Consider the following 41,034-nt stretch of genomic DNA (forward strand, 5'->3'; position numbering starts at 1 on the left):
TTGAAAGTTTCTCAGAAATACTTGACATTTTAAAATCACCCAACAATCGAAAAGCAATGGTTTATTGACCTTTACTGCATATATAAACCTCTTTATTTGAGTCATAAGTCATGTTTTCCTTTCTTTTAATTTTATCTTCAAGTTCAAATTTTCATCATAATTTTTTTCTTAACTAAAAAAGCTATAAAAATCACACAAACTTTTATAGCTTCCAAAATTACTCTATATTATCTTCTATTATCCTATTATAAAAATAAACATATATTTTAATAATTTATTTAGGTTGTGATACGATTTAGAACACTATCACCACTCTTAAAGCTAGCTGTATCAAGAGTTACAAAGAAAATCTACGTTACTTGTTGTACACTTCACCCTTCATTATCCTAAACCTTCCTCAAGATATCTAATGTATGTGCGCTTGCTCCTAATAGTTCTGGCCTTTCACAGGTAGAAAGATGATAATCAAGAAAAATCTTAAATGTACCTTCATCCATAGCATTTAAAATAGGTCGCATATAATTAGCTGGTCCATCTGCTGCGATTAATTTTATTCTTTGAAGTTTTACTTCCTCATCTAACTTATTAATATCTTCAAGCCTTACATAATCATATAAATCTTTTGGCTCCGATATAACATGAAAATCATCATTGAGTTTACCATTATCAATGGATTCACGAATATTATTTTCCTTAAATCCATATGTTAATACACTATATTCATTCATACAATATGCTACTAAAATAACGCCACTCACTTTGGTTACTCTTTTTGCCTCTTGCAAAGCTTTCACCTTATCCTCAAATTTGTATAAATGATACATTGGTCCAAATAAAAGCGTCATGTCAAAAGTATTTTCTGAAAATCTTGATAAATCTAATGCTGTTCCTTGTTTTGCCTTTACTGTGCTTCCCTTTGACTTTAAAACACCTAGATTGTGCTTCACAAGTTCAATTGCAGTAACATCATATCCTTCATTTGCTAGTTGTACAGAGTATCTTCCTGTACCTGCACCAACATCTAAGATTTTTGCATTACGATTGTTACCTAGATATTCATGAATATACTTCATGGAAGTTATGTATTCAACTTGCCCATGTCTTCTTGTTAATCGTTTGTCTTCACAAAACTTATTGTAGTATTTCTCCAATTCTATTGTCATATATTTATTTCCCTCATCTATAATTATATTTAAAAATGTTACTTACTTCTTGTTTAGCTTAATATATTCAACTCTATTCTTCATTTACTTCTAACAAATATTATACTACATTGCAGATAAAATGTAAGTTTTGTTTATAATTATGTGTTAATATGAATAGTATATTTAAACAAACTTCAGACTCTATTTCTTTCATGTAACTAAAAAAAATCAAAAGGAGGATTTAGTTTTGCAGGATAAAATACTTATAGTAGATGATGAGGAGAACATATTAAACGTATTAGCTTATGCATTGAAACGAGAGGGGTATTTAATAGATACTGCTTGCAATGGTGAAGAGGCGTTAAATAAAGTTACTACTTTTGATCCAAACATATTAATTTTAGATTTAATGCTGCCTAAAATCAATGGCTATGATGTGTGCAGAAAATTATACGAAAAAAACATTGGTATTATTATGCTTACAGCTAAAACCGATTTTGTGGATAAGCTTCTAGGGTTAGAACTAGGTGCAGATGATTATCTAACAAAACCTTTCGACATACGTGAAGTCATAGCTAGGGTTAAATCTCTTTCAAGAAGATTAAATAAAAACTCAAGTCAAAAAGAGAACTCCATTAATGTTAAAAATTTTACAATGAATCCAAATGAAAGAACTGTTATTATAGATAACTCACCTCTTGAATTAACTTCTATGGAATTTGATTTGCTTTACCTACTTCTTTCAAATCCCAATAAGGTGTATTCCAGAGATCAACTTTTGGATTTAGTATGGAAAACTGAATATTTTGGAGGTACAAGAACTGTAGACACTCACATACAGAGAATAAGAAAAAAATTAGGTGTCCCTTATCAAAATTTAATACAAACAGTTCACGGTACAGGGTATAGAGGAGTGAACAAACTTAATGAAAATAGGGATTAAATTTAAGCTTGTCTCATTCATTACCATACTTTTATTGTTTATTATAACTCTTTCAAGTTTTCTAGTATTAAATGGCATAAAAATCTATCAAAATAAAGAGTCAGAAAATATTTTATTAAACCAAAAAGACATGTTCGAACAATATTTAGATGAAAATTTTAGTGAAGCTACTAGTAATAAAAATAATGACAAGCTTGAATTAGTAAGAGCAACTCTCTTCAATAAACCTTGGCTCAGAACCATCCCTGCCAGTATATATAATGCAAAGGGAGACCTTCTTTCTGGTTTTAATTCAGAGAATAAATTAAATGAAAATAGTGAAAAAAGTATTATGCTTAAATATGCTATGGAAGGTAAAATTTCATATAGACAGGATAGCAATGTAATGTATTTTTATTCCCCTATTAAATATAAAAATATTACGGTGGCAATTCTAGAACTTCAGTATTCTACCAAGGAAAACAACGATTTTTACAACAATATTAAGTTAATGTTCTTTGGTACCGGTTTGCTTTCTTTAATTGTTGGAATAACGTTAGGCTTCTTTTATTTATCTAATTTCAGTAAGGATATATATACTATTAAAAATTCAGTTGAAAATATTCAAGCTGGAAATTTCAATAATATAGCTGAGATTAACAGAGAAGATGAGTTAGGAGAATTGAGCAAAGACCTGATACATATGAGCAGTACCATCGAAAAGAACATTAAAGAATTAGAGGTTGAAAAAGACACTTTAAGTAAGGCAGTAAACAAACTAAAAAAAATGGACAAAGAGCAGAAAGAGTTCATAGGTAATGTAACCCATGAATTCAAAACACCAATAACTTCAATAAAGGCTTATTCAGATGTAATGGGTATGTATAGCGATGATTTATCTTTAATTAAAGATGGTACTGAAAGTATATCAAAGGAATGTGACCGTCTCACAAACATGGTGGATAAAATTTTAGAATTATCATATCTAGAAAAATACGATTTTGAAATTGAGAAAAAAGAAATAAATTTAAAAGACCTAGTAGAACAAATTTGTTTTAGAATGTCTGGTAAAATAAAGAAAAACAAATTATCTTTAGATTACAAAGTTGATGACATAAGTATTATAGCAGATCCAGATAACCTTAGACATATAATTATAAATTTAATAGACAACGCTATAAAATATAATGAACCTGACGGAAGCATAAGTGTCTTCTGCAAAAAGAATAAAGATATGCTTCAAATAAATGTAACAGATACAGGCATAGGAATGTCAGAAGAACATTTAGATAAAATATTTGAGCCCTTCTATAGAGTAGAAACGCATAGAAGCCGTAAAACGGGTGGAAATGGTTTAGGTTTAGCATTAGTTAAAAATCTGGTTGAAAAACAAAAAGGCACTATACTTGTGAGTTCAACTTTAAACAAAGGCACAAGCTTTTCTATTAGCTTGCCATTATAAATTAATTTTAAATGTGTAAAAAAATAAGTTTACAAAATTGTGACATATAATTATAATTTTGTGACAATAATTTGCTATTCTTAAATAGTTATCTAGAGACGTAGCTGACGTTATCTCCCAAATTGAAGAACATGAGAGTGTTACGGATGGTAGTTCTCAGATAAAAAGGAGGTAGGAAATTGAAAACAAAGAAAACAATTGCACTTCTTATATTAGCTGGTGTTGTAGTATCATCTAGCGCTATGGTCATTAAAAATACTAACATATTGAACATTATTGAATCTACTAGAACTGAAACTAGCATCAAACTTGAAAATTACAAATCACCAAAAAATGTGAACACATCAGCTTATCAAGTAGATAAATATAATAATACAAATATTGCTGGATTAATTAGTGATAATGAGGCATTAACTTTAACTACTAAAAATGTACCTGAAAAAACTGTTATTCCTACTAATGAAAACTATTATTGCAGTATTTATAACTTAAATGATAAGAGTAAAAAGGACTTTAAAGATGTAAATATAGCAAATTTTTATGGTCTTTCTCCTGATAAAAAATATGTTCTTTATATGGAGCCAGTCTATGTTTCAAAAGATACTCCTGAAGAAGCAAAAAAAGCAGAGCAAAGGGGCAGTTTATATCATGGTTTAAAGGTTCTTGATTTATCTACCGGAAAAGTTAGCACTTTAATTCCTGACCACTCTAATGGTGAATTTAAATGGATAAGCAATGATAAAATTTGGGCCAGCTTTTTTACTGGTTGGCAGATAATTGGCTTAGATGGAAAGATATATGCATCAGGTGATTATCCTGTAACTGGAAATGATGGTGCCTTTACAGTAGGTTCTGATATAAAAGACTTAGGTGATACTGTTGAAGGAAAAATATACTATAGCATAAGCAAAACTAATCCTTTGACTCTTAGTTTACAGTCTATGGACATCAAAACTAAAGAAACCACAGATTTATTTAGTACTAAAAATTCATTGAATGCATCAAAACAAGGTAATACAATTGTAATGAATAACTCAGCCGATCATGGTGAAACATCTCCTGGAATATATAATAGAACTTATAGCGAAATTATATTAGACTCAACCGGAAAACTAATAAGAAGTATTGCTCTTCCTAACTATGACCAATACAATTTTATACTGTCACCAGATGGAAGTATGGCTGCCTATGTAGAATCTGATAATGTTAAACCTAACAGTGTTGATTCCACTGCTAAAGCAGCTACTAATACAGATATTAATAATACTCCTTGTACCCTTAAAATTTTTGATATAAAAACTGGCTCTTCAAAGGAAATAATAAAATGCCCATATATTTCTAATGTAATATGGAATACTACGGGTGATTCTTTATCCTTTACTTCTGGAAGGGCTTATATCTCAGAAAAATTAACGGATGCTGAAGGCATGAGAAAATTTTCTATTACTCCAAATGAAAATATAAATTCCTATGTTGTTACCTTTGACAAATAGATAAGAATCTGTCGCATTCGCAATTATTTAGTGCGACAGACTCAAGTTGATTTTAAATTATATTCGCAAACAAATCCTTATATTTATCTTCTATTTTCATTTATATTATTAGCTTCAAAATTATTCTAAACACATGCGTTTTTGTTTTTTCCTTGAATTACGTTTAATTCATTCATCTTTTTTATTTCAACATATATAAAAATTAAAGATATCATTGCAGTAAAAAAATCAGATAATGGAACAGATACAAAAACACCTGTCACTTTAAGAAATATTGGGATAATTAACATTAATGGTATTAGAAACAAAAATGGTTTCATTATTGATAAAAATAATGCAGGCTTAGGCTTGCCAATGTACTGAAAAAAACTTGCGGCAATTACTTGAACACCTACTAAAGGACTCATAAATATCATTATTCTTAAAATAGGAACCGTCAATGCTATTAATTCATTATTAGATGTAAAAGCACCAACTATTTTATTTGTAAAACTAATAATTATAACTAAAAATACCAATGAAATTACCACTGATGTTAAAATTCCAAGCTTTAGGCTTTGTTTTACTCTATTGAATTTTTTAGCACCATAATTAAATCCTATAATAGGCTGAAGAGCCTGTCTAATTCCATACATAGGAATGCTAATAAACCCGAATACACGATTATATATACCAATTGCAGAAATATATAAATCAGATCCTCCATAAATTTTTAATGAATTATTTAATACTATAGCTAAAATTCCATAAGCCAGTTGTGTCATAAATGTGGATATCCCTAAGGAAATCGCTTCCTTTAATAACTTTATATCGATTGTTAAATTTTTAACTTTTACCCCTAAAGTTTTACTATTAAAACATACGTATACCAATAAAACTATGAAACATATTATTTGTGAAATGTCTGTAGCAATGGCAGCCCCTTTTATACCATATTTGAGTCTTGTAACCAATATGTAATCTAACGGAATATTAATTACAGGTCCTATTATCATGCTTATCATAGCAATATTAGCATGTCCTTCTGATTGTAGGATGCTATTGGCAACAATACTAAAAACGAAAAAAGCACTACAATATAAGGTAATTCTAAAGAATGTTACAGCATAGGGTAGTATATTTTCTAAAGAACCAAAAATGTACAACATAGGTGTAATGAAAGTCAGTCCTATAACCATAATTAAAATTCCTAATAGAACAGAGGATGTTAATGCAGTACCCACAGCCTTTTCTGCTCTTAGTTTATTTCCAGCTCCAATGCTTCTGGAAATTATAGAAGCAATTCCAACCCCAATCATTTGAGAAAGAGCTAGTATTATTTGTTGAATAGGAAACACTATAGTTAAAGCTGCAATTCCTAAACTACCATTAGCCTGATTACCTATAAAAATTGCATCAATAAGATTATATAATACATTAGCTAAAAATACACTTACGGCAGGAAGAGAAAACTTAAAGAGTAATTTTTTCATGTTGCCTTCCAAAATAAAATTTTCAAGTTCAGTCATATTATTACCTCCAAAAAAATTATATTGACTTATATATTTATCGCTTATTCCATAAATTAATAAGCCCTCTAATAGCATTTAGGATCAGTGAAATTATTACTAAAACACATACAATATTGGTATTATTACCTTTCCATAAAATAATGCTTGCAATCACCAATAAAATGATTGATGTTATTAACATAATTTTTGTTTTCATACCTGCCTCACCTCATTGAACCACAAAATATATTATATCACTAAACTTTCCAGTAGTTCCTCACATTCCTTGATATTTATTATTTTTGGTACAGGATAACCTGGATTTCCTTCTTTAGTTGCCCTTTGTGAAATTAAATGTATATCCTCTTTCTTTAATTCTTTTATACCTAATGGAATATTCATATTTGCATTCATATCTTTTATCTTTGTTATCACCTTCATTGCTAAATCTTTTTTTGTTTCATTTGCTTTTCCTAAATTTAAATAAATAGCAATTTCCGATAACTTTGCATAAGCTGACTCTCCGTAATACTCTAGCACCTTTGGAAGTATTATTGCATTAGCGAGTCCATGTGCAACTCCATATAAACCGCCAATACTATGAGCTATTGCATGTACATAACCAACATAAGCTCTAGTAAAAGCTTCTCCTGCATAATTTGATGCTACAAGCATTGCATTACGTCCATCAAGATTAGTTCCATCTTTATATACATTTTCTAAATTTTCTATAATTAATTTTATTGCTTTTAATGCCTTATCATCTGTATAACTTGTTCCATTTTTTCCTATATAAGCTTCAATGGCATGAGTTAATGCATCCATTCCAGTTGAAGCAGTGAGATGGCTTGGCACTCCTACAGTTAATTCTGGATCCAATATTGCAAAATCTGGTACAAGTTTAAAGTCTGCTATAGCATATTTTTCATGAGTATTAGCATCTGTCACTACAGCAGCAACAGTAACTTCTGATCCACTTCCAGCTGTAGTAGGCACTGCAAAAAGTGGCGCTATAGGCTTCCTAACCTTTAACAGTCCTCTTAAATCTTTAACCTGTAAATTACTATTGGCAGCCCTTGCTGCTACAACCTTTCCACAATCAATTGGCGAACCTCCACCAATTACAGCAATTGCCTTACAACCACTATCTTTATAAACTTTAAGACAATCCTCAATATTTTCTATAGTTGGATTAGGTTTTACATTGTCATAAAGCTCATAACCTATATTGTTTTCCTTTAGTTTTTCCAAAAAAGTTTCTAATAATCCTGATTTCATTATGGTTTTGCTAACTATAATTAAGGCTTTATCAATATGCTGTTCTTTCATTATGTCTGATAATTTATTTACACTACCTGCACCATATATTACCTTAGGTGTTTTAAACTTTACATGTTTAGTTCCTACTCTAACTATAGCCTGCACCGTTCTATAATATACTTTTTTTAATGTCCAAATCATGCTTTCACCTCCATATTACTTATTTTTCTCACAATTTTTAAATACCTTGTCAACATCCTCAACTCTATCTTTATCAATAAAGTTGCCCTTAGCCATATCCCTCATTATTTCAATTACTTTATTGTGCTCTAATGGTTCTCTGTATGGTCTTTTTTCTGTAAGTCCTTGATAAATATCTATGCATCCCATTAATCTTGAATTAAAATCAAGCTCGTCCGCTTTTTTACCATATGGATATCCGTTTCCATTTAGTTTTTCATGATGATTAGCTGCCCACTCAGTTATTTCCTCAAATCCATCAATTTTTGATAAAGCTGCTCTTGTATAATAAGTATGAGTTTTTATAATATCAAATTCTTCGTCAGTAAGTTTACCCGGTTTATCTAAAATTGTATTTGGAATAGCAAGTTTTCCAATGTCGTGTAGATTAGCTGCAATTACCAGTTTTGTTTTTTCTTCATAAGCATATCTATAATAATTTGCCATAACTTCAGCCTTTTCAGCAATTCCACTTGAATGTCTCATAGTAAATTTTGATTTTACGTCTATTATTTTTGAAAATACACCAGTAATTGATCTTACTTCCTCAAGACCTAAATCAAATGTGAATTTAGGAATTTTTTCATCTAACACAGAACCTATAAAATCTTCTCCAAGATCCAATTTAAAACCTGTATTCTCAATTAATTCCAAAAATATCTTACATATTTGTGGATTAAAAAGTTTACCGCTTTGTTCCTCAACAAACTTTTTTATTTTTACTTTATTTTCTCCCCACATTTGATCAATTAAAAATTGATTTTCCATATAATCTGAAAAACATATTATTTGTGATATTAGTGGTATCTCTTCCCCTTTTAATTTGAAGAAACCACTACCATCATATTTTTCATGGTGATACCTAATTATATTCTTTCGTGTTTTTAAAAATGGATAGTTTGTTATGTTATTTTCTCCTGTTATACAATGCTCCATCTTATGTTCTTCAGTATTTATATTGTCATTTAATATATCATTATAAGCTTCACTTATCCCATTATCATGTAAAATAGCAAGCGATACAATATCATATAAATCCTCATTATCATAATTTAATTCCATGGCTATTCTTAATGACATATATGCAACTCTTTTTCCGTGATTTGTCCTTCGTCCAGCTATATCCATTTCTACAAAATCAAGTGTTGAGGAAACAGCTAGCAAAAATTGATTTAATCTAAATTTCATTGTGAACTCCTCTCTTTATCGTCAGTAAAATTTATATAAATTATTTTATATTTATATCATATAACATCTACCTAAAACATTGCAAAACATTTAAACATATTTTTCTATTTTTCTAAAATTGTTGTCAAATATTTTTTCTTTACATTTTATATCCATATAAATATTAGATGAATGATTTGATTGAATATATATAGAATCCATAGAAACATTGTTTGCTCCAGTTATATCACTAGTATAATCATTACCTATCATAAGGCTATCCTCTACATTTATATTTTCTTCTTTTATTAGATGATAAAAAAATTTTTCATCTGGCTTACATATACATATATCTGCTGAGAAGTACATTCCATCAAAATACTTATAAATATCAACATATTTCAATTCTGGAATAGAAAACTCTCTCTGACCGTTTGAAAGAAGAAAAATTTTTTTATCTTTGCTCTTAATTAAATCAAGCACCTCCAAAACACCATCATAGATTCCAATATAATTTGTAGATAAAATCCTAAAAATTTTTACCGTTTGATTAACAAGTTCTTCGCTAGGACTTACTCCTTTATTTAAATATATTTTTCTAAAAACTTCCTTAATTTTAGTGTCCGGATAGTTAGTGCTTTTATTAGCCATTAAATTAGCCTTAACAATAAAACCGTAATTGTTTTTCAATTCACATTTATCATATCTAGCTCCATTATAAGAATAAAATTTAGAAAGCTTTTCCCAAAGTTCTTCTTTTTCTTCATCAGTTCTAAGATCAATTAACGTTCCGTATAAATCAAAAATATAATTTTTATACATAACTCTCCTTTACGCATATACATAAAATAAAGACCGATAAATTTATTATCAGCCTTTATTTTATGTGTATATTAATTTTTTTTATTTTTAACTCTATTTGGTTTTGCTTTTGGTTTTGGTTTAAAAGAGTCATTTTTAGAACTTGAACTTTTTATATTTTTTTTGTTTTTATCCCCAACCCAAAAATCAAGTGTTGTTAATATAACTAATATTACTATACCAGTCCCTATATAATACTGCCAGCTTTGTTCACTGTATCTACTTGAAAAATATCCACTAAGTACAACAAGTATAACTGATATTACTGTTGCTATTATTTTTACCGTAAGATTTGGTTTAAATTTACTAAAAACAAATTTTTTTAATAGGTTGTAAATTACTATAGCAATAAAAGCAAATACCAGAACCTTTAATATTAAAACTGCCGTTAATCCCATTTTCATCCCTCCAAGAAAATTATACTACATTTTTTCTACTACGCCTACTCCAAGTAAATTCAATCCATTTTTTATTACTTCTGTTGTTGCCTCTGTAAGTCTAAGTCTAGAATTTTTAACTAAAATGTCTTCCTCTGTACTTATCTTATTAAGATTATAGAATTTATTGAAAGCTTTTGCTATTTCAATAACATATCTAGTTAAAATTGAAGGTTCTAACTTATCTATAGCATTAAAGATTGCTCCCTGAAAGCCAGCAAGAAGTTTTATTAGTTCAAACTCCTCAGTTGTATTTAATTTTGAGTAATCTATTTCACCTTCTGCATTTCCAAGCTTTCTTAATATGCTTTTTCCTCTAGCATAAGTATATTGAACATATGGACCTGTTTCTCCATCAAAGCTAAGCATTTCTTTCCAATCAAATACTATATCCTTTTCTCTGCTATTTTTAAGGAAAGTAAATACTACTGAACCTACTCCAACTTTTTCAGAAACTTCTTCTTTATTTTCAAGCTCTGGATTTTTTTCATTTATTATTTCTAGTGTTTTATCTACTGCCTCTTTTAACAAATCTTCAAGGAATATAACTTCCCCTTTTCTAGTTGAAAATTTCCTATCCGAAAATCTAACCATTCCAAAACTAACATGATTACAGTCTTTTGACCACTCATGGTTCATAAGTTCTAAAGTTTTAAATAACTGTCTAAAGTGAAGTTTTTGATCACTTCCTACTACATAAATACTTTTATAAAAATCATAAGTTTTCTTTCTGTATTCTGCAGCTGCAAGGTCCCTCGTAGCATATATTGTAGCTCCGTCAGATTTTTTTATAATGCATGGAGGCATATTGTATTCTTCAAGCATTACTACCTTTGCTCCATTACTATCTACAAGTAATCCTTTTTTATCTATTTCTTCAACTACTTCATCCATTTTATCGTTGTAAAAACTTTCTCCAGCATAAGAATCAAATTTTACATTTAATAATTTATATACATTTTCAAATTCTTTTAGACTAAGTTCTCTAAATGTTTTCCAAAGTTCAACTTCTTCTTTTTCTCCATCTTCTAGCTTTTTAAAATACATTCTTCCCTCATCTTCTAGTGATGGATCTTTATCTGCTTCATCATGGAATTTTACATATATTCTTAAAAGTTCTTTTATCGGTTCTTTTTCTAAAGCATCCTTATCACACCATCTTTTATAAGCGGAAATAAGTTTACCAAATTGTGTACCCCAATCTCCAAGATGATTTATTCCTATGCAATTGTAACCTTCAAAACTAAGGATTTTGTAAAGTGAATTTCCTATAGCTGTACTAAAAAGATGCCCAACATGAAAAGGTTTTGCTATATTTGGTGAAGAAAAATCAATAGTTATATTTTTACCTTCTCCAACCTTTGATGAACCATACTCATCTTTTTCATCAAATATTTTTTCTAAAGTGTTTTTACTAAATACGGCTTTATCCACATAAAAATTTAAATATGGTCCCAAATTTTCTACTCTCTCAAATCCATTTTTGTTTATATTTGCTGCAATTTCTTCTGCAATCTTATTTGGTGCCTTTCTTAATTCTTTAGCCAATGAAAAACATGGAAAAGCGTAATCTCCCATTTCTGGTTTCGGTGGTATTTCAATAAGTTTCTCTATTTTATCCACATCTACATCTATGTTTTCTCCTATTACTTTAGCAATCTCTTTTTTATAATCCATAAATCTACCTCCTGTAAAATATATTATTTTGCACAAAAAAACCGTCCCTGCAAAAATTGCAGAGACGGATAACTCCGCGGTACCACTCTGATTGACTAAAAAGTCCACTTAACACTTTAACGCAGTGTACGGCTTTCATTAGACCTTTGTCCTCTGAAGCTTCTCCAAGGCTCTCTTCACATGTGTAAATCATAAAATATGCCACTTTCTTAACATATTTTCAATACAAACTGCTGAACTCGCACCAAATTTCAGCTCGCTTTATAGTTTAATATTGGCTACTTTCCTCTTCACTAAATCTATATCATAGATTAAATTATATTATTGAACATATATTAATGTCAACAATATTTTAAAATAAGCTTATTAATAAGATGTTATAGGTGTGAATTTTTGTTCTTTCTCATGTTTTTTAGCCTTTTTAACTTGCTTTATTGCCTTCTTTGCAAAATATTCTTGGCTGTTAAGCTTCTCATCATTTTCTTTACATATAGCTCTTACGTATGTACCATCTGATTTTAAAGTTCTTGCCTTAACATTATCTGAAAGACAAACATCTAAATAATGCTTTATTTTATTTCTATTTTGTTCTTCCTCTATAGGAAACATTATTTCAACTCTTCTATCAAGGTTTCTATTCATCCAATCTGCACTGGATAGATATATTGCTTCCTCTCCATCATTATAAAAATAAAATACTCTACTATGCTCTAAGAATCTTCCAACTATACTTGTTACTGTAATATTTTCACTAACAGACGTCACTCCTGGCCTTAAACAGCATATTCCTCTTACAATACATTGTATCTTAACTCCAGCTTTGGATGCTTTGTATAATGCCTCTATGATTTCCTTATCTACAAGAGAATTTATTTTTACTATTATATGGCCCTTTTTACCCTTGGTTGCATTTGTTTCTTCTCTTTTTATTAGTGATATGAATTTTTTTCTAAGTCCAGTTGGTGCAATATAAAGTTTGTTCATTTCATCTATAGTAGAGTATCCTGAAAGCATATTAAATAACGCCGAAGCATCCTCTCCTATATATGGATTTGCTGTAAAAAGTCCCATATCTGTATAGAAATTAGCTGTAACATCATTATAGTTACCTGTGCCCATATGCACATATCTCTTTATTCCATCATATTCATTTCTAACAATAAGAAGTATTTTCCCATGTGTTTTAAGACCCAGTAAACCATAAATAACATGACAGCCTGCTTTTTCTAGTCGTTTTGCCCATATAATGTTGTTTTCCTCGTCAAATCTAGCTTTTAGCTCAACAAGAACAGTTACCTGCTTACCATTTTCAGCTGCTTCCATCAAAGCCTTTACTATAGGTGAATTTCCGCTTACCCTGTAAAGCGTTTGTTTGATTGCTAAAACTTTCGGATCTCTTGCAGCAATTTTTACTAAATCAACAACACAGCTAAAACTTTGATATGGATGATGAACTAATATATCTTGTTTTGCTATTGCTGAAAAAACATTTGGTGCTGATATAAATTCTGGTATAGGCACAGGATTATAGTTTGGATATTTTAAACTTTCTATGTGTATTAAAGAATTAAGCTTTGATAGAAAAGTTATATCAATTGGTCCTTTTATACTATAGAATTCTCCAAGAGAAGTTTCTAATTCTTCCTTAAGTATACCAATTAATGCATTATCCATATCATATTCTATTTCTATTCTAATGGCTTCTCCCCATTTTCTATTTTTAACAGATTGTTCTATTGCTTCAAGTAAATCCTCTGCTCCTTCTTCATCTATACTAAGATCTGCATTTCTAGTAATTCTATAACAAGCCATGTTTTTTATATTGTGTCCTCTAAATACATCGCTAATATTCATTTTTATTATATCTTCAAGCAAAATATATGCTTTTTCATCACCTTTATCCATAGGTAATTCAATTAATCTATCAAGAACAGATGGAACTTGAACTGTGGCAAAAATTGCCTCTTCATCTTCCATTCCATCAATGAACAGTGCTATGTTAAGACTCTTATTCATTATAAGCGGGAAGGGTCTACTGCTATCAACAACCATTGGAGTTAAAACAGGGTATACATTTTTATGAAAGTAGGTACGAACAAATTCTACCTGGTTTTCATTTAAATTTTTAGGTTTTAAAATAAATATATTTACGTTTTTAAGCTGTGAATTTAGCTCCATATACACACTGTATTGCTTTTGAACCATTTGGTGAACTCTTATGGTTATCCTCTTTACCTGTTCACTAGCACTTAAACCCGCAAAATCCACTTTTTCAAAATTTGCCTGTACTTGTTCTATTAAGGAAGCAACTCTAACCATAAAAAATTCATCTAAATTTGAACTTACAATAGATAAAAAATTAAGTCTTTCAAGTAGCGGATTAGTTATATCTGATGCCTCTTCCAATACACGTTCATTAAATTCAAGCCAGCTAAGTTCTCTATTAATAAAATTATCATATTTGTTCTCCATTGTGCACCACCTATTCTTAAATGTTATCTTTTTATTTTAATAACCGGTTTTATCCCCATAACTTCTTCAAAAAATTCCGACTTATTTTCAAACTCCCAAATTTCCAAAGTCATATCCATATATGCATCTACTAAAAAATAAACTTTTTTTTCGTCCATATGTATTTCTATATGGTTAAATTTATTTTTTGTAGATATGTTTAAAACCTCTGCTAATTTTAAAATGGCAGCTAGTTTAGAAACCACAAGCTTATCTGAATAACTTAATTTATTATAAGCATCATGAGCTGCTGTAGGAATCTCTTCATCATGATATCTTACAATGTTTGCAACTATATTGGACTCTTTATCTGAAAGTCCTAATATTTCTTCATTGTGGATTAAATTATAACAAAAATATCCATGTTCATTTATATTTACAAACTTTCCTATATCATGAAGAATGGAAGCTATTTCTAGTAGTATTCTTTCTTTGTTTGATAATCTATGCACCTTTTTAGTATTATCAAATATATTTAATGCTAATCTTTTTACTGCTTCTGCATGGGTTTTATCTATTCTATACTTTTCTCCCATATGCCAAACTGTACTAATGATATCATTATCAAATATCTTCTTCCTGTTTGGATTAAGTTTACTGCTAAGCATGTCTATTAGCATTCCATGTCTCAATGAAACATGCGGCACATATATCCCTTCTGCCATTGTCATATTTAAAAATCTTTCTATAATTATAGAAGATGGAAGCATAAGTTTTGCTTCATTAACTTGTATATCATATTCTTCACATGTTTTTTCTATATTCATGCTTTTTACCTTGCTATAAAAATCATAAAGTGACTCCTTGTTAACAAAGGCAGCAGAACTAGGATATAATTTCAGCAAAAATTTAAGTCCGCCACCAAGGCCTATAAAGTTTTTTATCTTATAACTCTCTAGATAGTTTCTAATTGTATATATTTTACTTTCAACAAACTCAGTCATAACATCTGAAAAATTCAACGTTGAATTCTCCAAAGAACCTAATATTTCTCTAAGCCTTAGAGAACCAATTTTAATGTATTCAGTAAATTTAAGACTTCCCTCGCTATAAACAGACACCTCAACTCCACCGGATCCTATGTTTACAATCATAGCACCTTCCATATAAATTTTTTCTGAGTCTAAAAGTCTATCTCTAAGTGCCTTAAATACTAGAAATCTTTCCTGAGCCGTATTTATAACTTCTATTTGGATTCCTGTTCTAACCCTTATTTGTTCCAATACATATTCTCTGTTTTCTGCTTCTCTAATTCCACTAGTTGAAATGGCCCAATAAGATCTTACATTATAATCTTTCATAAGCCTCACAAACCCGTTTAAAATATTACAAGCTTCATATATTGCTTCGGGACCTATTCTTCTCTTTGAAAAAGTATCTCTTCCAACAGCAGTATTTTTTTGTAACTCATCCAATACTTTTATATTTCCATCACTATTTATTTCAGCTATTATCATTCTGAAAAAATTAGCTCCTAAATCTAGTGCAGCTACTGTCTCTCTTTTAATATTATCCATTTAAGTCTCCCCATTCGCTTGTATATTTTCCCTTCTTATGACAGTATATTACTTTAATTTTATTCTACCATTTTTTTTCTTAAAGTTTAATATTAAAATATGTATTGAATATAATTATTTTATGAAATAAGATATATTATAACAAAGAAATGTTAAATCCTCTTTAAGATGCCTTAATTAAGGCACAAATAAATTTCTAGTTATAGGAGTGACACTATGGGAAATAAGATTGGTATAATTGACATAGGTTCAAATTCAGTACGACTTTTACTTGCAGAAATTGGTGAAAAAAAGTCCATTAGAATAATAAATGAATTAAAAGAGTATGTAAGACTTGGTGATGGACTTGATAAGGATAATATTTTAAGTGAAGAAAAAATAGATTTAGCAATAAAAACTTTATCCACATATAAAAATATATGCGATTCCTTTAAAGTATCAGAAATAATAGTTGTTGCAACTGAAGCTGTTAGAAGAGCTACAAACAGGACTGAATTTTTAATAAGAGCTAAGGCAATAGGCCTTGATATCCGTGTTTTAACTGGCACTCAAGAAGCTTATTATGACTACTTTAGTACAATTAACAGCATAAATGTAACTAACGCTATCCTTATGGACATTGGTGGTGCAAGCACAGAAATAATACTTGTTAAAAACAGAAAACTAATAAAAAGTATAAGTTTTCCTTTTGGTGCCATTACACTAACTGAGCACTTTCAAATCAATGATGTTTTAGATGAGGAAAAAGAAAACAGTATAATAAACTATTTAAAAGAAAAACTAAATACTCTAGACTGGCTAAAGCAAGCAACTGGTTTCCCTCTTATCGGTATAGGTGGCAGCATTAGAACTGTTGGCAAAATTCAAAAAAAAGCTGTAAATTATCCATTAAATCTAATTCATAATTATGAATTAAAATACACAGATGTATTGGGTATATATGAAAGTGTAAAAACCAAAAATAACGCTCAGCGTAAAAAAATCAAAGGTTTATCTGGAGACAGAGCTGATATTTTCGTTGGTGCCGCAGCCCTAGTTAAAACTTTGATGGAATTATGTTCCATAAAGACTTTAAAAATTAGTAGAAATGGTATCAGGGAAGGTTTGTTATATAGTCACATTTGTGAAAATGACACACCTATAGACAATATATTATCATTTTCCATTGATAATATATTATTTAATCACAATATGGATAGTGTACATTCAAAACATATTTACAATCTATTTAAATCTCTTTCCATAGAACTTAAAGATTTAATTGATAATGATGAAGACCTTGATAATATAATAAAGACAGCTGCAATGCTTCATGATATTGGATCAAACATAACTTATTATTTTCATCATAAGCATTCTTTATATATGATACTTAATTCTCAAATTTACGGACTTAGCCATAGAGAATTAGTTATGAGTGCTTGCATAGCAGCAAACCATCGTGATGATAACCTTCCAATAGACTATCAAGAATATAGGGCTATCCTAAGTAAAGAAGATTTAATATTAATAAGGAAACTTGGTATATTATTAAAACTTTCAGAAAGCCTTGATAAAAGCATGACCTGTCAGGTTAAGGACTTAACCTGTGCTATACATAAAGACAGTGTAATAATAAAAACAATTTCAACCACCACTGCCTTTATAGAGATTAGGGAAGCTTTAAATTGCTCAGATACATTTAAAGACATATTTAATAAAAAACTATATGTAGTATAATTATCTAGTATCCTACTAAAACAAATTAAAAGGAGATTTTAAAATGGCAAATTCTTATTCATTTGATATAGTATCAACTGTAGATATGCAAGAGGTTGACAATGCTATAAATCAAGCTAAAAAGGAAATTTCTCAAAGATACGACTTTAAAGGAAGTAAAATAGAAATTCAATTAATAAATGATGAAATAAAATTAACCGCTGATGATAACTTTAAATTAACTGCAGTTATAGAAGTTCTTAAAGGTAAATTTGTAAAGAGAGGTGTATCCCCTAAATCACTAGACTTCGGAAAAGTTGAAGAAGCTTCTTTAGGTTCTGCAAGGCAAACTGCGAAAATAGTAAAAGGAATTTCTAAGGAAAAGGCTAAACTTATAAACACAGATATTAAAGATAGCAAAATAAAAGTTCAAACTCAAATAATGGATGATGTGCTAAGAGTTACTGGTAAAGATAAAGACTATCTCCAACAAGTTATAGCCCTTGTTAAAGGAAAAGACTACGGCTTAGATTTACAATTTACTAATTACAGATAGAAATTTTTCTTCTCAATGATAAAGAGATTGTGAAGTGAGCATACTTTGTAAATCACCTAGACCTTCATAAATCTCTTTTCTAGAGAATTTTTCTTTAAGAAGTTCCTCATCACTTTTTAAAAGCAGTTCATTATAAAATTTTTTCCCAATATTCGCAATGTCCTCACATGGATTTTTTTCCATTTCCTCAAACAATATATTTTCTGCCTTGTTATATTGTCCTTCAAGTGTAAGTCGTTTTAATAATATTGGTAATATATCTTTTTCATTCATTGCTTCTATATCTATATTCTTAAACTCTTCTTGCTCTTTGTTCATAACAACTTTTGCAAAAATTTTAACTGCAGATTCTATTAACCTTAATATATAATCTTTATTCACAATTGACCCCCTAATTTATATATAAATATTTCTTAATTGTTCATTCATAATATGTCTACATCATAGCTTGGTTAAATTTAACTTAGTTTATATTTTACTACAAACTTAAATTCTATCCAACTATTATTCTCACACTACATATATTGTATTTATTATTACTTATAGTAAATTTTCTTACTTTGTAGTATAATTTTAATAAACTCAAGTAAAAAGATTATTTGAGAGTTTATATTTTAAAAACTAGCGGAGGAAAAAATGGACACTTATTTTTTAATTATTAGCGGCATACTCAAAATAACCATGCTGGATATTGTTTTGAGTGGCGATAACATAGGTATAATCGCTTTAGCTACGAAGGATTTACAGCCCAAACTTGCTAAAAAAGCATCATTTATTGGTGTTATTGTAGCTATAACTCTTAGGATAATATTTACATGTTTAGTTACATATATTTTAATGATTCAATGGTTACCAATTAAATTAGTTGGTGGAACAATACTAGTAATCATAACCTGGAATTTAATTAAACCTACTGGTGATGAAAAAAAACTTTCAACTAAAAGTTCATCAACTAAATTAAGTCGTGCTATTTACAGTATTGTCCTCGCAGACCTTACTATGAGTTTAGATAATGTACTTGCTATTGCTGGAAGTGCTCATGGTAACTTATCACTAATAGTTTTTGGTCTTTTATTAAACATACCAATTATATTTTGGGGTAGCCTGTATGTGGCTAAGATAATGAGGAGATTTCCTTTCATCGTTTATGTTGGAGCAGCAGTTCTTGCTCATACGGCTTTTGATATGATGTTACATGATAAATTATTGATTAATGTTCTGCCAACTTATATCGGAGAATATCTCCCATATATTGCTGCTATATTAACATTAATATACGGTGTTTATATGTTACTAATCAATAATAAGAATACAAAAGAATCTATGTCTAAATAGTGTGAAATTGCGAAGCAAAGATGAGGGGTTTTCGCCTTTACTTCGCAATTTCTTTATATCACGTAAAAATATTATTACTTGTAAGATTACAGTTCATTCATTAATTTCTGCTATAATCTTCTTAACAACTTCAAATAAATCTTTTCCATTTACATCAGCTTCACCACTAAATTTGCCTATTTTTGCAGTTTTACATCCTGCTCTCTTTCCAGCTTCTATATCAGTATCTCTATCGCCAATCATAAAACTATTTTTAATATCTATATCATATTTTTTACAAAGTTCTAAAATCATGTTTGGTTTTGGTTTTCTGCAGCCGGTATCCTTATGATAATCAGGACAAAATTTAATTTCTCTTATGGTACAATATTGTTTTAAGATTTCAATCATTTTATTGTGTATTTCATTTAACTGCTCCACTGTTATAAATCCAAGTTCAATTCCACCTTGATTTGTAACTACAAACAGTTCAAATCCAGCTTGTTCAGCATTCCTTAAAGCTTCCTTTACACCGCTATATAATTGAAAATCTTCAGGATTATTTATAGGTTTTAAGTTTTTGTTTATAACTCCGTCTCTATCTAAAAAAAGTGCTTTTTTCACCTTATCTCCCCTCCATTTTAGGCATATTGAAGAAAATATTTCTAATTATAAACCAAAAACTGCACCATACGGTACAGTTTTATCCCAGTTTGAAACTAGGAATCTACAAAAATATAAGAGATTGGTATGAACAGTTATATTTTAACCTTAGTATAATTTTTTTATTCACCTTTATACATTCAAATCCCTTTTATTATAAAATAAATAAGTTGATAATAAAAGTCCTATAATAATTATAATGGATAATAATAAATATCCAGCACTAAATCCACTTCCGTACATAAGTTCACTAGAATCAAAATATTTAAAGGGCGTCAAGAATTTTAGAACTTCAAGTTTACTATTCATATCAATAAATACTGATATTAAATAGGTGATTACAAGAATAAGTGTGGAAAATGTAGTTGCAACTTTTGGATTTTTACTAATAGCTGCTATTACTGTACCTATAGATAAAAACAATAACTGAAAAATAAACATACCAGCCATAAGCATTATAATATAATGGTTCATAGGCTCACCTTTATTATTGAATTTATATACTACACACATGGAACTTATTAATGTTACTAAATTAAAAATCACTATGTTTAAAAATGTAGCTGATAGCTTAGCTGTAACAATTTTATTTCTTGAAATAGGCTTTGCTAACAAAAATTCTGCTGTTTTATCTCTCTCTTCCTTTGAAATAATATTAGCACCTACCATAGCAGCATGTATTCCTGCCATTAAAAGTATATATACAAGAAGCATTCCATAATAACCACTTATTTTTGATAAATCAAAAGAACCCATTCCAAGTAGTGCACTAAGGGACTTAGGCATTTGTTTCATAAGTTCATTAATAGATTGACCTGAGGACGAATAAGTTTTATATTTACCCATACCACTAATAACTAAGAGAATTATAGCAATGCACCAAATTATAAGTGACTTTCTATGTGCTTTCATTTCTCTAATAAACAGATTCATAATAATTCAGCTCCCTTCTTAAGCTATACTGCATGGATATCTTTTTTAGAGTAAATAATATAACTCATTGATATGGCAAACACAATAAATATTAATTCTATTAAAATGAACTTACCCTCATAGTTAGAATTTTTAATTATATATGTGGCATCATAATATTTAAAGGGTGTGATATATCTAGTTGCTTTGTCCCCTATAATAGAACTAAACATAGCAATAAAAAAGAATCCAAAAACAGTACTTATAGAAATAGGCAAAACTGATTTAATCCTTGGGATAATTACAGATATACTAACACCTAAACTCATAAACATGAGTTGTACAAATAACAAAGTTAATGAAAGCAATAAAAATATATTATATTGGAATGGCTTATTAGTAACAATTTCTGCAATAACACTAGAACATACTATATAAACTATGTTTGTAATTAATAACGAAACTGTACATGCTAAAATTTTTGATGTTATAATTTTCTGTCTTTTAACTGGTTTTGTTAAAAGGAAATCAGCTGTTTTCTCTCGAACTTCCTTTGATATAATTGAAGTACCTAAATTCATAGCTTGAATAGCACCACATAAAACCACATACAAAAGAACAAAAGAAGAATAATAAGTCAAAAGTGAAGTTACACTGTCTATTGAAATACCCAATGCTTTTTTTAATGCTGGTGGATACACATCAAGCAGTTTTTTAAAGTTTTCAGCATCCTTAGCTATACTTGGAAACATAGATAACATAAGTAATGCTACTAAAACTAAGGAAATCGACCATATAATAGTGGATTTTCTATAGGCTTTTAGTTCATGTAAAAACATATTCATGTGTTTATTCCTCCTTTTGATAATAGTGCATAAATATCTCTTCAAGATCTGGTTCCTCTATTAATATATTAGATATATCTATATCTGAAAGTTTTTTAATGATTGTATTAATATCTCCTCTAAATAAGAAACTTATATTGTTACCTTCTGCCTTAAAATTGCTAACTCCTTGAACGTCGAAATAATCCTTATTAATTTGATTTTCAACTTCAAATTGAAACCTCTTATGATTGTTTTCCTTTAGAGTGCTTATCTTTTCTAGTTTTATGAGTTTTCCTTCTTTTATTATTGCAACTCTATTGCACATTTTCTGAACTTCACTTAAAATATGTGAGGAAAATAATATTGTGGTTCCTTTTTTATTCTCTTCCTTTAATAGTTCAAAAAACTTTTGTTGCATTAATGGATCAAGTCCACTGGTAGGTTCATCAAGAATTATAAGTTTTGGTTCATGTAGTAGCCCTTGAACAATCCCAACTTTCTTTTTATTACCAAAGGATAAGTCATCTATTTTTTTATTTAAATCAAGATTCATGATTTCTGCTAATTCATATATTCTTTTTTTACAATCCTTTTTATAAAAACTAGCTGAATATTTTAAAAGATCAATTACTTTCATGTTATCATAATAAAAAACTTCTGAAGGCAAATATCCTATTTCCTTTTTTATCTCCTCAGAATCTTTAACACTATCTTTTCCAAAAATAGTTACACTTCCACTAGTTGGGTAAATCAGTGATAACATAGTTCTTATTGTAGTAGACTTTCCAGCTCCATTAGGACCAATAAATCCAAAAATTTCTCCTTCCTCAACGCTAAAGCTGATATCCTTTATTCCCCTAGACTTTCCATAAGTTTTAGTAAGATTTTTAAGCTCTATAATATTCATTGCAATCCCTCCTTATTTAGCCAATACCGTTTTTAATTAAAGAAATCATATCTTTTATTAATGGTTCGTATTCATCAAAAGATGTTTCGTAAACTTCCTTTCCCTTTTTATTTGCCATAAGTAACATGTTCTCTTTAAACTTTGATATTATTGCTGTGACATACATTAATATTAAATCAGTGCTTATCTCAGTGTTAATAAGCCCTTTTTCTTTATTCATATCTATGGTTTTAGCTATGTCTTCAAACATTTTTTTTGAGTCATTATACATAATTTCAATAACTTTTTCTCTCATAACGTTATTCGTATCCATAACCGCTGTTTGTAGCAATACATATACCTCTCGCTCATCAATTAAAAAAGACCAGGTATTTTTAAATGATAAATATATATAATCAAAAATACTCATCTTATAACAATCTTTAGTTACCTTGTCTACATATTTTAGAGCTATTTCATATGCTTTTTCTATACAGTAAAGATATATGTCTCCTTTATTACTAAAATACTGATACATACTACCCTTAGAAACGCCTGCATTTTTAGCAATGGACCCTACATTTCCTTTTTCATAACCTTTTTTAGAAAATTCTTTTATAGCAGCTTCTATTATTTTATTTCTTTTTTCTTGTTCCAAGTTTAATAATGTATCTTTTGGCATTTTTACCTCCTTTTTTCATTATGACTTTTAGGTCATATGACTATATAGTCATAAACTACTCCTATTTTTTGCATTTGTCAATATTTACATTGCTTTACATCTAATTTCAAAAAAATATGTGGTACAATAACTCGTATTGACCACATTGCTGAATTAACCCACCTGTTTCTATTGAAATTTATTAGGTATTTTAGATTTTCCATCCTGCTTAACTTTCTCTAAATAATCTTTTTCATTCACTATATTTTCTTCAAAATTTTCTACAGCGTGTTTCGTGAAGTTACCTAAACCCTTAATATTATCAAATTTTTGTTCACTATCTTTTTTCTTCATTACAAAATCCTCCTTATTAAATTTTCATATTTAAGCATCTGAATACAATAAAACGTCAACGATATCTAATGGTAGTATTTCAAATTAAATGATATTTTATAACTTGACTATATATATATAACACATGTATTATATATATAGACCAGTCATTATATTATATATTGAGAAGGGATATAAATTTTATGAAAAATAAAACTGATTCAAAAGAAAAAATACTTGCAGTAGCCGCATCGCTTTTTCAAATTAAAGGATATAATGCTACAGGATTAAACGAAATTTTAAAAGAAAGTGGTTCGCCTAAGGGTTCTCTATACTACTATTTTCCTAATGGAAAAGAAGAGTTAGCTTTAGAAGCCATAAGACTTGCAAGTAATTCTATTCAAATGCGAATCCAGACTACTTTAAATCAATATTCAAATCCAATTGAAGGTATACAAAGTGTTATTAAAAATATGACAGAAGATTTAAAGAGAGATAACAAATTCAAAGACATGTCCATAAGCCTTATAGCTTTAGAAACCTATCTATCAAGTGAGTCACTAAGAGAAGCTTGTAAAGAAGCTTTCATAGATTTACAGAATTTGTATTCTAAAAAACTAATTCAAAGTGGACTTTCCAATGAAATTGCACTGGAATTAGGTACACTTATCCAAGTAATGATTGAAGGCGCTATTACAGTATCAGTTACTGAGAAAAATGCTACTGCACTCTTGACGGTTAACAAACAAGTAGGTATTTTATTAAATTCTTATTTAAATATTAAATAAGAATTATAATTTTTCAAAAACATTACATTTTTATAATTTATAATAATTTATTCCGCCTTATTTATATAGACTGGTCTAATTATATTTTAAGGAGATTATTTTTATGGAATCAAAAAAAAATGATACAGAAGAAAAACCACAGTATAATACAAAAGGCATTATGTCTGTATTGCTACTAGGAAGTTTCTTATCTTTGTTTAATGAAACAATCTTGAATGTAGCATTTCCAAAATTAATGGTAGAAATGAATATTACCGCTACAACAGTTCAGTGGCTTACCACTGGCTATGTATTAGTAGTTGGAATTCTTATACCAGTTACAGCTTTTCTTATTCATACTTTTACTACCAAACAACTATATGTAAGTGCAATGATATTATTTTTAATAGGGACCACATGTGCTGTATTTTCTATGTCGTTTTCAGTATTATTAATTTCAAGAATAATTCAAGCATTAGGTACTGGTATGTTAATACCTATTATGATGAATTCAGCTTTAGCAGTAACTCCACGTGAGAAACATGGTTCAATAATGGGATTATGTGTTTGTATAATTACATTAGGCCCTGCACTTGGTCCAACAGTTTCTGGCTTATTACTACAATATTTTAGTTGGCATTCCTTATTCATATTATTAATTCCACTTTTGATTATTTGTATAGTTTGTGGCTGTATATTTTTAGAGAATACATCTGTAATAACAAAGCCTAAAATTGACTATTTCTCTATATTGCTATCAACTATAGGTTTTGCAGGAATTATATATGCAGTAAGCTCCGCAAGTAGTTCAAGTGTGTTAGCTACTGTTATTATATTTGCAATTGGTTTAATTTCATTAATTGCATTTTGTAAACGCCAATTATCATTAAAACAGCCAATACTAAATATACGATCATTTAAAAACCCTATATTTTCAGTAGGTGTAATATTAATTATGCTAATACAAATGTTTCAGTTTTCAATAAATATGATATTGCCTATGCTGTTACAAAATGGCTTAAAAACATCTTCTTTCGCATCAGCATTGGTTTTATTACCACCAATACTTATTGCTGCAATATTAACTCCCTTCATCGGTAAAACTTACGATAAAATAGGAGGTAAACTATTGATTCCAGCTGGCTTTGCCGTAATATGTATTTTTACTTTCATATTATCTCGCATTACGCCATCAACTTCTATAATAACAATTACTATTATATACGGTTTTATAATGATAGGACAATCTATGTCTATGTCAACTAGCCAAACAACTGGTCTTAAGCAATTATCCCGTGAAAATCAAGCTGATGGTGTTGCAATAGTAAATACTTCAATGCAAATAGCTGGTGCTTTAGGTTCAGCCTTATTTGTTGGTATTATGACTGCTTATCAAAATAGCTACCTAAATAATGTAAGTAATCCGAATAATTCACAAAATGAAATAAAAGCTATATATAGTGGTTTCAGTCATTCTACTACAGTTGCAACTATACTGATTGCTATAGGTTTTCTATTGTCTTTAAGCTTTAATATAAAAGAAAGGAACAAAATCACGGACAATAGAAAGTAAAATTAAAGGATATCAAAAATTTATTGGTATCCTTTAATTTAAGATACAGATTGTTTTCTCATTACCTCTACAAGTGCACATCCTTCTATTGCTTGTATTCCATTTTCCTTACAAAAATCAAGTATTTCATCACTTTCAGCTCCTGGTTGAATAAGAACTTTATCTATTTTTAAATCACTTGCTTCCTGAAGAATTTTAATACCTTTGTATGGATTAATACATAAATCTAAAACTTCAACTTTGTATGGTATATCTCCTAAGCTGTTATAAATACTTTGATTTTGAAAAGATGGGTGTACCGCTACTACATTAAACCCTTCTTTCTTCAAGACATTAAATATTTTATACGCATATTTTGATTGGTTTAATACATCCCCAACTACAGCCCAATTTCTGTAATTTAAAAATTCACTAGCTTTCAATTTTATCAGCTCCTAATAAAGTCTTGTATTAATATTATGCCTTGTTTCACTTTATCCATTCAGATGTGTTCACCTTTATTTTAATTCACCATCCTAAATTATTTTTAAAACATTCATAAAAATATTGTAATATATATTAAAAAAATGATTTTATTTGTAAATAGCCAAACTATTGACTATATTATTTTATATGAAGTATAATTTAATTAAATTTTCATTTAATATATAGGGGTGATTTAAGAAATGGAAGATGAAGAATTAATAAAATCAGCATTAAAATCAAAATTCTATCAAAACAAACTTAGAGGATTGACTCTTGAAAATTGGGAAGATATTCCCCTTACAACTAAACAAGATCTTAGGGAATGTAAGGCTGAGGATTTAATGGGAGTTGACTTTGATGAAATATCCACTTATCATGAAACAAGCGGAACAACTGGGACTCCAACTCCAAGCTGGTATAGCTTTAATGATTCAGACCAAGAAGCACAAGTTGTCATAAATTCAGATTTAAAACTTTGTTCTAAAGATTTATTGTTAAATCGATTTCCATTTGCATTAGCTGTCCCATCATTTATTTTATTTTGGGCTTGTCAAAAAGTTAAAGCTGGCCATATTGCCGTAAGTAAAGCTTCTTCAATTACCCCACACGCTCGTGTGATTGAGATTATAGAAAGGACTAATCCTACAATTATTGCTATGTTACCTTCTGAAGCTGAGATTATTGGAGAAGCCGCATATCAGAAAGGAATCGACCTTCCAACTAAAAATTTGAGAGCTTTACTTTTGGCAGGAGACCTTATTAGTGATGCTAGGAAAAAACATTTAGAAACTCTTTGGGGTGTACCTGTATTTTGCTTATTTGGTTCTACCGAGACTGGTGGTTTATTTATGACTTGTAAAAATGGACACTATCACATAAATCATCCAAAAGTCAAAATAGAAGCAGTAGACAGTAATTATAATTCACTAGGTACTAATAAAAAAGGTTATTGTGTTCTTTCCTCTGCAAGAGAAGGAATGCCATTATTAAAATATTTTAATCACGACATAATTGAAGTCAAAGACAATATCAAATGTAATTGCGGTGATAATTCACCTATTCTTATTCATTATGGAAGAGATGATAGTTTGATTAATATTAAGGACAAGCATTTTACATTTGAAGATGTACAAAGTTTAATATATTCTATGCCTTTAGTTCCTTTTTTATGGAGAATACATATATATGAAAATTGTATTGTTTTCGAATATCAAGCAAGTAAAAAATGTTCTAACATATCTTTTACTGAAAAGGATATTAGTAAATATCTATCTGACAGATTAACCGTTCCTGTTGTTGCAAAACAAGTAGAATTAATCCCTAAAGATAGCTTAATTAATAAACCAGGTTATTCAAAATTCAGTTACATGATTAAACATAAAAATAATTTAGAGGGAGATTTGATTTAATGATAAACATTATTTTAATTTGTATTATTGTTATTCTAATAATTTTAGGGCTGGGAATATTTATTAAAATTATTAATCCATTAAATAAGTTAATAAATCAGTTAGAGTCTGAATCCGATGATTTCAATTCTTTTAATATAAAACAAAAGGGGTTAATTGGGAGACTTATTTCACAAATTATTAAACTTAACAATAAAACTCTTACAACAAGCACAGTAGACTCCTCAGAGCTTAACAATGAATTTAATGATTTATCCTCCGAGACAGCAAAAGCTTTAGCCTTAATCTCTAAGATAAATACTTTAATGGAGGATACAACAAATGGAGCCTTACTTCAATCTGAAAATGTTACTAAAAGTACAAGTGCAATGAATGACATATCCATTGGTATTCAAGAAACTTCAAAGAACATTCAAACTGCGTCAGAGCTAGTAAGTGAAACCACTAATTCAGCTTCAACTGGACAACAGGCAATTAATAAGGCTATGGAACAAATGAAGTCTATTGGATCAAATATTAGTGAACTTTACACAACTATTAAACAATTAGAATCATTCTCTACAGAAATCAATACCATTCTTGGTATCATTACTGGAATATCTGGTCAAACTAACCTTTTGGCTCTAAATGCTGCTATTGAAGCTGCTAGAGCCGGTGAAAGTGGTCGTGGTTTTTCTGTTGTAGCAGAAGAGGTTAGAAAATTAGCCGAACAATCTTCTACTTCTGCTAAGCAAATAGGTATTCTTATTGAAAACATCCAGAATAAAACTAAAGAAGCTGTTAATTCTACTAATGTAAGCATAGAAGGCATAAAAACAGGTATTAATTCGGTTAATTTAGCAGGAGATGCCTTTAAAAAAGTTTCAGATTCAATTTACAATGTTGATGGAAGAATTCAAGAATTAGCTTCTAATGCAGAACAAATTTCCTCTTCCACTGGACAAATTATCGGCCTAATAGATTTTACAAGAAAGGTTCAAGATGGCGGTGTTGATAAGATACAAAAGACCTGTGAGGTTGTTAAAACAGAAATTGAAATTATTGATAACATTCACAAAACAGTATCAGCTGTAAATTAGAGAAGTTAAGTAAAATGGCCACTATATAATTTGTGGCCATTTTTTTTAGCACAAACAGCCCTAATAATACTCTTATAATTACAAGTTCAAACTTTTCACAAAAAAATTTCTAAATCCTTCTATCATAGCTTCTTCATTTGAAGTATATGATTTAAGGTCCATATAATATTTACCTGTTTGAATGTCCTTAGATATTGAATCTAGTGGAAACCCATCATTTCTTTTTTTATGTGGTTTAGAAGTGATAATAAATTTTTCAGATGCAATGTCATCTCCAGCATATTCAAAAACTCTTTTATCATCTAAAATCAAGCATATTGCATTTCTATATCTAGCTCTAAGTTCACCTCCTGCCTCCAATGCAAGTTCAGTATAATATTCTATCATCTCTTCATCATTTAATTCTTTGCCATTTACCCTTCTAACATGGACTCCTGGTTGCTTTGAAGGGTTTATTTCATCTATATATAATCCAGAATCACAAGAAAAAACAGGTTGTTTTAGTTCTTTATAATATGTAAATGCCTTTATTCTAGCGTTTTCTAATGGCCTGTCTCCACTTTCATCAATTTTTCCTATTTCTAAATTAATATCATTTAAAGAAACAACTTCAATTGGTAAGTTCTTCAACATATTTTTCATAGAATTAATTTTAGCAACGTTTCTTGTTCCATATAAAATTTTCAAATTACTTCAACTCCCAAAAATAATCAACAAATGAAGCCATTAATGTCCTTTTGCTGCATCTGTTTTTCATATAAACTATTATTATAAAATCACGATATATATGATAAGATTCTTAACCTGATAGTTAATTCACATTAAGTTAATATATATTATAAAACATAACTAGTCGATTTGAAAGGATGATTATAGATGAATAAAGATACCACGGATATCCCTATCATAGGCATAGTACTTAAAAATGGTGAGGTGGAAAGTTATAATTATAGGACAGCTGTTACCAACAACTTTCACCACAGCTTCATCGTAACTTCTAAAGGCATAAGTGCGCTTGATTATGATGAGGCCCTTAGATTTGTTAAGCTACCCAGTGAAGATTTCTATACACTTGAAGGAGAACCTTCTTTAGAACCATTCACCACAGGAAAAAAGCAAGTTATTGCTTTTGCTTCGCATTGTATAGGGAAAGGCATAGACCCAAATACTAAAGTTAAAATTAAAGATCATAAATTAAATACGTTTTATGAAGATTCTATAATAGGACGTTTAAAAGATTTTACACCAAAGTAAACCATACTACTTTGGCATCTTACCTTATTTCTATAATTTCAAATTATACCCTAATATACAGTTAATTGCTAAAGATATTCAAATTTACTACGACAATAGATTTATGAGTATACTTTTACTAGTTATCTAATTCAAGGAGGAATTTTCATGATAATTGGTCATAACTTAAATGCTATCAATGCAATAAGATACTTAAATATAAATCAAGCTCATATGCAAAAAGCCATGCTCCGATTAAGTTCAGGTAAAAGAATAAACTCTGCCGCGGATGATCCTGCTGGTCTTATGATATCACAAAAAATGATAGCTCAAATCAATGGTTTAAACGTTAGTTCAAGAAATGCACAAGACGGTATTTCTATGTTACAAACTGCAGAGGGTGGCTTAAGTGAAACTGAATCTATTCTTCAGAGAATGAATGAACTTGCAACTCAAGCTGCTAATGGCACAAATTCTACTTTAGACAGAAGCTCCATAGGCAATGAATTAAAACAATTAGAGGCTGAAATTACTCATATATCTAAGTCAACCAATTTTAATGGTATAAATTTATTATATTCTTCTGGAAATTTAACACTTCAAATTGGTGCAACTTCTAACTCTTATGATTCAATGGGTATAAACTTATCGTCTTTTAATACTGGAACTTCACTTGCCAATATAACCGACGGTACAAGTATAAATATAGATACTTCTGATAATGCTCGTGCTTCTATGTCAATTATTCAAAACGCAATTAATTCTGTATCATCATCTAGATCAATAGTAGGTGCTTACCAAAACAGATTAAATTATACTATAGATAATTTAAATACTGAAGCTGAAAATCTAACTGCTGCTGAATCACGTATTACTGATGCCGATATGGCCTCTGAGATTTTAGAATACTCAAAATACAGTATTTTATCCCAAGTTACTCAAGCTATGCTTTCTCAGTCCTTACATGAACCAGATCAAGTACTAAAATTATTGGATTCACTTAAAAAATCATGATTTTTAAGTGGATTTTTATTTAAAAATTTGTAAAAATAATCATGCAAACGATTGCGTAAACCATTACAATGTTATATAATATTTAATATGAATACAATATTTAAATTTAAGGAGGACATTATGGATACAAAATCGCTATCAAGAATTGCTTATTTTTCTATGGAGTATGGACTAAACTCTGATTTTAAAACCTATGCAGGAGGTCTTGGAATACTTGCTGGTGATTATTTAAAAGGTGCTAAAGATATGAATTTACCTCTAGTTGGTATAGGCATAAAATGGAAACAAGGTTATGGCGAACAGATGATAGATAAGAATGGACATCCTTTTGATGCATATCATAATTACACTTATGATTTTTTAAAAGATACAGGTGTAAAAGTCTCTGTAAAAATTAGAGACATAGATGTTTTTTGTAAAGTTTGGAAATGTGATAACTTTGGTAATAATCCTATTTATTTATTAGATACAGATATCCCAGAAAATTCAGAAGCATGGATTACTGGACAACTATATGGATGGTTTGGTGAAGAGAGAATAGCTCAAGAGATAGTTCTTGGCATTGGAGGTATAAGAGCCTTAAGAGCTCTTCAAATACCAACAGATGTATATCATTTTAATGAAGGACATGCTGATTTTGCCGCTATTGAGCTTATTAGAGAAAAAATGACATGTGGATATAGTTTTGAGGAATCTTGGAAATTAACAAAAAATGAAGTTGTATTTACAACACATACTCCAATTGTACAAGGAAATGAATCCCATTCAATTGATAAACTTGAATTCATGGGTGCCTTTAATGGTCTCACAAAAGAACAAATGATACTCATAGGTGGAGATCCTTTTAACATGACAGTCGCAGGACTAAGGCTTGCTAGGAAATCAAATGCGGTTGCTCAGTTGCATGCTGAAACTGCAAATAAAATGTGGCAAAATATCTCCGGTACAAGTGAAATAATAGGAATTACAAATGCTGTTCATAAGGGTACTTGGGTAGATTCTAGAATTACAGATGCCTATAATGAAAATGTTGACCTTTTATCTGTTCATAAAGAAATAAAAATAGATTTAATCAACTTTATAAAAGAGAGAACCGGTATAACTCTTGATGCTGATAAACTTTTAATTGGATTTTCAAGAAGAGCTGCCCCTTATAAAAGAAGTGATCTTATATTCAGAAAACCTGATATAATTGATCCATTATTAAAAAGTGGCCAAATTCAAATAGTATTCTCTGGAAAGGCACATCCATTAGATGATGTTGGTAAAGAAATTGTTGCTAACCTAGTAGCTATGATGAAAAAATATCCAAATGCAGTTGTTTTCCTTGAAAATTATGATATGAATATAGGACGAATGTTAACTAGAGGATCTGACATTTGGCTTAATAATCCTAGAAGACCTCTTGAAGCTAGTGGAACTTCTGGAATGAAGGCTGCTATGAATGGAGTTCTTAATTGTTCAATACTTGATGGTTGGTGGCCAGAAGCTTGTAAGGATGGTATAAATGGATGGCAATTTGGTGATGGTGCAAGTTGTACTGACGGTGTTGACACAGCTGAAGATCTTAAGAAACTTGATCAGCATGATTGTGATGCTTTATATGATACTTTATTAAACAGGGTTATTCCTACTTATTATGAAGATAAGAATAAATGGAGTGAGATGATGCACGAAAGTATTAAAAGTTGCTCCGAATACTTTGGAGTTGAAAGAATGTTAACTGAGTATTATGAAAAATTATATATAAACAAATAATTTTTATATAAACGACAAAAATTTGTTTTCATTAAAAGGCTAAAGAGTTTTTTCCTACTATGCTGTGAAAAATCTTTAAACTTAATTTATACGGTTAAAATATATTTGAGTTCCCCCTTAAATACTAAAAAACATATAGATTTAGGTTCATTATTTCTAACGTAGTAGGAAAGCTTCTTTTAACTTCTCTCACTTAAAAGTGCCTTACAAGCATAAAAGTTTTAATCTAGCTGAAGGTTTTCTTTAATCTTTTATCAATCATAGCTTTTATATCTCTAGTAAGTTCTATTGAAGCTTCAATTTCAACCTTCCTAGTAGACACACTTTCAATACTACAACCTATAGGAATTCCTTTTTGAAGTCCAAAATCTAAGAGTTCCTCAAAAGTTTTCTTACAAAGTTCCAGTGATTTATGTAATATATCTTCTGAATTCATTAAGTCATTTTCTAGCCATTTAGGTATGTTTATACCTAACCATTTCATAAATTCAAGGGTTTTTATTGAGCCACAAGGTGTCAAATTTATTATTATCGGTACCATTTCAATTTCATTACTTTTGCAATAATAATAATAATCAGATAAGAAATTTTTTGCAGATTCTATATTATAAACTGCTTGAGACACAAAAAATTTACAGCCATTTCTTATTTTATTTATTATTCTTAAATGCTCATCATTATGTTTTGTATGTCTTTCTGGTATCATAACTCCACCGATTATTAAATCAGGATTTAAATTTTTAGTTAATTCATAAGCTTTAGGGAGATTTAGCCTGACTTTTTGAGTTTTAGCAGAAGCTCCTACAAAAACAGAAAATCTATCTTCACCTGAATCTATATTTATCCAATTATCAAATTCCTCTTCACTATACTTCCCAACACAACGATATATTATTTTAGATATTTTTAAATCATTCAGATATTCCTCACTATAAATCTGTGGATCTATTGTCTCTAAAAATGGGAATGGTCTTTCTGCCTTAATTCTATCTTCCTCGTCTTGAATATCATAAAGAATAAGTCCATCAATATCTATGCTGCTTATCCTTTCTATTTGTTTTTGTGAAATTTGTTTTACTTTCTCTATTTCCGTATCCTTTTTAGGCGGCGTTATTCCATATGTTATTATTCCCGGTCTTTTATCTAATATTTTTTGTCTAAGCATTCTTTTTAGCGAGAGATATAATAAATATATACACACTCACTAATTTTTCACCTCACTATGTATATTTTTACACTTCTTGATTCCAATGCGCAAACCAAGCGTCTCCTTCAAACTCATTCCAGCATATAGTTACCTTTTTAAATGCAAACCAAAATTCATACAAACCATTTTTATCACATAAAATCTTACAAAACACATGATTCTCATAATTTTTTTCTGTTTCAACCACAATTACGTCCATACCTTCCATTTCTTTATTAAAGACTATTGGCCTAATAATGGAAATTGGAGAACCACCTTTAATTATTTTTGATTTATCGTACACAAAAGAATTTAGAATATTAAAATCTTCAAATATAATTTTAGCTTTTCCAGTAGCTTTTGAACATCCAAATTCGTTTAAAGGATGATTTTTTAAAATATCGATATGATCAAACTCCAAGTTTAAGAATTTATCATCCATGTGAATTCCAATTATTTGACAATCATGAAGTCCAACATTGTCAAATGTACTTTCTGAAACGTATTTATAGTTCATATATTATCACTTCCTTATGATACAATAATAATTTATTTAATTTTTCATATTATACCATCATATTGTTAATTTTAGAACAGTTACTTTAAAAAGGCAATTAATTTTATTGTTTAATATCTGTTCTTTAATATTATCTCCATTGTTTCATGTGTGCTTCCTGAGCACTTTATATAAATGGAGTTTATTATTGCTATAAGTACTGATCAATATATTTGGAAGTTTTTAAATTCTTTACATATACTTTTACTATGGTATAATTCTATTTAGAAACTGATAGACAATGGAGGTTTACAATGAATTTTAATAAAATACATCATGCTGCTATAATTTGTTCTGATTATGCTAAATCAAAAAAGTTTTATACTGAAATTTTACGTTTACCTATAATAAATGAGGCCTATAGAAGTGAACGAGATTCTTACAAACTTGACTTATCTGTTGGCCCTAATAATAGATTAGAGCTTTTTTCATTCCCAAATGCACCAAAAAGGCCAAGTTACCCCGAAGCTTGTGGACTTAGACATATTGCTTTTGAAGTTGATGATATAGAAGCTGCCGTTAATTATTTAAATGACAACAAAATAGATGTTGAACCCATAAGAGTTGATGAGTTTACTAATAAAAGATTTACATTTTTTAGTGATCCTGATGGGTTGCCTATAGAACTGTATTCCATTTGATTTTCTTTAGATACTTTTTATCCGATGACTCCCATCTTCTTCAAAGCTAGAGACAACGGCTACTACGCACTGTATTTTAGTGAAACTTGTACTCAGATTGGACGAACCCACAAATAATCCCTGAGTACAAGTTTCACTTTATTTGTTTATTTCTATTACTGCATAAGCATCATGCGGATGTATGGATTCCTGATGATGTGAACTGATTTTAAACCAAGTTATATTTTTATTATCATATAATTTTTTTGCAGCCAATCTAACTATATCTTCAACAAATCTTGGGTTTTCATATGCTTTCTCTGTAACATATTTTTCATCTATTCTTTTTAAAATTGGATACAATTCACAACTTCCAACTTCTTCTATCATAGAAATTATATCTTCAATATGAATTTCTCCATTATACCTAACTGATACAACAACATATCCTCTTTGATTATGTGCTGAATATTCACTTATTGCCTTTGAACAAGGACAAAGAGTAGTAATTGGTACTTCTACAGTTAAAATCATATCAAATTTGTCTTTTTCTTTATTAAGTGCACTTTCTATTTTACACTCATATGGCATTAATCCCTCAAACTTTGATACAGGTGCACTTTTCGCCAAGAAATATTTAAACTTAATATCAAAATATGAATCTTTTGACTCAAGTTTTTCACATATTTTTTTTAGTACAAATTCTGTATCTTCTTTATAGTTTTCCATCTTCCACTTGTCTACATATAATTCAGATAGTATTATGGGAAGTCTGCTCATATTAATTCCTTTTAGATATTTTTCTAAGCTTACAGACATAGAAAAGTTACCTATAGTTTCAATAACATTGCCATCTTTTTTCTTAATATAAAATGGATGTTGTATATTTTCCACTCCTACCTTATCTATTTTAAAATCAAAGTCTCCTTTTTTGTTTTGTATATCTTCCATAATAGCCTCTTCTCTTTCTGCCTCTTAATTAAAATATTCCACAGGGTCTTTATATCCAGCTTCTTTAAAAGCATTTAATCTAAGTTTACAACTATCACATTCTCCACATGCTTTTTCATATCCATTATAACAAGTCCATGTAAGTGAGTAATCTACTCCGAGTTTCATTCCCAGCTGTATCTCTTCTGACTTTGTCATATACATAAATGGTGCATGTATTTTTATCTTCCTATTATCTTTCACTGCACAAACAGTTCCAAGATTAATTGAATTTTCCATGGCATCAATAAATTCTTTTCTACAATCAACATAACCTGAATAATCAACCTGACTAACACCAATAAATATATCTTGTGCTCCAATTGCCTCGGCATAAGAAGCTGCATAGGATAAAAATATCATGTTTCTTGCTGGTACATAAGTAACTGGGATTTCTTCATTTTCTAAGTCACCCTTAGGTACATCAATGTTTGAATCTGTTAGAGCTGATCCGCCCCAAGCATTCATATTTGTTTTTACAATAATATGTTCTTTTACACCTGCTTTTTCAGCAATCTTTTTTGCAAACTCTATTTCTTTTTTATGCCTCTGTCCATAATTAAATGACATAGCATGAACTTCATAACCTTCTGATTTTGCTAGATACATTGCTGTGCTGGAATCTAATCCACCTGATAACAATACTACTGCTTTTTTCATCATATAACACTTCTCTCATGTAATAAAATTTCAATTTTTTATATTATATTTATCTTACTCCACAATTCAGGATATTTTCTTTTTATATTTATAATTTTGAATTCATTGCTGCTTACAAATGCCTGAACCGTACTGCCCTTGGCTAAAATTTTATCATCGCTTGCTCTAAAAACCTCATATTTAAAGACAACTTTAACTCCTGTCAATTGTTCTATAGAAGTCTTAATTATAATTTCATCGCCATATTTAGCACCCTCAAGGTATTTACAATGAGTTTCAATTAAAGGCATCATTATCCCCATATCTTCAATTTCTTTATATGTTATGTTTAATTTAGAAATAAATTCATCTCTAGCAACCTCAAACCATACATAGTATTTTGAGTGATGTACAATTCCCATTTTATCTGTTTCTGCATATCTTACATTAAGTTTTGTTTCATTAATAAACAATGTATCATCTCCCTTTTGTACATTATATCATATCCTTAAAAACCATACTATATAGTGTATGTCTACAACAATTTTATATAAACTTTGTGCATTATATCATTGAATATCCTCGATATATGATTTATTATGTAGTTAAAGCATATTAATAATTTTTGTGTAAATTACACATATTATAATTTAATTAATATTTTGAATTTTAATAAAGTATTAACTTGTAAAATTCGATAACTATACAAAACAGTAAAGGGGATATTAATTATGCAAAAAACAAAAATGGTTTTTACAATAGGCCCAGCTAGTGACGATGAAGAAATTTTAACTAAATTAATGGATATTGGTATGAATGTTACTAGACTAAATTTTTCACATGGTACTCACGAGGATCACAAAGAAAAAATTGATCTCATAAAAAGTCTTAGAACTAAACTTAATAAATCTGTTGCAATAATGTTAGATATAAAAGGCCCTAAAATTAGAACTCATAATTTCAGCGGTGACAAACTTTTGATTGAAAAAGGACAAAATTTTACTTTTAGTTGTGGAAAAGAAATACTTGGCAATCATGAGAAGTGCTCTATCTCATATGAAGATCTTTATAAAGATGTTAAAGTAAATGACACACTTCTAGTAGATGACGGTCTTCTTGAATTTAAAATCGATTCAATTGAAGGTACAGAGATAAATTGTACTGCTATCAATTCAGGATACATTTCAAATCATAAGGGAATTAACGTTCCAAATGTAAATATCGGCCTACCTGCTGTAACTGAAAAGGATGAATACGACTTAATTTTTGGTTGTGAACAACAAGTTGATATTGTAGCTGCTTCCTTTATAAGAAAAGCAAGTGACGTTTTGGATGTAAGAAAAATATTAGATGCTCACGGCGGTAAAAATATCTTAATAATTCCTAAAATAGAAACTCAAGAAGGCGTAGATAATATTGACGAAATATTAAAAGTTGCTGATGGAATAATGGTTGCAAGAGGAGATATGGGAGTAGAAATACCTATTCAAAAAGTTCCTATTGTCCAAAAAATGATAATACATAAATGTAATAAAGTTGGAAAACCTGTTATTACCGCAACTCAAATGCTTGATTCAATGATAAGAAATCCTAGACCAACAAGAGCTGAAGCTTCCGACATCGCAAATGCCATTTTCGATGGTACTGATGCCATAATGTTAAGCGGAGAAAGTGCTAGTGGAGATTATCCCATTGAAGCAGCTCTTACCATGTCTAATATAGCAAAAGAAGCAGAATCAAATATAGATTATAGAGCAGCCCTTAACGAAAGAAAAGAAGAATATTTAAAAAGTATATCTGATGCCATAAGCCTTGCTACATGCACAACAGCAGATGAATTAAAAGTTTCTGCAATAATAACTGCAACACAAAGTGGCCTTACTGCAAGAATGGTTTCAAAGTATAGACCTAGTTGCCCAATCATAGCTGTTACTCCTAATAGACCTGTTGCACGAAGTCTATCGCTTAATTTTGGATTGGAAACTATAATATCAAAGAAATTAACTTCAACTGATGAATTAATGGCAGATGCAGTTGAAAAATGTTTAAATGCTGGTTATATAAAAAAAGGTGAAATAGTTATAATTGCTGCTGGAATACCCGTTGGTAAATCTGGTACTACTAATATGATGAAAATACAAGAAGTATAAAAAAAGTAGCTATTACTCTGAATGATGCGACCCCAATAAGTTAGACTTTATTGCGTAGTAGTTTTTAACTGCTACGCAATTATTTTAAGCAGCCAAGAGGCTGAGCCTGTATTCTACAGGACTCATCCATCCTAGTTTCTCTTTAATTCTTTTCTCGTTATAATACTTTATATATTTATCTATTGTCTCTTTCAGTTGCTCATAGCTATAGTAAACCAAACCATAATACATTTCTTGTTTCATAATTCCAAAGAAGTTTTCCATTACTGAATTATCATGGCAGTTTCCTTTCCGGGACATACTTTGGAAGATTTTATTTTCTTTTAGCTTATAACAATAAGCTTTCATCTGGTAAGCCCATCCTTGATCCGAATGAAATGTACGCCTATATTTACAATCGCTTGTAATTTTTACAGCTTCATTTAATGCATTCATTATATTCTCAGCAGACGGACGTTGAGAAATAGAATAACTAATTATTTCTCTATTACACATATCCATAAATGGATCTAGGTAAAGTTTCTTGATGATCATTCTTCCTTTATCATCTATAACATAATACTTAAATTCTGTAGTGTCTGTTGTAATCTTTTGGTGTGGAATATGAGTTTCAAACCTCCTGTGAATTCTATTAGGAGCAACTCTACCCACCTTGCCTTTATAAGAACTGTATTTACGGCTTCTTCTGGTAAACGAAGTAACTTGAAGACCTAGCTTCTGAACAATTCGTTGAACACGTTTCTTGTTTACAACTAGTCCTTGTTTTCTTAATTCTCCATATAACCGACGATAGCCGAAATCTTTATTCTCTTTTCTGATTTCAAGGATTCTTTGTTCAAGATCCTTGTTTGGATTTTCTCTATCAAAGCGTTTTTGCCAGTACATATATGTTGATTTAGGAAAACCTGTGAATGCGAGAATATCTTTTAGTTTGAAGTATCCTCGGAGGCTGTGAATGATTCCCGCTGTTTTTTCAGAAGAGTTTCCTCTTCTAAACGCAACCTCCTCAGTTCTTTTAAATAGGCATTCTCTATTTTTAACTTAAGTAACTCATCTTCAAGCTGTTTAACATGCTCAACACTTGTATCCACTGGTTTTGTATCAAACTGTTCTTTTGATTGTGAGGTCTTTGGAGATTCCAATGATTTCTTCCTCCCTTTCCGCTTTGGTCTCAAAGCATCAGGACCTGAAATTCTGAAATCATTAACCCACTTCGCTATTAATGGCGGATTACCGATTCCAACCGATAAAGCCAGTTCCTGATAAGAAACTTCTTTAGATAAGTATAACTCTACCACATGGGTCTTAAATTCAAAAGTATATTTTTCATTTTTTCTCGAACGCATTAATCCTTTATCGCCATACTTTTTGTATGCTTTTATCCACTGTTGTATATTTCGATGTGCAGGAACGCCATATTTAGTTGAAAGATAGTGTGCTCCTTCTTCACCTGATAGATATTCTTGAACAATCTTTTTCTTGAATTCAAAACTATATTTTGCCATAAAAAAACTGACCTCCCATACATTAGATTTTTAGGTCTAACTTATGGGGGTCAGTTCA

General features: G+C 29.6%; 39 protein-coding genes. 15 read left to right on the forward strand and 24 right to left on the reverse strand.

Annotated elements, in window-relative coordinates:
• Nucleotides 1–386: 386 nt before the first annotated feature.
• On the reverse strand, nt 387–1,163 hold the full coding sequence (locus B8978_RS13140) for a class I SAM-dependent methyltransferase (RefSeq protein ID WP_084116500.1): 777 nt from the start codon (nt 1,161–1,163) through the stop codon (nt 387–389).
• Nucleotides 1,164–1,392: 229 nt separating this feature from the next.
• Between B8978_RS13140 and B8978_RS13145 the strand changes: the two genes are divergently transcribed.
• From B8978_RS13145 to B8978_RS13155, 3 genes are all read left to right on the forward strand, one after another.
• Nucleotides 1,393–2,088, forward strand: a complete 696-nt coding sequence (locus B8978_RS13145; RefSeq protein ID WP_084116501.1) for a response regulator transcription factor — start codon at nt 1,393–1,395, stop codon at nt 2,086–2,088.
• On the forward strand, nt 2,072–3,529 hold the full coding sequence (locus B8978_RS13150; RefSeq protein WP_084116502.1) for a sensor histidine kinase: 1,458 nt from the start codon (nt 2,072–2,074) through the stop codon (nt 3,527–3,529). Before B8978_RS13145 ends, B8978_RS13150 begins: the two co-directional genes overlap by 17 nt.
• 179 nt (nt 3,530–3,708) lie before the next feature.
• On the forward strand, nt 3,709–5,022 hold the full coding sequence (locus B8978_RS13155) for a hypothetical protein (protein WP_084116503.1): 1,314 nt from the start codon (nt 3,709–3,711) through the stop codon (nt 5,020–5,022).
• Nucleotides 5,023–5,147: 125 nt separating this feature from the next.
• Here B8978_RS13155 and B8978_RS13160 read toward each other — a convergent pair whose 3' ends face one another.
• The 8 genes from B8978_RS13160 to B8978_RS13195 all read right to left on the reverse strand — a co-directional run bounded on the left by B8978_RS13160 (nt 5,148) and on the right by B8978_RS13195 (nt 16,182).
• Nucleotides 5,148–6,530 carry an MATE family efflux transporter gene (locus tag B8978_RS13160; RefSeq protein ID WP_084116504.1) on the reverse strand — a complete coding sequence of 461 codons (1,383 nt, stop codon included), beginning with the start codon at nt 6,528–6,530 and terminating at the stop codon, nt 5,148–5,150.
• A gap of 231 nt (nt 6,531–6,761) precedes the next feature.
• A complete protein-coding gene (locus B8978_RS13165; protein WP_084116505.1) occupies nt 6,762–7,973 on the reverse strand; it encodes an iron-containing alcohol dehydrogenase in 1,212 nt (403 codons plus the stop codon).
• A gap of 15 nt (nt 7,974–7,988) precedes the next feature.
• Complete coding sequence (locus B8978_RS13170; RefSeq protein ID WP_084116506.1) at nt 7,989–9,200, reverse strand: HD-GYP domain-containing protein; 1,212 nt, start codon at nt 9,198–9,200, stop codon at nt 7,989–7,991.
• Between the two features lie 90 nt (nt 9,201–9,290).
• Complete coding sequence (locus B8978_RS13175; protein WP_084116507.1) at nt 9,291–10,001, reverse strand: HAD family hydrolase; 711 nt, start codon at nt 9,999–10,001, stop codon at nt 9,291–9,293.
• A gap of 71 nt (nt 10,002–10,072) precedes the next feature.
• Nucleotides 10,073–10,438: a hypothetical protein gene (locus B8978_RS13180; protein WP_084116508.1), complete on the reverse strand. Its 366-nt coding sequence runs from the start codon at nt 10,436–10,438 to the stop codon at nt 10,073–10,075.
• Nucleotides 10,439–10,462: 24 nt separating this feature from the next.
• Entirely contained in the window at nt 10,463–12,154 is a 1,692-nt protein-coding gene (gene argS, locus B8978_RS13185) for an arginine--tRNA ligase (RefSeq protein WP_084116509.1), read from the reverse strand.
• Between the two features lie 366 nt (nt 12,155–12,520).
• Nucleotides 12,521–14,626: an RNA degradosome polyphosphate kinase gene (locus tag B8978_RS13190; RefSeq protein ID WP_084116510.1), complete on the reverse strand. Its 2,106-nt coding sequence runs from the start codon at nt 14,624–14,626 to the stop codon at nt 12,521–12,523.
• A gap of 23 nt (nt 14,627–14,649) precedes the next feature.
• On the reverse strand, nt 14,650–16,182 hold the full coding sequence (locus B8978_RS13195) for a Ppx/GppA phosphatase family protein (RefSeq protein ID WP_084116511.1): 1,533 nt from the start codon (nt 16,180–16,182) through the stop codon (nt 14,650–14,652).
• Nucleotides 16,183–16,398: 216 nt separating this feature from the next.
• Between B8978_RS13195 and ppx the strand changes: the two genes are divergently transcribed.
• Both ppx and B8978_RS13205 read left to right on the forward strand, forming a co-directional pair.
• A complete protein-coding gene (gene ppx / locus B8978_RS13200; RefSeq protein WP_084116512.1) occupies nt 16,399–17,901 on the forward strand; it encodes an exopolyphosphatase in 1,503 nt (500 codons plus the stop codon).
• Between the two features lie 43 nt (nt 17,902–17,944).
• On the forward strand, nt 17,945–18,436 hold the full coding sequence (locus tag B8978_RS13205) for a YajQ family cyclic di-GMP-binding protein (protein ID WP_084116513.1): 492 nt from the start codon (nt 17,945–17,947) through the stop codon (nt 18,434–18,436).
• 12 nt (nt 18,437–18,448) lie between these two features.
• Here B8978_RS13205 and B8978_RS13210 read toward each other — a convergent pair whose 3' ends face one another.
• Nucleotides 18,449–18,817, reverse strand: a complete 369-nt coding sequence (locus B8978_RS13210; RefSeq protein ID WP_084116514.1) for a DUF6483 family protein — start codon at nt 18,815–18,817, stop codon at nt 18,449–18,451.
• Nucleotides 18,818–19,072: 255 nt separating this feature from the next.
• On the opposite strand from B8978_RS13210, the gene B8978_RS13215 reads away from it, so the two are divergent.
• The gene (locus B8978_RS13215; RefSeq protein ID WP_084116515.1) at nt 19,073–19,771 is read left to right on the forward strand and encodes a TerC family protein; all 699 of its coding nucleotides are present in this window, start codon (nt 19,073–19,075) and stop codon (nt 19,769–19,771) included.
• 93 nt (nt 19,772–19,864) lie between these two features.
• Here B8978_RS13215 and B8978_RS13220 read toward each other — a convergent pair whose 3' ends face one another.
• The 6 genes from B8978_RS13220 to B8978_RS19875 form a co-directional block, all read right to left on the reverse strand.
• The gene (locus B8978_RS13220; protein ID WP_084116516.1) at nt 19,865–20,374 is read right to left on the reverse strand and encodes a D-glycero-alpha-D-manno-heptose-1,7-bisphosphate 7-phosphatase; all 510 of its coding nucleotides are present in this window, start codon (nt 20,372–20,374) and stop codon (nt 19,865–19,867) included.
• 171 nt (nt 20,375–20,545) lie between these two features.
• On the reverse strand, nt 20,546–21,346 hold the full coding sequence (locus B8978_RS13225; RefSeq protein ID WP_084116517.1) for an ABC transporter permease subunit: 801 nt from the start codon (nt 21,344–21,346) through the stop codon (nt 20,546–20,548).
• A 23-nt stretch (nt 21,347–21,369) separates the two neighbouring features.
• A complete protein-coding gene (locus B8978_RS13230; RefSeq protein WP_084116518.1) occupies nt 21,370–22,170 on the reverse strand; it encodes an ABC transporter permease subunit in 801 nt (266 codons plus the stop codon).
• Between the two features lie 4 nt (nt 22,171–22,174).
• Nucleotides 22,175–23,059 carry an ABC transporter ATP-binding protein gene (locus B8978_RS13235; protein ID WP_084116519.1) on the reverse strand — a complete coding sequence of 295 codons (885 nt, stop codon included), beginning with the start codon at nt 23,057–23,059 and terminating at the stop codon, nt 22,175–22,177.
• Between the two features lie 16 nt (nt 23,060–23,075).
• The gene (locus B8978_RS13240) at nt 23,076–23,720 is read right to left on the reverse strand and encodes a TetR/AcrR family transcriptional regulator (protein ID WP_084116520.1); all 645 of its coding nucleotides are present in this window, start codon (nt 23,718–23,720) and stop codon (nt 23,076–23,078) included.
• A gap of 168 nt (nt 23,721–23,888) precedes the next feature.
• The gene (locus B8978_RS19875) at nt 23,889–24,053 is read right to left on the reverse strand and encodes a hypothetical protein (protein ID WP_176212698.1); all 165 of its coding nucleotides are present in this window, start codon (nt 24,051–24,053) and stop codon (nt 23,889–23,891) included.
• 182 nt (nt 24,054–24,235) lie between these two features.
• On the opposite strand from B8978_RS19875, the gene B8978_RS13245 reads away from it, so the two are divergent.
• Complete coding sequence (locus tag B8978_RS13245) at nt 24,236–24,820, forward strand: TetR/AcrR family transcriptional regulator (protein ID WP_084116521.1); 585 nt, start codon at nt 24,236–24,238, stop codon at nt 24,818–24,820.
• Between the two features lie 103 nt (nt 24,821–24,923).
• Complete coding sequence (locus B8978_RS13250) at nt 24,924–26,372, forward strand: MDR family MFS transporter (protein ID WP_084116522.1); 1,449 nt, start codon at nt 24,924–24,926, stop codon at nt 26,370–26,372.
• Between the two features lie 38 nt (nt 26,373–26,410).
• Here the strand turns inward: B8978_RS13250 and B8978_RS13255 are convergent, their stop codons facing one another.
• Nucleotides 26,411–26,794 carry a CoA-binding protein gene (locus B8978_RS13255; protein ID WP_084116523.1) on the reverse strand — a complete coding sequence of 128 codons (384 nt, stop codon included), beginning with the start codon at nt 26,792–26,794 and terminating at the stop codon, nt 26,411–26,413.
• Nucleotides 26,795–27,037: 243 nt separating this feature from the next.
• Here B8978_RS13255 and B8978_RS13260 point away from each other — a divergent pair, with 243 nt between their 5' ends.
• Together B8978_RS13260 and B8978_RS13265 are read left to right on the forward strand one after the other, a co-directional pair.
• Nucleotides 27,038–28,246 (forward strand): phenylacetate--CoA ligase family protein, encoded by a 1,209-nt coding sequence (locus B8978_RS13260; RefSeq protein WP_084116524.1) that lies wholly within the window; start codon nt 27,038–27,040, stop codon nt 28,244–28,246.
• A complete protein-coding gene (locus B8978_RS13265) occupies nt 28,246–29,325 on the forward strand; it encodes a methyl-accepting chemotaxis protein (RefSeq protein ID WP_084116525.1) in 1,080 nt (359 codons plus the stop codon). Before B8978_RS13260 ends, B8978_RS13265 begins: the two co-directional genes overlap by 1 nt.
• 78 nt (nt 29,326–29,403) lie before the next feature.
• Here the strand turns inward: B8978_RS13265 and B8978_RS13270 are convergent, their stop codons facing one another.
• Nucleotides 29,404–30,012 (reverse strand): non-canonical purine NTP pyrophosphatase, encoded by a 609-nt coding sequence (locus B8978_RS13270; protein ID WP_084116526.1) that lies wholly within the window; start codon nt 30,010–30,012, stop codon nt 29,404–29,406.
• A 189-nt stretch (nt 30,013–30,201) separates the two neighbouring features.
• Here B8978_RS13270 and B8978_RS13275 point away from each other — a divergent pair, with 189 nt between their 5' ends.
• The 3 genes from B8978_RS13275 to glgP all read left to right on the forward strand — a co-directional run bounded on the left by B8978_RS13275 (nt 30,202) and on the right by glgP (nt 33,330).
• A complete protein-coding gene (locus B8978_RS13275) occupies nt 30,202–30,579 on the forward strand; it encodes a hypothetical protein (RefSeq protein ID WP_084116527.1) in 378 nt (125 codons plus the stop codon).
• 147 nt (nt 30,580–30,726) lie between these two features.
• Entirely contained in the window at nt 30,727–31,572 is an 846-nt protein-coding gene (locus B8978_RS13280; protein ID WP_084116528.1) for a flagellin N-terminal helical domain-containing protein, read from the forward strand.
• A 120-nt stretch (nt 31,573–31,692) separates the two neighbouring features.
• Nucleotides 31,693–33,330 (forward strand): alpha-glucan family phosphorylase, encoded by a 1,638-nt coding sequence (glgP, locus tag B8978_RS13285; protein ID WP_084116529.1) that lies wholly within the window; start codon nt 31,693–31,695, stop codon nt 33,328–33,330.
• A gap of 226 nt (nt 33,331–33,556) precedes the next feature.
• Here the strand turns inward: glgP and B8978_RS13290 are convergent, their stop codons facing one another.
• Entirely contained in the window at nt 33,557–34,495 is a 939-nt protein-coding gene (locus B8978_RS13290) for a methylenetetrahydrofolate reductase (protein ID WP_084116538.1), read from the reverse strand.
• A gap of 67 nt (nt 34,496–34,562) precedes the next feature.
• Complete coding sequence (locus tag B8978_RS13295; RefSeq protein WP_084116530.1) at nt 34,563–35,033, reverse strand: hypothetical protein; 471 nt, start codon at nt 35,031–35,033, stop codon at nt 34,563–34,565.
• A 293-nt stretch (nt 35,034–35,326) separates the two neighbouring features.
• On the opposite strand from B8978_RS13295, the gene gloA2 reads away from it, so the two are divergent.
• The gene (gene gloA2 / locus B8978_RS13300; RefSeq protein ID WP_084116531.1) at nt 35,327–35,713 is read left to right on the forward strand and encodes an SMU1112c/YaeR family gloxylase I-like metalloprotein; all 387 of its coding nucleotides are present in this window, start codon (nt 35,327–35,329) and stop codon (nt 35,711–35,713) included.
• A 138-nt stretch (nt 35,714–35,851) separates the two neighbouring features.
• Here gloA2 and folE2 read toward each other — a convergent pair whose 3' ends face one another.
• From folE2 to B8978_RS13315, 3 genes are read right to left on the reverse strand one after another with little or no spacing between them, the layout of a single operon-like run.
• Nucleotides 35,852–36,643, reverse strand: coding sequence for a GTP cyclohydrolase FolE2 (folE2, locus tag B8978_RS13305; protein ID WP_084116532.1), 792 nt, complete (start codon nt 36,641–36,643; stop codon nt 35,852–35,854).
• Nucleotides 36,644–36,667: 24 nt separating this feature from the next.
• The gene (gene queC, locus B8978_RS13310) at nt 36,668–37,342 is read right to left on the reverse strand and encodes a 7-cyano-7-deazaguanine synthase QueC (RefSeq protein ID WP_084116539.1); all 675 of its coding nucleotides are present in this window, start codon (nt 37,340–37,342) and stop codon (nt 36,668–36,670) included.
• 38 nt (nt 37,343–37,380) lie between these two features.
• Nucleotides 37,381–37,794 carry an acyl-CoA thioesterase gene (locus tag B8978_RS13315; RefSeq protein ID WP_084116533.1) on the reverse strand — a complete coding sequence of 138 codons (414 nt, stop codon included), beginning with the start codon at nt 37,792–37,794 and terminating at the stop codon, nt 37,381–37,383.
• Between the two features lie 258 nt (nt 37,795–38,052).
• Between B8978_RS13315 and pyk the strand changes: the two genes are divergently transcribed.
• A complete protein-coding gene (pyk, locus tag B8978_RS13320; protein ID WP_084116534.1) occupies nt 38,053–39,471 on the forward strand; it encodes a pyruvate kinase in 1,419 nt (472 codons plus the stop codon).
• A gap of 84 nt (nt 39,472–39,555) precedes the next feature.
• Here pyk and B8978_RS13325 read toward each other — a convergent pair.
• A protein-coding gene (locus B8978_RS13325; protein ID WP_242950543.1) for an IS3 family transposase occupies nt 39,556–40,976 on the reverse strand; the annotation gives its coding sequence in 2 pieces (ribosomal slippage) (nt 39,556–40,490 and nt 40,490–40,976; 1,422 coding nt in all).
• Nucleotides 40,977–41,034 lie beyond the last annotated feature (58 nt).

Source organism: Clostridium acidisoli DSM 12555, from assembly GCF_900176305.1.
Lineage (GTDB): Bacteria > Bacillota > Clostridia > Clostridiales > Clostridiaceae > Clostridium_I > Clostridium_I acidisoli.

Coding starts and splice junctions, on each gene's coding strand:
- B8978_RS13140 (WP_084116500.1), bottom strand. CDS start 1,163: ATGACAATAGAATTGGAGAAATACTACAATAAGTTTTGTGAAGACAAA.
- B8978_RS13150 (WP_084116502.1), top strand. CDS start 2,072: ATGAAAATAGGGATTAAATTTAAGCTTGTCTCATTCATTACCATACTT.
- B8978_RS13160 (WP_084116504.1), bottom strand. CDS start 6,530: ATGACTGAACTTGAAAATTTTATTTTGGAAGGCAACATGAAAAAATTA.
- B8978_RS13165 (WP_084116505.1), bottom strand. CDS start 7,973: ATGATTTGGACATTAAAAAAAGTATATTATAGAACGGTGCAGGCTATA.
- B8978_RS13170 (WP_084116506.1), bottom strand. CDS start 9,200: ATGAAATTTAGATTAAATCAATTTTTGCTAGCTGTTTCCTCAACACTT.
- B8978_RS13175 (WP_084116507.1), bottom strand. CDS start 10,001: ATGTATAAAAATTATATTTTTGATTTATACGGAACGTTAATTGATCTT.
- B8978_RS13180 (WP_084116508.1), bottom strand. CDS start 10,438: ATGGGATTAACGGCAGTTTTAATATTAAAGGTTCTGGTATTTGCTTTT.
- argS (WP_084116509.1), bottom strand. CDS start 12,154: ATGGATTATAAAAAAGAGATTGCTAAAGTAATAGGAGAAAACATAGAT.
- B8978_RS13190 (WP_084116510.1), bottom strand. CDS start 14,626: ATGGAGAACAAATATGATAATTTTATTAATAGAGAACTTAGCTGGCTT.
- B8978_RS13195 (WP_084116511.1), bottom strand. CDS start 16,182: ATGGATAATATTAAAAGAGAGACAGTAGCTGCACTAGATTTAGGAGCT.
- ppx (WP_084116512.1), top strand. CDS start 16,399: ATGGGAAATAAGATTGGTATAATTGACATAGGTTCAAATTCAGTACGA.
- B8978_RS13205 (WP_084116513.1), top strand. CDS start 17,945: ATGGCAAATTCTTATTCATTTGATATAGTATCAACTGTAGATATGCAA.
- B8978_RS13215 (WP_084116515.1), top strand. CDS start 19,073: ATGGACACTTATTTTTTAATTATTAGCGGCATACTCAAAATAACCATG.
- B8978_RS13225 (WP_084116517.1), bottom strand. CDS start 21,346: ATGAATCTGTTTATTAGAGAAATGAAAGCACATAGAAAGTCACTTATA.
- B8978_RS13230 (WP_084116518.1), bottom strand. CDS start 22,170: ATGAATATGTTTTTACATGAACTAAAAGCCTATAGAAAATCCACTATT.
- B8978_RS13235 (WP_084116519.1), bottom strand. CDS start 23,059: ATGAATATTATAGAGCTTAAAAATCTTACTAAAACTTATGGAAAGTCT.
- B8978_RS13240 (WP_084116520.1), bottom strand. CDS start 23,720: ATGCCAAAAGATACATTATTAAACTTGGAACAAGAAAAAAGAAATAAA.
- B8978_RS19875 (WP_176212698.1), bottom strand. CDS start 24,053: ATGAAGAAAAAAGATAGTGAACAAAAATTTGATAATATTAAGGGTTTA.
- B8978_RS13245 (WP_084116521.1), top strand. CDS start 24,236: ATGAAAAATAAAACTGATTCAAAAGAAAAAATACTTGCAGTAGCCGCA.
- B8978_RS13250 (WP_084116522.1), top strand. CDS start 24,924: ATGGAATCAAAAAAAAATGATACAGAAGAAAAACCACAGTATAATACA.
- B8978_RS13260 (WP_084116524.1), top strand. CDS start 27,038: ATGGAAGATGAAGAATTAATAAAATCAGCATTAAAATCAAAATTCTAT.
- B8978_RS13265 (WP_084116525.1), top strand. CDS start 28,246: ATGATAAACATTATTTTAATTTGTATTATTGTTATTCTAATAATTTTA.
- B8978_RS13275 (WP_084116527.1), top strand. CDS start 30,202: ATGAATAAAGATACCACGGATATCCCTATCATAGGCATAGTACTTAAA.
- B8978_RS13280 (WP_084116528.1), top strand. CDS start 30,727: ATGATAATTGGTCATAACTTAAATGCTATCAATGCAATAAGATACTTA.
- glgP (WP_084116529.1), top strand. CDS start 31,693: ATGGATACAAAATCGCTATCAAGAATTGCTTATTTTTCTATGGAGTAT.
- B8978_RS13290 (WP_084116538.1), bottom strand. CDS start 34,495: ATGCTTAGACAAAAAATATTAGATAAAAGACCGGGAATAATAACATAT.
- B8978_RS13295 (WP_084116530.1), bottom strand. CDS start 35,033: ATGAACTATAAATACGTTTCAGAAAGTACATTTGACAATGTTGGACTT.
- gloA2 (WP_084116531.1), top strand. CDS start 35,327: ATGAATTTTAATAAAATACATCATGCTGCTATAATTTGTTCTGATTAT.
- folE2 (WP_084116532.1), bottom strand. CDS start 36,643: ATGGAAGATATACAAAACAAAAAAGGAGACTTTGATTTTAAAATAGAT.
- queC (WP_084116539.1), bottom strand. CDS start 37,342: ATGAAAAAAGCAGTAGTATTGTTATCAGGTGGATTAGATTCCAGCACA.
- pyk (WP_084116534.1), top strand. CDS start 38,053: ATGCAAAAAACAAAAATGGTTTTTACAATAGGCCCAGCTAGTGACGAT.